Annotated in this window: 44 protein-coding genes; 26 read left to right on the top strand and 18 right to left on the bottom strand. The window is 67.3% G+C overall.

The window, feature by feature from the left end; all coding sequences use genetic code 11:
* The 3 genes from JZ791_RS27905 to JZ791_RS27895 all read left to right on the top strand — a co-directional run.
* Nucleotides 1-579 (top strand): SanA/YdcF family protein (locus JZ791_RS27905; protein WP_216898293.1); only part of this gene is annotated, 579 nt, incomplete at its 5' end.
* A gap of 75 nt (nucleotides 580-654) precedes the next feature.
* Nucleotides 655-1,596 carry an ATP-binding cassette domain-containing protein gene (locus JZ791_RS27900; protein WP_216898291.1) on the top strand — a complete coding sequence of 314 codons (942 nt, stop codon included), beginning with the start codon at nucleotides 655-657 and terminating at the stop codon, nucleotides 1,594-1,596.
* Complete coding sequence (locus tag JZ791_RS27895) at nucleotides 1,593-2,354, top strand: ABC transporter permease (RefSeq protein WP_216898289.1); 762 nt, start codon at nucleotides 1,593-1,595, stop codon at nucleotides 2,352-2,354. The genes JZ791_RS27900 and JZ791_RS27895 overlap by 4 nt, the downstream gene beginning before the upstream one ends.
* Here JZ791_RS27895 and JZ791_RS27890 read toward each other — a convergent pair.
* Nucleotides 2,338-5,484: an AfsR/SARP family transcriptional regulator gene (locus JZ791_RS27890; protein WP_254206414.1), complete on the bottom strand. Its 3,147-nt coding sequence runs from the start codon at nucleotides 5,482-5,484 to the stop codon at nucleotides 2,338-2,340. The two genes, JZ791_RS27895 and JZ791_RS27890, sit on opposite strands and share 17 nt — an antisense overlap.
* 251 nt (nucleotides 5,485-5,735) lie before the next feature.
* Between JZ791_RS27890 and JZ791_RS27885 the strand changes: the two genes are divergently transcribed.
* From JZ791_RS27885 to JZ791_RS27865, 6 genes are all read left to right on the top strand, one after another.
* Nucleotides 5,736-6,374 carry a DUF4097 family beta strand repeat-containing protein gene (locus JZ791_RS27885; protein WP_216898285.1) on the top strand — a complete coding sequence of 213 codons (639 nt, stop codon included), beginning with the start codon at nucleotides 5,736-5,738 and terminating at the stop codon, nucleotides 6,372-6,374.
* Between the two features lie 131 nt (nucleotides 6,375-6,505).
* Nucleotides 6,506-6,640, top strand: coding sequence for a hypothetical protein (locus tag JZ791_RS46155; RefSeq protein WP_256461968.1), 135 nt, complete (start codon nucleotides 6,506-6,508; stop codon nucleotides 6,638-6,640).
* Nucleotides 6,641-6,653: 13 nt separating this feature from the next.
* Nucleotides 6,654-6,839 carry a ferredoxin gene (locus tag JZ791_RS27880; RefSeq protein ID WP_308163129.1) on the top strand — a complete coding sequence of 62 codons (186 nt, stop codon included), beginning with the start codon at nucleotides 6,654-6,656 and terminating at the stop codon, nucleotides 6,837-6,839.
* A gap of 12 nt (nucleotides 6,840-6,851) precedes the next feature.
* Nucleotides 6,852-8,072 (top strand): cytochrome P450, encoded by a 1,221-nt coding sequence (locus JZ791_RS27875; RefSeq protein WP_216898283.1) that lies wholly within the window; start codon nucleotides 6,852-6,854, stop codon nucleotides 8,070-8,072.
* Nucleotides 8,073-8,332: 260 nt separating this feature from the next.
* Complete coding sequence (locus JZ791_RS27870; protein ID WP_216898282.1) at nucleotides 8,333-9,385, top strand: DUF3349 domain-containing protein; 1,053 nt, start codon at nucleotides 8,333-8,335, stop codon at nucleotides 9,383-9,385.
* Between the two features lie 319 nt (nucleotides 9,386-9,704).
* Nucleotides 9,705-10,571, top strand: a complete 867-nt coding sequence (locus tag JZ791_RS27865) for an alpha/beta fold hydrolase (RefSeq protein WP_216898280.1) — start codon at nucleotides 9,705-9,707, stop codon at nucleotides 10,569-10,571.
* 10 nt (nucleotides 10,572-10,581) lie between these two features.
* On the opposite strand, the gene JZ791_RS27860 is transcribed toward JZ791_RS27865, so the two are convergent.
* A complete protein-coding gene (locus tag JZ791_RS27860; RefSeq protein ID WP_216898279.1) occupies nucleotides 10,582-11,490 on the bottom strand; it encodes an alpha/beta fold hydrolase in 909 nt (302 codons plus the stop codon).
* Between the two features lie 232 nt (nucleotides 11,491-11,722).
* Nucleotides 11,723-12,130: a MerR family transcriptional regulator gene (locus JZ791_RS27855; RefSeq protein WP_216898278.1), complete on the bottom strand. Its 408-nt coding sequence runs from the start codon at nucleotides 12,128-12,130 to the stop codon at nucleotides 11,723-11,725.
* Nucleotides 12,131-12,289: 159 nt separating this feature from the next.
* Here JZ791_RS27855 and JZ791_RS46610 point away from each other — a divergent pair, with 159 nt between their 5' ends.
* From JZ791_RS46610 to JZ791_RS27840, 3 genes are all read left to right on the top strand, one after another.
* The gene (locus JZ791_RS46610; protein WP_308163128.1) at nucleotides 12,290-12,979 is read left to right on the top strand and encodes a PAS and ANTAR domain-containing protein; all 690 of its coding nucleotides are present in this window, start codon (nucleotides 12,290-12,292) and stop codon (nucleotides 12,977-12,979) included.
* A gap of 182 nt (nucleotides 12,980-13,161) precedes the next feature.
* Nucleotides 13,162-14,115: an L-histidine N(alpha)-methyltransferase gene (locus JZ791_RS27845; RefSeq protein ID WP_216898276.1), complete on the top strand. Its 954-nt coding sequence runs from the start codon at nucleotides 13,162-13,164 to the stop codon at nucleotides 14,113-14,115.
* 75 nt (nucleotides 14,116-14,190) lie between these two features.
* Nucleotides 14,191-15,612 carry an MFS transporter gene (locus JZ791_RS27840; protein ID WP_308163127.1) on the top strand — a complete coding sequence of 474 codons (1,422 nt, stop codon included), beginning with the start codon at nucleotides 14,191-14,193 and terminating at the stop codon, nucleotides 15,610-15,612.
* A gap of 72 nt (nucleotides 15,613-15,684) precedes the next feature.
* Here JZ791_RS27840 and JZ791_RS27835 read toward each other — a convergent pair whose 3' ends face one another.
* Nucleotides 15,685-16,137 carry a MarR family winged helix-turn-helix transcriptional regulator gene (locus JZ791_RS27835; protein ID WP_216898273.1) on the bottom strand — a complete coding sequence of 151 codons (453 nt, stop codon included), beginning with the start codon at nucleotides 16,135-16,137 and terminating at the stop codon, nucleotides 15,685-15,687.
* A gap of 95 nt (nucleotides 16,138-16,232) precedes the next feature.
* On the opposite strand from JZ791_RS27835, the gene JZ791_RS27830 reads away from it, so the two are divergent.
* Nucleotides 16,233-16,622 carry a hypothetical protein gene (locus JZ791_RS27830; RefSeq protein WP_216898272.1) on the top strand — a complete coding sequence of 130 codons (390 nt, stop codon included), beginning with the start codon at nucleotides 16,233-16,235 and terminating at the stop codon, nucleotides 16,620-16,622.
* 194 nt (nucleotides 16,623-16,816) lie between these two features.
* On the opposite strand, the gene JZ791_RS27825 is transcribed toward JZ791_RS27830, so the two are convergent.
* From JZ791_RS27825 to JZ791_RS27815, 3 genes are all read right to left on the bottom strand, one after another.
* Nucleotides 16,817-17,401 (bottom strand): hypothetical protein, encoded by a 585-nt coding sequence (locus JZ791_RS27825; RefSeq protein ID WP_308163126.1) that lies wholly within the window; start codon nucleotides 17,399-17,401, stop codon nucleotides 16,817-16,819.
* Between the two features lie 213 nt (nucleotides 17,402-17,614).
* On the bottom strand, nucleotides 17,615-18,418 hold the full coding sequence (locus JZ791_RS27820) for an LLM class flavin-dependent oxidoreductase (RefSeq protein ID WP_216898271.1): 804 nt from the start codon (nucleotides 18,416-18,418) through the stop codon (nucleotides 17,615-17,617).
* Nucleotides 18,419-18,533: 115 nt separating this feature from the next.
* Nucleotides 18,534-19,463 carry a helix-turn-helix transcriptional regulator gene (locus tag JZ791_RS27815; protein ID WP_216898269.1) on the bottom strand — a complete coding sequence of 310 codons (930 nt, stop codon included), beginning with the start codon at nucleotides 19,461-19,463 and terminating at the stop codon, nucleotides 18,534-18,536.
* A 300-nt stretch (nucleotides 19,464-19,763) separates the two neighbouring features.
* Between JZ791_RS27815 and JZ791_RS27810 the strand changes: the two genes are divergently transcribed.
* Both JZ791_RS27810 and JZ791_RS27805 read left to right on the top strand, forming a co-directional pair.
* Entirely contained in the window at nucleotides 19,764-20,669 is a 906-nt protein-coding gene (locus JZ791_RS27810; protein WP_216898267.1) for an oxidoreductase, read from the top strand.
* A 254-nt stretch (nucleotides 20,670-20,923) separates the two neighbouring features.
* Nucleotides 20,924-21,199, top strand: a complete 276-nt coding sequence (locus JZ791_RS27805) for a zinc-ribbon domain-containing protein (RefSeq protein WP_216898265.1) — start codon at nucleotides 20,924-20,926, stop codon at nucleotides 21,197-21,199.
* Between the two features lie 65 nt (nucleotides 21,200-21,264).
* Here the strand turns inward: JZ791_RS27805 and JZ791_RS27800 are convergent, their stop codons facing one another.
* Nucleotides 21,265-21,621: a hypothetical protein gene (locus tag JZ791_RS27800; RefSeq protein ID WP_216898263.1), complete on the bottom strand. Its 357-nt coding sequence runs from the start codon at nucleotides 21,619-21,621 to the stop codon at nucleotides 21,265-21,267.
* A 20-nt stretch (nucleotides 21,622-21,641) separates the two neighbouring features.
* Nucleotides 21,642-22,142, bottom strand: coding sequence for a hypothetical protein (locus JZ791_RS27795; protein WP_216898261.1), 501 nt, complete (start codon nucleotides 22,140-22,142; stop codon nucleotides 21,642-21,644).
* Between the two features lie 478 nt (nucleotides 22,143-22,620).
* Between JZ791_RS27795 and JZ791_RS27790 the strand changes: the two genes are divergently transcribed.
* Complete coding sequence (locus tag JZ791_RS27790; RefSeq protein WP_216898259.1) at nucleotides 22,621-23,346, top strand: DUF2306 domain-containing protein; 726 nt, start codon at nucleotides 22,621-22,623, stop codon at nucleotides 23,344-23,346.
* Nucleotides 23,347-23,362: 16 nt separating this feature from the next.
* On the top strand, nucleotides 23,363-23,944 hold the full coding sequence (locus JZ791_RS27785; protein ID WP_216898257.1) for a TetR/AcrR family transcriptional regulator: 582 nt from the start codon (nucleotides 23,363-23,365) through the stop codon (nucleotides 23,942-23,944).
* On the opposite strand, the gene JZ791_RS27780 is transcribed toward JZ791_RS27785, so the two are convergent.
* The 4 genes from JZ791_RS27780 to JZ791_RS27765 form a co-directional block, all read right to left on the bottom strand.
* Nucleotides 23,941-25,146: a cytochrome P450 gene (locus tag JZ791_RS27780; RefSeq protein ID WP_216898255.1), complete on the bottom strand. Its 1,206-nt coding sequence runs from the start codon at nucleotides 25,144-25,146 to the stop codon at nucleotides 23,941-23,943. The genes JZ791_RS27785 and JZ791_RS27780 overlap by 4 nt on opposite strands.
* Before the next feature lie 86 nt (nucleotides 25,147-25,232).
* Nucleotides 25,233-26,237, bottom strand: coding sequence for a LacI family DNA-binding transcriptional regulator (locus tag JZ791_RS27775; RefSeq protein ID WP_216898253.1), 1,005 nt, complete (start codon nucleotides 26,235-26,237; stop codon nucleotides 25,233-25,235).
* Nucleotides 26,238-26,319: 82 nt separating this feature from the next.
* Nucleotides 26,320-26,529: a 4-oxalocrotonate tautomerase family protein gene (locus tag JZ791_RS27770; protein WP_216898251.1), complete on the bottom strand. Its 210-nt coding sequence runs from the start codon at nucleotides 26,527-26,529 to the stop codon at nucleotides 26,320-26,322.
* A 37-nt stretch (nucleotides 26,530-26,566) separates the two neighbouring features.
* The gene (locus tag JZ791_RS27765) at nucleotides 26,567-27,331 is read right to left on the bottom strand and encodes an SDR family oxidoreductase (RefSeq protein WP_216898249.1); all 765 of its coding nucleotides are present in this window, start codon (nucleotides 27,329-27,331) and stop codon (nucleotides 26,567-26,569) included.
* A gap of 86 nt (nucleotides 27,332-27,417) precedes the next feature.
* On the opposite strand from JZ791_RS27765, the gene JZ791_RS27760 reads away from it, so the two are divergent.
* Complete coding sequence (locus JZ791_RS27760; protein WP_216898247.1) at nucleotides 27,418-28,272, top strand: helix-turn-helix transcriptional regulator; 855 nt, start codon at nucleotides 27,418-27,420, stop codon at nucleotides 28,270-28,272.
* Between the two features lie 2 nt (nucleotides 28,273-28,274).
* Here the strand turns inward: JZ791_RS27760 and JZ791_RS27755 are convergent, their stop codons facing one another.
* Complete coding sequence (locus JZ791_RS27755; RefSeq protein WP_216898245.1) at nucleotides 28,275-28,931, bottom strand: GntR family transcriptional regulator; 657 nt, start codon at nucleotides 28,929-28,931, stop codon at nucleotides 28,275-28,277.
* A gap of 166 nt (nucleotides 28,932-29,097) precedes the next feature.
* On the opposite strand from JZ791_RS27755, the gene JZ791_RS27750 reads away from it, so the two are divergent.
* The 3 genes from JZ791_RS27750 to JZ791_RS27740 all read left to right on the top strand — a co-directional run bounded on the left by JZ791_RS27750 (nucleotide 29,098) and on the right by JZ791_RS27740 (nucleotide 31,014).
* Nucleotides 29,098-29,928: an HpcH/HpaI aldolase/citrate lyase family protein gene (locus JZ791_RS27750; protein WP_216898243.1), complete on the top strand. Its 831-nt coding sequence runs from the start codon at nucleotides 29,098-29,100 to the stop codon at nucleotides 29,926-29,928.
* Nucleotides 29,929-30,059: 131 nt separating this feature from the next.
* Nucleotides 30,060-30,608 (top strand): DUF7144 family membrane protein, encoded by a 549-nt coding sequence (locus tag JZ791_RS27745; protein ID WP_308163125.1) that lies wholly within the window; start codon nucleotides 30,060-30,062, stop codon nucleotides 30,606-30,608.
* Nucleotides 30,609-30,708: 100 nt separating this feature from the next.
* Complete coding sequence (locus JZ791_RS27740; RefSeq protein WP_254206413.1) at nucleotides 30,709-31,014, top strand: hypothetical protein; 306 nt, start codon at nucleotides 30,709-30,711, stop codon at nucleotides 31,012-31,014.
* A 9-nt stretch (nucleotides 31,015-31,023) separates the two neighbouring features.
* Here the strand turns inward: JZ791_RS27740 and JZ791_RS27735 are convergent, their stop codons facing one another.
* Nucleotides 31,024-31,776, bottom strand: a complete 753-nt coding sequence (locus tag JZ791_RS27735; protein ID WP_216898242.1) for an enoyl-CoA hydratase-related protein — start codon at nucleotides 31,774-31,776, stop codon at nucleotides 31,024-31,026.
* A 61-nt stretch (nucleotides 31,777-31,837) separates the two neighbouring features.
* A complete protein-coding gene (locus JZ791_RS27730; RefSeq protein ID WP_216898240.1) occupies nucleotides 31,838-32,752 on the bottom strand; it encodes a VOC family protein in 915 nt (304 codons plus the stop codon).
* A 77-nt stretch (nucleotides 32,753-32,829) separates the two neighbouring features.
* On the opposite strand from JZ791_RS27730, the gene JZ791_RS27725 reads away from it, so the two are divergent.
* Nucleotides 32,830-33,993, top strand: coding sequence for a thiolase family protein (locus JZ791_RS27725; RefSeq protein WP_216898238.1), 1,164 nt, complete (start codon nucleotides 32,830-32,832; stop codon nucleotides 33,991-33,993).
* 152 nt (nucleotides 33,994-34,145) lie between these two features.
* Here the strand turns inward: JZ791_RS27725 and JZ791_RS27720 are convergent, their stop codons facing one another.
* Nucleotides 34,146-36,098, bottom strand: a complete 1,953-nt coding sequence (locus tag JZ791_RS27720; protein WP_308163124.1) for a flavin-containing monooxygenase — start codon at nucleotides 36,096-36,098, stop codon at nucleotides 34,146-34,148.
* 113 nt (nucleotides 36,099-36,211) lie between these two features.
* Complete coding sequence (locus tag JZ791_RS27715) at nucleotides 36,212-36,772, bottom strand: TetR/AcrR family transcriptional regulator (RefSeq protein ID WP_216898236.1); 561 nt, start codon at nucleotides 36,770-36,772, stop codon at nucleotides 36,212-36,214.
* Between the two features lie 158 nt (nucleotides 36,773-36,930).
* On the opposite strand from JZ791_RS27715, the gene JZ791_RS27710 reads away from it, so the two are divergent.
* The 4 genes from JZ791_RS27710 to JZ791_RS27695 all read left to right on the top strand — a co-directional run.
* Entirely contained in the window at nucleotides 36,931-38,379 is a 1,449-nt protein-coding gene (locus JZ791_RS27710) for a carotenoid oxygenase family protein (protein ID WP_254206411.1), read from the top strand.
* Entirely contained in the window at nucleotides 38,376-38,831 is a 456-nt protein-coding gene (locus tag JZ791_RS27705) for a PaaI family thioesterase (protein WP_216898232.1), read from the top strand. Before JZ791_RS27710 ends, JZ791_RS27705 begins: the two co-directional genes overlap by 4 nt.
* The gene (locus JZ791_RS27700) at nucleotides 38,828-39,802 is read left to right on the top strand and encodes an LLM class flavin-dependent oxidoreductase (protein ID WP_216898230.1); all 975 of its coding nucleotides are present in this window, start codon (nucleotides 38,828-38,830) and stop codon (nucleotides 39,800-39,802) included. The genes JZ791_RS27705 and JZ791_RS27700 overlap by 4 nt, the downstream gene beginning before the upstream one ends.
* A partial coding sequence (locus tag JZ791_RS27695) for an acyl-CoA dehydrogenase family protein (protein WP_308163123.1) occupies nucleotides 39,795-41,134 on the top strand: 1,340 nt, incomplete at its 3' end. The genes JZ791_RS27700 and JZ791_RS27695, both read left to right, overlap by 8 nt.

The following is a 41,134-nucleotide window of genomic DNA, read 5'->3' as shown; positions in this document are numbered from 1 at the left end:
GGGGTAGTCGGGGTGGGCTCTGCGTTGGTGCTGGTCGTGGTCGGGGCGAATGTGCGGTTGCGGATGTTGTCGGTTGGGCATTGGTTCCGGGTCTCGACCGTGGCGTGGGCTCCGGTTGTGATTGTGCCGGGTGCGATGATCGGTCCGGATGGCCTGCCGATGACCTATCTGCGCGGGCGGCTGGATGTCGCGATCGAACTGTTGGCGGCGAAGAAGGTCGACGAGATTCTGATCTCCGGCGATGCCGCAGGTAGGTCGGGCGACGAAATCGCCTCGATGCGTAGGTATCTGCTGGCTCATGGCGTCGATCCCGCGCTGATACGAGCGGACGGCGTGGGGCTGTCGACCTGGGAGACGTGCGAACGAGCGCACAGCCTGTTCGGCGTCGGCCGCGCGATCATCGTCACCCAGCATCAGCACGCGCCTCGGGCGATCGCCCTGTGCCGCGGCGCGGGCATCGATGCGGACGGCGTCGATGCCTATTGCGAGTGCACGCGAAAGACACTGGTGCGCAACACTATACGAGAGTGGCTTGCAGCACCGAAAGCGGTTGTCAGGCTGCTCGGCTCAGCTCGGTAAGGGGCGAACCCCGTATCAGGGGACGTGTCAGGTCCGCATCAGGTCGGTATCAGCCCGGCCAGCGACGGTACTCCCATGAACAACACGGCAATCGCGGCCTCCGGGTTGCGCAAGGCGTACGGCGACAAGGCCGTACTCGACGGCATCGACCTGAATATCGGCGCCGGAACGATCTTTTCGTTGCTCGGGCCGAACGGAGCGGGCAAGACGACGACCGTGAACGTGCTGACCACGCTACTGAAGGCGGATGGCGGAACGGCCCACGTCGCGGGCCACGACATCACCACCGAGCCCGAGGCGGTGCGCGCGGCGATCGGCGTCACCGGACAGTTCGCGGCGGTGGACGAACTGCTGACGGGCGAGGAGAACCTGCGGATGATGGCGGACCTGCACCGCCTGAAGGGCAGCGACCGCAAGCGCGTGGTCGATGAGCTGCTGGAACGATTCGGCCTGACGGAGTCGGCGAGGAAGCGGTCCTCCACCTACTCCGGCGGTATGCGCCGGAAGCTGGATCTGGCGATGACGCTGGTCACCCGGCCGCAGATCGTCTTCCTGGACGAGCCGACCACGGGCCTGGACCCGCGCAGCCGCCGCACCATGTGGGAGATCGTGCGGGAGTTGACCTCCGACGGCGTCACGATCTTCCTGACCACCCAGTACCTCGAGGAGGCCGATCAACTGGCCGACCGGATCGCGGTTCTGGACCAGGGCCGCATCGTCGCCGAGGGCACTCCCGAGGAGCTCAAGCGCCAGGTGCCCGGCAGTCACATCCAGCTCCGGTTCACTACGGTCGACGAGGTGGACGCGGCGGCGCGACTGCTGCCCGGATCCATCCGCGACGACGCCCTGGCCCTGCGGGTCCCCGGCAATGGCGGCACGAAATCCCTTCGGCTGCTGCTGGATCGGCTCGCCGAATCCGATATGGAGGCCGAAGAGGTCTCCGTCCACACCCCCGATCTCGACGACGTTTTCCTTTCCCTGACCGGCCACGCGACCACGGAGGCGACAGCATCATGAGCACCATCACAGCACCCCTGGCAGATTCCTCGATCATGTTGCGCCGCAACATCAAACACATCACCAGGACCCCCGTCACGATCTTCAACGCGGCGCTGATGCCGGTCGTGATGATGCTGATCTTCGTGTACGTGTTCGGCGACGCGTTCAATGTCGGCGAGCGCTACATCGACTACGCGGCGCCGGGAATGATCCTGCTGGCCATCAGTTACGGGCTCTCGGGCACCGCGGTCTCGGTGAGTTCCGATATGGCCAAGGGCATCATCAACCGCTTCAAGGTGATGGATGTCTCCCGCGGCGCGGTCCTGACCGGTCACGTCGTGGCCACCATCATGACCAATGTGGTGGCCATCGCGGCCATCATCGGTGTGGCCTTCGCGCTGGGATTCCGTTCGCCCGCAACGCCCTTGGAGTGGCTCGGCGCGATCGGCGTGATGGCGGCGACCTCGTTCGCGGCCTCCTGGCTCACCGTCGCACTGGGTATGGCGGCCAAAACGCCGGAATCCGCCGGATTGACCGTGGTTCCGCTGATCATGCTGCCCTTCCTGAGCAGCGCGATCGTGCCCGCCACCAGAATGGGCCAGGGCATCCGGCAATTCGCGCAGTATCAGCCCTTCACACCGATCATCGAGTCCCTGCGCGGATTTCTCACCGGGCATCCGTCCGGCGGCTACACCGCCGCCGCGCTGGCCTGGTGCGCCGGGTTCGCCATCGTCGGATACCTGTGGTCGCGAGCCACATTCAACAAGCGAGTGTAGTCGCGGCCAACTCGTGCCAGCTCGCCCGAGCACCCTCGTTCGTCGCCTCGGTGAAGAGTTCTTCACCGAGGCGACTTCGTGCTGTCTGCTCGATCCGTGCCACGTCCGGCTGGGAATGGTCGGGCAGGCCGCGCACCGCGGTGCTCGCCGCGAGCAGCCGGGCGGCCTGCTCATACTGTTCCTGACGCAACGCCAGGTCGGCGATTCCGACGAGTACCCGGGCGATCCCGGGTGCGTACCCGACCTCGGAGACCGCCTGGAGAGCCACGGAACGGTGGGTTCGGGCCTCGCCGAGATCGTCGGCGACGTACCCGAGCAGGTCGTGTATCGCCGCTTTGTTCTGCCCCTGCTCCGCATCCTCACCCAATGCGGTTGTCGCGATGTCGATTTCGGAACGCATCTGCCCGGAATCACCGCTCCAGCGGACCAATTCGGCCTTCGCCAACGCGACCTCGGCCAGCGCGCTCGGCCAAGCGGTCTGCGCCGCGGCTCGCTGTGCCTGCTCCAGGGCAACGGCACTGGCCGGCTCGCCCAGCAGCCAATACAACTGGGCCTGCCGAGCCCGGAACCGGACCACGTCCTCGATCGCGCCGACTTCCGTGACCGCCGCGACCGCCTGCTCGAAAAGGACACACGCAGTGGCGAATTCGCCGCGCATGGCGATTCGATCCGCCAGCTCGCTCAGTGCGAAGGATATCCCCCAGCGCTCACCGACGGCCCGGAATTCCGCCAGCGCCGTCTCGAAGTACTCGTCCGCCTCCTGCCCGAGCGGGCCGCCCAGCACGGTCCGCATCTTGCCGAGCTGCAGCCGGGCCAGCGCCCGGACCCACGGTTCGTCATCGGTGAGCAGCGGTTCGAACGCGGTCAGCATCGCGTCAGGGCCCTGTAGCAGGCGTTCGAGCGCGCCGACGAACGGCACCGTGGGGTGCGGCGCCGTGCTGCCTCGGCCGAATCGATAGGCCTTATGGATCCACTCCTGCACCTGGCGCTCGTCGTTGCGCCCGGTGGAGACGAAATGCACGATCAGCCCGTACACGATGGTGCGGGTGTCGTCGTCCACCTCGCCCGGCAACTCGGCGGCCGCGGTGATCAGTTGCAGCCCCACCGTCTTGTGCCCGCTCAGCCACCAGTACCAGCCGGCGGCCGCCGCGAGCCGCATCGCCCCGGCCGCCTCGCCGGCCGCCAGCGCGCCCCGCATCGCGGCGGCGATGTTGTCGTGTTCGGCCGCTAGTGTGGCGAGCCACCGCACCTGCTCGCCGCGACGCAGATGCGGTTCCGCGGTGGCCGCGAGTGTGGTGAAATGCTCCAGATGCGCCCGACGCGCCGGTTCCGATTCACCCGCTTGCTCGAGCCGCTCCCGGGCGTACTGCCGGATCGTGTCGAGCATCCGGTAGCGCGGCCCGCTGTCGTCGGCGATGAGCAGCAACGACTTCTCGGTCAGCGCGGTCAGCAGATCGAGCACCTCCCACTGCTCGATTGCCGAATCCTTCCCGCCCCCTTGCCCTTCGGGGTCTCCGCACGTGTTATTCCCGCCCACCGTCCCCGTGTTCACGCAAACCTGCTCTGCCGCTTCCAGACTCACTCCGCCGGAGAACACCGCGAGCCTGCGCAGGACCATTCGTTCGGCGTCGGTGAGCAACTCCCAGCTCCAGTCGACCACCGCGCGCAACGTCCGATGCTGCGGTATGGCGGTGCGACTGCCACCGGTCAGCAGCCGGAACCGATCGTCCAGCCGGGTGGCGAGCTGATCGAGGGACATGGTCCGCAGGCGAGCCGCGGCCAGTTCGATCGCCAGCGGTATCCCGTCCAGGGCCCGGCATACGCGCGCCATCGTCGCCAGGGTGCGGGCATCGGCCGGAAGTTCCTTGCGCACCGCACCGGCCCGGTCCCGCAGCAGTTGCACGGCCGGCGAGGACTCGATCTCCGCGGAACTCGCCCTTTCGGTGGGCAATGCCAGCGGCTCGACCTGCCACAGCGCCTCACCGGTGATGCCGAGCGCCTCCCGGCTCGTCGTGAGGATCCGCAGGCGCCCGCACTCCCCCAGCACCTGGTGCGCGAACGCCGCGGCGGAGTCGATCACGTGCTCGCAGTTGTCCAGGATCAGCAACGTTTCCCGTTCACGCAACGCCGCGACGAGCCGATCCATCGGCTCGGCATGCTGTGCGGTGAGCAGCGCATCCCGCAGCCCGAGCGCCGCCAGCGCCGACTGCGCCACATCGCCGGCGGTGCCGACGGACGCCAGTTCGATCAGCCAGGCCCCGTCCGGGAGGTCCTCGAGCATGCTGCGCGCGGTCTCCAGGGCCAGCCGGGTCTTTCCCGAACCGCCGGGGCCGGTCAAGGTGGTGAGCCGGTGGTTCGCGATGAGTTCGCGGACGGCCGCGACATCGGCGTAGGTGCCGATGTATGCGGTCAGCTCGGCTCGTAGATTCGTCTTGCGGTCCTGCTCCGGCGCTTCCACCTCACCGCGCAGCAGCGCGACGTGCAGTGCGGACAGCTCCGGGGAGGGATCCACGCCGAGCGTGTCGGCCAACGCCTCACGCGCGTTCTGATACACGGTCAGCGCCTCGGCGGCGCGTCCCGCCTCGCCGAGCGCCCGCATGAGCGCGGCAACGAGGCGTTCCCGCACCGGATTCCGGGCCACCAGCTCGGTCAGCTCGGCGACCAGATCCGGACCTCGGCCGAGCCGGATCTCGGCCTCGTACAGGTCCTCCGTTGCCGCGAGGCGCAGTCCGTCGAGCCGGGTGATCACCGCGTCGACGGCCTCGCTGTCCTGGACGCCGACATCCTGCATCAGTGCGCCGCGCCACAGCTCGACCGCCTCGCGCAGCAGCTCGGCCCGGTATGCGTCGCCACCACCACGTGCCTGGTCGAGAAGCTGTTCGAACCGCACCGCGTCGACGGCGCGGGGGTCGATCACCAGCCGGTACCCGCCCGCCTGCACGTCGAGCGATCCGTCCGGCAGCGCCCTGCGCAGCCGGGAGATCAGCGCCTGCAGGGCATTCGCCGCCTCGGCGGGCGGCTGCTCACCCCAAATCCAGTCGACCAGAGTCGTTTTCGGGACCGCGCGGCCGGGCTCGAGCGCAAGCGCGATCAGCAACGCCCGCAACCGGGCACCCGGTACTTCGATCATTGCACCGTCATCTGCCCGGATCTCGAGCGGTCCAAGCAACCCGATCTTCACCCGGACCATTCTGCCGTGAACGATCGGTGCTCGTCAGCCCGCCTGTCGCATGGGCACCGAGCAGGGCAGACGTGATGTCAGCGGGCGTGTCAGAGCGGTGTCAGGCCGGTATCAGCGGGTCCGGCGAAAGTAATCACGTCAACACAGCACGGCAATCCAGCAGACAGGCTGAATTCGCCACCCGCACAAGGAGAAACGCCATGACCGCCTTCCAGACACCGAACCCGATCGCCGTCACCTTCGACGTCCTGTCCGCGACAGTCGACGTCGTCGCCTCGGACCGCACCGACACGGTCGTACAGGTCCGGGCCGCCGACCCGGCCAAGAAGGCCGACGTGCGCGCCGCCGCCCAGACCCAGGTGGAATACGCCGACGGCACCCTGACCGTGAAGACCCCCAAGGACTGGCGCACCTACACCGCCTTCGGCGGCAACCCCACCATCGAGGTCACCATCGAGGCGCCCACCGGCTCGCGGGTGAAGGGCACCGCTGGCTGCGGCAACCTGCACGTCACCGGCGAATTCGGTGAGTCCCAGGTCGAGACCTCCATGGGCGACATCGTCCTGGACCGCCCGCTCGGCTCGGTCACCGCGAAGACCTCCAAGGGCGACATCCGCATCGGTGCGGCCGCCCGCGGCGAGATCCGGCTGGAGACCTCCATGGGCGAGCTCGAGGTCGGCATCCGCCCCGGCAGCGCGGTGAACGTGCAGTCCAACACCATGCAGGGCACCGTGCAGAACCAGCTGGGACCGGTCTCCGACGCCCACGGCGACACCGTGCACGTCTTCGCACGCAGCTCGATGGGCAACATCACCATCCGGCACGCCGTCGCCGCCTAGGAAACGACATGCCAACGAAGCCGACGGGACGGGTGAGACAAATGCACCCGCCCCAACGGCCCCGCCCATCCTCACCGCAGGCGGGTGCGCGGTATCAGGTCGATATCAGCCGATCCGGCGACAGTTATCCCATGAGCAGTTCAGCGATCGCGGCGACCGGGCCACGAGAGGCGTACGGGGACACGATGATCCTCAACGACGAGGCGATGCGCAACGGCGCGCTCACCATCGACCGCACGCCCTTCCGCTCGGCTGACCAGAAGTAAGAAGCAACTCAGGGTGGACCGGGAGCGCTGCATCGACGCCGGAATGTGCGTGCTGACCGCCCCCGGAGCATTCGACCAGGACACCGAAGACGGCCGGGCGGCGCTGCTGGACCGGACCGCCGAGCCCGGCGCCGTTCGCGAGGCCGTCCGACCGTGCCCGCCCGGCGCGATCACCATCGTCGATCAATCGCTCACGTAAAGGAAAATCCCGATGAGTCAAGCACTTCCGATCCCGCACGGCCTTCCCACGGACCGCGACGCGGGGCCCTTCAACCCGCCCGCCGCGGTCACCCGGCTGCGTGCGGATCGTCCGGTCAGCCCGATCGTGTTTCCGGATGGTCACCAAGGCTGGATCGTCACCGGCTACGAGGCGCTGCGCGCGCTCATGGCCGACACCCGGTTCAGTTCCCGCACGGACCTCGCGGTCATGCACACGCTCGAGGATCTGCCCGACATGCCCGTCATCGAGGAACCGTCCCCGCAGATTCCGGGCGTCTTCATCGCGATGGATCCGCCGGATCACACCAGGCTGCGGCGCAGGCTCACCGGCGCCTTCACCGTCCGGCGCATGAGGCAGCTCGAGGACCATATCGTCGAGGTTGTCGAGCGGCAGCTGGACCACCTGGCAAGCCTGACCCCGCCGGTGGATCTGGTCGCCGAGTTCGCGCTGCCGGTGCCCTCGCTGGTGATCTGCGAACTGCTCGGCGTCCCGTACGCGGATCGGTCGACCTTCCAGGTCAACTCCGCGAAGTTCCTGATCAGGGATCAGCCGATCGAGCAGAAGATGGTCGCGTACAGCGCGCTGACCACGTTCCTGGCCGAACTGGTCGTGAGCAAGCGCGCCGACCCGGGCGACGATATCCTGTCCGACCTGGCCCGCCAGGACGGCCTGTCCATCGAGGAACTCACCGGCATCGCCTTCCTGCTGCTGCTCGCGGGTCATGAGACCACCGCCAACATGCTCGGCCTGGGCACCTTCGCGCTCCTGGAGAACCCTGAGCAGGCCGCCGAGCTGCGCGAAACCCCGGACCTCATGCCCGACGCCGTCGAGGAGCTGATGCGCTACCTGTCCGTGGTCGACATCCTCTACCGCTACGCCACCGAGGACATCGAGCTCGCCGGCGAAACGATCACCGAGGGATCGACCGTCGCCATCTCCACGCTGGCCGCCAACCACGACCCTTACCGCTTCGACAACCCCGACACCTTGGACATCCACCGCACCGCCCGCGGCCACCTGTCCTTCGGCCACGGCGTCCACCAATGCCTCGGCCAGCAGCTGGCCCGCATCGAGATGCGCGCCGGTTTCCAGGGCCTGCTCCGCCGCTTCCCGACCCTCGCCCTCGCCATCCCCGCCGCGGAGGTGAAACTCCGGACCGACATGAATATCTATGGGGTCCATGAACTTCCGGTCACCTGGACCGGCCGGTAGCCACACCCCAGCCATCGGCCGGGATCCACAGTCGCACGGACTGCGGATCCCGGCCGAAAGCATGCCGGGGCATCTGAAGACCGACGTTCCGGGAGCGAATGACGAGTCGACAGGTGCGCGGGTCGGCCGCTCGACGTGAGACTGGATCAACCCGGCGACGCCGGCGCATCGGATGGCGCACACTTCCTGTGAACGCCGCACGCGGCTCGAGAGGAAACCGGATAGTCTCTCTGCGGGCATACGGCATGGGAGGTGGAGCTATGGAGTGGTCGGATGTGCTGGCCCGGATCGTGGCATGGCTGCGGGCCGGATACCCGCAGGGCGTGCCCGATCAGGACTACCTGCCATTGCTGGCGGTGCTGGGGCGCCGGTTGAGCGACGAGGAACTGGACCAGGTCGTGCACGAGCTGGCCGGACAGGGCGCACTCCCCGCGAGCCGGGTCGACGCCGGCGTGGTGATCAGCAGGCTCACGAACGAGCTGCCCCGCGAATCGGACCTGGCACGCGTGCGAGACCGGCTGCGAGCGGCCGGATGGCCGGTTGAGAACAGCTGGCGGCGAACCGGATCCGGAACCGCCGCGGGACACGCCGCACCAGCGCCGACGGGCACACAGCCGCCTGGCGAGGTTGAATCAAGTATGCCGATTCACTACGACCAGAGCCTGGAACAACTGGCCCACCTGCTGCACGCGATATGTCTGCAGGACCGGAACGCGGTCGCGATCGCGACCACCGCCCTGGTGACCAGCGATCTGGAACAATCGCAGACCGCAATCGACATCAGCACCAAGGTCACGGCGATGGTCCGTGATACCGAGCAGGAAGCGATGCAACTGCTGGCGCTACGTCCGGTCGCGGCCGAGTTGCGACAGGTGGTCACCGCGATCCAGCTCAGCGGCAACCTGCAGCGCATGGCCGTCCTGGCTTCGCACATCGCGGAGTCCGCCCGCCGGCGCCACCCCGCGGCGACGGTCCCCGAACCGGTGCGGCCGTTGATCTCCCAGATGGGTACGGCGGCCGTCGCGATCGCGACGAGCGCCGCGGCGGTACTCGACTCACCCGACCCGCACACCGCGTCCACGCTCGACGAGCAGGACGACCTCATGGACCATCTGCACGAGGAACTCCTGCTCACCGTCATGGGCCCGGCCTGGGAGTACGGCATCACCGCCGCGGTCGACCTGACCCTGATCGGCCGCTACTACGAACGGTTCGCCGACAACGCCGTCGAGGTCGGCCGCCGCACCATCTTCCTGGCCACCGGCCAAACCGCCGACAACTGGCTGGCCGCCCACCGCCGCGACTCGGACTGACAAGCGCCCCGCACAGCCGCCTCGGCACCGAAGACGATCGCGCTCACCAGCCACGCCATCGGGCCGCCGCGTGACAGCATCCTGGATCCGATTCGGCGATGCACCACGGATTCCGTCACCGGCGACCCCGAAACCGCCTGCGACGGCGCGCCTGTCGCGATCCACGCCCACCCGTCATGCGCCGACCGGCGAATTGCTTAGTTAGCCTTACGATCGTAAACTCGTTTCTTGCGCTTACAAAGCGTTCGCCAAGTATTCCCTTGCGATCCATGCGCGAGGGGACTGCCGGCGGAACCGACAAGAGCAGGGGAACCCTCGAATGTCCGTCACACCGGAACATCTCACGATCGGGGGACGCGACGTCACCCTCGCGGCGGACCGCTGGACGGCATCGGATCAACGCAGGGTCGTGCTGCTGCTGCACGGCGGCGGACAGACCCGGCACTCGTGGCAGCACACGGGGGCGAGGCTGGCCGAGCACGGCTGGACCGCCCTGGCGCTCGACGCGCGCGGGCACGGTGAGAGCGGCTGGTCCGCCGACGCGGACTACGGCCAGGACGCCATGGTCGCCGACCTGCGCGCGGTCCTGGCCACCCTCGACGAGCGGCCCGTGCTCGTCGGCGCGTCGATGGGTGGCATGACCTCGCTGCTGGCCCAGGGCGAGGACCCCTCGCTCGCCCGCGGACTCGTCCTGGTGGACGTGACCCCACGGATCGAACCCGAAGGCAGCGCCGAGATCACGGCGTTCATGCGCTCGGGCATGGAGGGGTTCGATTCGCTGGACGACGCCGTCGAGGCCGTCATGGCATACAACCCGCACCGCAAGCGTCCGCCGCGACCGGCGGGACTGCGCAAGAACCTCCGCGAACGCGACGGACGGTGGTACTGGCACTGGGATCCGGAGTTCCTCGGCCGGCGCGGCGAGGGCCTGTCGGCCGAGCAGACCGCCCGCGCCATGACCACCCGCGCCACCGCCGCGGCCCGCGCCATCCGGGTGCCGACGCTGCTCATCCGCGGCAGTGAGTCGCGCATCGTCAGCCCCGAGGGTGCACGCGAGTTGCTGACGCTGATCCCGCACGCCAAGTTCATCGATGTGAACGGCGCGGGCCACATGGTCGCCGGAGACGATAACGACGTGTTCGCCCAGGGCCTGCTCGGTTTCCTCGACGACTGCGTATTCGTCTGACAACGCCCGCTTACTTCGCGGCGGCTCCTTCGCCGCGGATGAAACCGTCGATGAGTCCGGCGAGTTCGACCGGGCGGTCGCCCTGTACCGAATGCCCTGCGCCATCGACGACCTCGACGCGCGCCAGTGGCAGGCGGCGCAGCAGCTCCGCGACGTCGTCGTCGTCCACGACCGGCGAGCGCGCTCCGCGGACCAGCAGCAGTGGGGCTCGTACGGCGGACACGTCGTCCCACAGGGCGCTGAAGTCGACTCCCCCGGCCGCGGTCGGGCGGAGCCGATCGTAGCGCCACACCCAGCGACCGTCCTCGCGCTCGCGGGCGTTGTGCAGGATTCCGCGGCGCAGCGACTGAACCGACCGGCCCGGGTTGTGTGCCACCGTACGATCGAGGATTTCCTGGAAGGATCCGAAATCGGCGGGGCCGTTGACGAATGCGGATATCGCCGCCGTCTTGCGCTCCTGATCGCTGGTGCCGGGAGTCACGTCGACGACGATCAAGCGGCGCACGAGATCCGGGCGGGCGGCGGCCAGGTGCAGTGCCGTCAGTCCACCGAGTGACATACCGACGACCGCCGCGGCCCGCGGGGCCAGTGCGTCGATGACGGTGGCTACCGCATCGGCCAGGTGCTCGGGTGTGTAGTCGTGTTCCGGCCACCAGTCCGAATGACCGTGGCCGGGCAGGTCCACCGCGACGAGTGGGAGCCCCAGCGCCAGCGCGACGGTATCCCAGGTATGCGCGTTCTGCGCGCCACCGTGCAGCAGCACCAATTCCGGTTCACCATCCCCCCAGCGCAGGGCACTGACCCGCCGCCCGGGCGCGATCTCGACAGAACTTCTCACCACGTGCGGCGGCCCGGACCAGGTCAGTCCCGCCTCCGCCGCGTTCTCGGCGAACAACCCGAATTCGTCATATTCCGCCATTGCGACAGTATGAACGCGTCCCGCGCCCGTAGGCGGGGCTGGTGTCGGTCACCGAAGTCCGCCGGGCACAAGGCGAGTCGCGTACAACCACCGCAGCGAGCCCGTATCGTCCACGACCGGCCGCTGACGATCTTTCGATCTGCTCGAGCGCAACCGGGCTCCGCACGTAGGGCCCGGGCGTGATCCGCGACGAGAGTGCGCAGGCCCGGTCGCCCCTGGGTGTGCCGGCGCTCTACTCGTGATCCCCGTCGCGGTGGCGCAACCGGTCACGTTCAGCGGCCAGTGCGGCGTTGCTGTGGCGCAGCGCGTTGTTGGCGTCCGCGAGGTCGGCGTTGGCACCCTCGAGATCGGTATTCGCGTCCTCGAGGTCCAGGATGCGCGCGATCGCGGCGAGGTTGACCCCTTCTTCCACAAGGGCACCGATGCGCGCGATCCGGGCCAGATCGTCGCCGCTGTAGCGACGGGTCCCGCCCGCACTGCGGACAGGAGTGATCAAGCCGTGCTGCTCGTACAAACGCAGCGTGTGCATACCGATCCCGGCCAGCTCCGCCGCTACCGAGATCCCATAGACCGCCCGACTCGAGCCGGGCAGGTGATCCTGACCGGCGTCGGGCAGGTGGTCGGACCGATCGGACTGCATCGCGCTCCTTATCTGTCTGTGGGCCAGATTACCTCAGCTCGAATCTTGCACCCACTCGCGGTGGGTGCTAAAACAAATCTAAGTCAGAGGACTAAGATTATCTGATCGCAGCCACGCGCAAACCTTGATGACGCCCGCCACACAGCACAGAGGACGATCGTGACCACAACACCGCCTGTCATCGGCCCTACGCCGGGAGCCACCATCGATGCCGTGGCCCCCGCGCAACCGCCGCGGGCCGGAAGTTTCCGGTTCTGGTTCGCCAGCCGCCGCTGGGAGTGGTCGGCGGAGATCTACCAGATGCACGGCTACCAGCCCGGCGAGATCGAGCCGACCACCGAACTGCTTCTCGCGCACAAACATCCGGACGACCGTGAACACGTCGCCGAGGCCATCGCACGCTCGGCGAACCATGGAGAACCCTTCTCCAGCCGCCATCGGTTCATCGACACCCACGGCACCGAACACGCGGTCATGGTCGTCGCGGACCGAATCCTCGACTCCCAACACGAGCCCGTCGGCACCGCCGGGTTCTACATCGACCTGTCCGACGCTCTCGCCGAAGCCGAGCGCGAAACCCTCAACCAGCACCTGCCCGGACTCGTCCAGTCCCGCGCCGTGATCGAACAGGCCAAGGCCGTACTCATGCACATGTACGGAATCAACTCCGCCCAGGCATTCAAGGTCCTCACCTGGCGCTCGCAGGAGACCAACACCAAACTCCGCGCCCTGGCCGAACAACTCATGGCCGAACTCGCCACACTCCCCCGGCCCGACCCCTCCACTGTCACCCAGTTCGACCACATCCTGCTGACCCTCCACGAGCGCATTCCACCCGAGAACCGATAACGGGCACCCACTCGAAACCCACACCGGGCGGTACCGACCGATCGTCCCCTCGGGCACTCCGGAACCGAAGTCGCCTCTGAGCCTTGCTGTCCCAATAATATGCCGTTAAACTACGGTACGTTGTATATCGAGCCTCTAATTAAGAGGAAGATCGCCGTCGGCGATCGGTCGACGGGACAGTGATGCGCACCAAAATCCAGCCGAAGTCCGAGCTCTACCAGCTCCTGACGCCGCAGCAAATCGCCGACCTCGCCGAAAGCCTCATCGAGCATCGAGAACTGCCCCGGCAGTACGGCTATGTGGGTACCGGCGCCCAGCATTGGAACCAGCAGTCGACCGAGGAGCTGTCTCCCGCCACGAACCGCCTCTTGAACGCCGATCAGGCCTATCTGTCCGAGTTGATCTCCCGCCGCGAACGCTGGGACGTCGTCGACCTCGGCGCAGGAAATGGGCTACCCGCGCGGCCGCTGTTGTCCTGGCTGGTAGACGCGGGGCGCATGGGCCGATATGTGGCGACCGATATCAGCGCGGACATGCTGCGGATGGCGGAGCACAACATCCGGACCTGGTTCGATGGCGCAGTTCCGTTCGAGGGCCACATCATCGATCTGGCGAGGCAACCGTTCGCCACTCATGTCGGCCGCACGCCACGGCTGGTGCTGCATTTCGGCAACACACTGTTCAATCTCCGCAATCGCGATCAGGCATTCGGGATGGTCCACGACAACATGACGGCGAACGACTTCCTGATCCAGGAGCAATACGTCGACAGCCCGCAGGATCGGCTGACCAGATCGGCCAGGAATCTCGGACCGGCACAGCGGCTCCCACCGGGCCGCAGATTTCTCGTCGATCTGCTCGGCATCGGTGAGGACCTGTACACCCTCGAGTCCGGATACGACCTGCAGCGTAGCGAACGGTTCGAGCGCATCCGCCTGACCACCGGCGCCAGTATCCGCTTCGACGCCGGGCCGGTTGTGGACCTCGACGCGGGGGAATCACTGCTGGTGATCCGCAATCCGATCCACGGGCGCGCCGAATCCCTGGCGAAGCTCGGCGAGTACGGGTTCACCACACCACATGTACATCACAGCGACGACGAGCGACGCCTGCTGACGGTCTCGACCGTTGCGTGATCATTGCCGGATCGGTCGGCCTGCCCTGCGGGTCGATAGTCGTTGTACCGCAGCCTGTCTACTCGACCGAAGGAGGTGAACCATGAACCGATTCGTACTCGACCCCGCTCCCGTCTAAACGTCTCCGTTGTTCGGTTGGAGATCTTCCGCACGGGCAGGTGGCGCCATGCTCACTCGCACAATGGCCCACCTGCCCGTCCCACTCGGATAGACGGGGTTTCCTTCGTGGCGGTACAGACGCTCTGGGAAGGCAATTTTCCTCGATACCTACTCGGTCGATCGGTATCGTTTCTGGGAAATGCCATGGCGCCGGTAGCGCTGGCGGCAGCTCTCCTGCACCACGACGCCGGGTCTTCGGGCCTGGGGCTCGTGCTCGCGGCACGCAGCGGCGCGCTGGTGATCTTCCTGCTCGTCGGCGGTGCGATAGGCGATCGGTCCCGCCGCAGTCACGTACTGGTGGCATCCCACGTCGGTGCGGGCGTCACTCAGGCGGCCGCGGCGGCGCTGTTGCTGTCCGGCACTGTCGACATCACGGCCCTCACCTGTACCGAGGCCGTCAATGGGGCGCTCTCGGCGTTCACGCTGCCCGCCGCGGCCGGGATTCTGCCCCAACTGGTCGGTGACGGATTCAGGCAGCGGGCCAATTCGCTGATCAGCTCCGCTCGGTACGGCGGCACGGTGATCGGCCCGGTAGCCGGTGGCTTGATCGCCGCCCGATTCGGTGGCGGTGCGGCGATCGCCGTCGACGCGGCATGTTTTCTGATCGCTGCGATCTGCCTGGCCGCGATTCGCGTCGAAAGCGCCGCCACCACACGACGAACAATGATGGCGCACAGCATCATCGATGGGTGGCACGAATTCCGTTCGCGGCGTTGGCTGTGGACTATCGTGCTCGCCTTTGCCGTGCTCAACAGCATCTGGGCCGGAGTGTGGCTGGTGCTGGGCCCGGTCGATGTGGCTGCCGGCTCGCACCCGGCGATCTGGGGAACAACCCTCGCCGCCAACGGAATCGGCATTGTGATCGCGAATATTGTCATGTACCGGGTCGACATCGGGCGATTGCTCGGCACAGGCCAGCTGTGCGTGGCAGCGCTGGGCGCGCTGCCGCTGCTGGCGCTCGGGATGCGGATGCCCCCAGTTGTGTTGATGGCCGCCGCATGCCTCGGCGGGATCGGGCTGGGAATATTCGGCATCGCCTGGCAGACCTCGCTGCAGCAGCATGTGCCGAACGAATTGCTGTCGAGGGTATCGGCGTATGACAGTTTCGGCTCGTTCGTCGGTATGCCGCTGGGCCAGATCGCCGTCGGTCCGCTGTCGGCGCACTTCGGCTCTTATTCCGTGGCGGTGGCCGGTGGCGTCCTGTTTCTGCTGTTCGGGTCGGTGCCGTTGGCCGTGGCCGACGTTCGCGATCTGCGCCAACCACCGGCGCGCCCGCACAAGGGCCGGGTCATCGGCCGCCGAGCGCGGAATCAGGACATCGAGGTGATCGAGAGCTAGGAGCGGAATCGAGACGGTCCAGGATTTCGCACAGTCGAATACCGTTCTGCCGAGCCGATTCTGGTTCGCGCATCAGGCTGTGACGGCCGATTCGTAGGCTCGAAGAGTCGCGACCACGAGTTCGCGTTGTTCGGCCGTGAGCGGGCCGAGCGCGGCCCGCCAGCCGGTGCCGGCGCCGCCCAGCCAACTCTGTACGGCGGGCCGGTGTTCTTCGGCGATGGCGACTATGGTGCGCCGGCGGTCGTTGTCGTCTTCACTGCGATTCAGGATGCCCTTGCGACTGAGGTCACCGACCATCAGGCTCACGGTGGTCGGCGCGACCTCGAGCCGGGCCGCGAGCTGGTTGACCGTGAGCGGCCCGTCGATCAACAGGTACGTCAGCAGTGACAGGTGACGCGGCGCGAGGTCGAAAGTGCGCAGCGCCTCGGGGACCGGGATCTGCTTCGCCCTCCCGACGAGTCGCGGCATCAGCAGTACCAGGGCCCGCACACTCTCGTCCAGGGACGGATCGCTCTCGGTTGACATACCTTTCTCTCCAAACTATCTTTGCATGCAAAGCTATATTGGTCTCGGGTTCATGGTCGCACATCGGCCGGACCGTACTCATGAAGGAGCCGTCGATGAGCGGTAACCATGTCCTGACCATCGGCCTGCACCCGAATGCCATGGATTACAGCCGTTTCCCCGACCTGGACGAGGCCACACTGCTCGCCAGGGTCGACGCCGTCGACACGTCCTTGCGCGACGCGGGCTTCGATGCGACGTCGTGCCGGGTCAGCGCGTCACCCGACGAGGCGGAAGGTCAGGTCCGCCAACTGCTGGCCGAGCGCTCGTTCGACGTCGCGATGATCGGCGCGGCCGTCCGGGCCGTCCCCGAACACACTCTGTTGTTCGAGCGCATCGTCAACACGCTCATCCAGGCGAACCCGCGAATTCGGCTCTGCTTCAACACCTCCCCCGAAACCACCGTCGACGCCCTGCGCCGCTCGACGACCGGACTCGCGAGTTGATAGGACGACCGGCGGTGCGGGTCTTCCTCGCCTCGATCGTCATGTACGCGATGTTCCAGGGGGCGAGCATCCCGATGATGGAAAAGCGCAGGGTGAGCCAGCGCGCCGCGTGAGCCCCCGAATTCTCATCGCGGGCATGGCGATCCGACAGTGGTGAGGAGGCGCAGCCCCCTCACCACGTCGACATGGAACCTCTAGCTCGGGGACTTGCTGAGGTCACCGTTCTCGTTCTCGGTGATCGGCACACCGTCGCTCTTGGAGGTGTTCTCGGTCTGACCGATCACGGTGTTCAGGCTGTCGACGCCGGAACTGTCACCGCCCTTGAGCTTGTCGAAGGCCGACTGGACGGTATCGCCCAGTTTGCCCAGGGGGGCCGAGATCGATTTGCACAGTGTGGGATTCGCCTTCGCGTCGACCAGTGCGAGACGGACCTCACGCTTGATGAACAACGCCGCCAGACCGCCCTTGACGAAGGCCGTGATCCGGCCCTTGGCGCCCTTCTTGAAGGTGCCCGCTTTCGCGGGCTTGTAGATCCAGCGGTGGAACGTGCCGAACGCCAGACCGGTATGGGCGACGAACTTGGTCTTGGCGAAGGCCGTGGTGTTCGTGGCCGGACAGCTCGTGTCCTCACCCTGGGCATCGGCGGCGGTGCCGGTGGGGTCCGCCGGGATCGACTGGTCGGTACCACTACTCGCAGCCGTCGACGAGCTCTTACAGCCGCCGACCAGCACCACTACCGGTATCAATAGGAGAACCAATATTCGCATCAAACGTGTCACGCCACACTCCGACATTCGAACTGATCAGTACCGGCCGTACAGTACCTCAGCAACCGCCCGGCAATCTAGACCATCCGGAAAACTTCCGTATCGGTCGCGGAACCGGTTCTCCCGCTGTATAACTCGTCACACGGGCTCGATCATAGCCCGGCCGACTGCACTAGTCTCTTCGATATCCATTGTGAGACAGCCGAAATCGCGAGCAGTCGCAGTCTACCGTCCGGCGAGCTCCGCGACGACCGGAGCGAATGCCTCGGCGAAGTCGGCGCCGAACACGAAGTAGGAGAAACCGATCTCCTCCCGGCGCCGCTGGATTTCCTCCGCGGCGGCTGCCGGGTCGTTCGGAAGTCTCGCCAGCGAGTCGGCCGGAAGGGCGCTGAGATCGGTAGTGGGAGGCGCCATGAACGGCGCGATCGTCTCGCCGATGAACGGCACGCCCAGTGCGAGTTCGACATCCCCGAGCGCGCTCACCTCGCGCGCCAGCTGTGCGACGTCGGCGCGGGATTCGTGCGGTAGCACCGCGAAAGTGACAGTGTCCGCGACCTCGGCCGCCAGCGCCCGGGCCTTGGGCCCGCGCACGGCCATCGCCACCGGCGTGCGACGGTCGGGACCATCGAGATCTCGCAGTGTCTCGATGGTCTCCCTCACCTCGGCCAGCCGCTCCCTCGGCGAGACCACGGGCAGCCCCAGCCGGCGCAGCTCGTCCTCGATTCCGGGCCTGCCCGTGCCGATACCGAACTCGAAGCGCCCCTCGGTCAATACCGACAGCGAGTGCGCTTCCCACGCCGTCATCCACGCCGGGCGCAGCGGGGAGGCATACACCCAGGCGCCCACGCGCAGGTCGGCCAGGGCCGCGGCGGTCGCCAGCAGCGGACCGGGCGCGGGTTGCAGGTGCGGTACGTCGGGCGCCAGCAGCGTCGAGTAGCCGCTGTCGGCGATGCGGCGCACGCGATCTCGCCACGTCGGCAGGTCGGTTCCGAGCGGGGCGACGACCCCGAACCGAAACGGCTTCGTCATGCCTGGACTCCTGTCTGTCGGTATATCCAGAGGTATCGACGCCGGATCCTGCCGAAATTCATCGGCGGCGCGGGCGGGCGGCGACACCGGCCACCCGGCCCTGCACGACCGACGATCAGCAGTTGTCGACGATCGTCGGCCGGCGATTCCGCGCGACGTTGTCCTGGCGGGGAATTCGGTTGGCGAGGACCGAGCGAGTCGCGTGCAACGATGACAGGAGTTGCAGGCGCTCGGAGTCGGCGCTGCCCGGCTCGGCGGTGAAGACCAGCATGACCGGGCCAGGATTTCCCGGGAGCGGGTAGGTGTCCCAGTCCAGGACCATGTCGCCCACCTCGGGGATCTGGAAGGTCTTGGTGCCACTGACCGACTCGCGTACGTCGTGGCGGGCCCACAGCCGCCGGAACTCGGCGCTGCGGATACTCAGCTCACCGACTATCGCCGTGGCGCGGGGGTGGGTGGGATCGGTGGCGACCGCGGCACGCATCATGCCGATGTAATCCAGGGCCTGCTGCTCCCAACCCGCACAACTCCGCCGGCTGGTCAGCGTGTCGTCGAACATCAGCAACAGCATGTTGAGCCGGTCGGGCGGGTAATCGGCCGGATCGCCGAGCAACGCTTCCGCCATGGGGTTCCAGTCGAGCAGATCGAGATGCCTGCCGAGCACGACCGCCGGAGTGTTCATGACCCGCAGCAGCCGACGTGTGCTGTCCGGCACCCGTTCCGGCTCGCGCTGCACCCGAGCAGGCATAGGCCGCCGGGCGGCGTGAGCCAGGGTGAACAGGTGACGACGTTCCTCATCGTCCAGGCCGAGCGCGCCGGCAAGCGCATCAAGAACGTCGTCCGACGGCCGAACCTCCCGCCCCTGCTCCATCCGCTGGTAATAGTCGGTACTGAGCCCAGCCAACATGGCCAGTTCCTCGCGCCGCAGCCCGGCTACCTTCCGCCGCCCGCCCGGCTCGAGCCCCACGTCGTGCGGACGCAACTGCCCGCGCCGCGCACGCAGGAAATCACCGAGCTCACGAGCGTACGGATGGGAGTTGCTCACACCTCCAGTGTGGCGCGGCCCGGACCGGAATAGGTAGGTCCAGCAGACCTAGGCAATCGAAACAGCTACCGCTGCCCAGTGGCCTCGCGTCCGCCGTGGAACTGGAGGCCACACCACGGACGCAGTTGCCCAGGCTGCGAGCAGGAAGTCACCGAGCGCACGGATGGTGATTGCTCACGCCTCCAGTGCGGCCCGGCCCGGCGAAGGGTGGGTTCCATAGACCTAGGTAACCGGGAACGACCGAAAGGGGTCGGATTGCTCATAGCGTCGATGGTTCAGACACTTTTGTAGGAGACGCAGATGAGCGAGTGGACCACCGACAGTATTCCCGACCAGCGCGGTCGGATCGCCGTGGTGACCGGTGCGAATTCGGGGTTGGGCCTGGTGACTGCCAGTGAGCTTGCTCACCGGGGCGCTCATGTGGTGCTTGCCGTTCGGAACACCGCTGCCGGCGAGGAGGCCGCGCGTGGGATCGGCGGTGACGTCGAGGTGCGCGGGATTGACTTGGCCTCGCTTGCCTCGGTGCGGGAATTCGCGGAAGAATTGGCCGCCGAACATCCGGCAATCGACCTGCTCGTCAATAACGCCGGTGTCGTATTGCTCGGTCCGCGTCGCACCACTGTTGACGGTCTCGAGATGCAGATCGGTACCAACATGCTGGGGCATTTCGCGTTGACCGGGTTGCTGCTCGATAACCTGAGCGCCGCGCCCGAGGCTCGGGTGGTCAATCTCAGTTCGATCACTCACAAGAACGCGCACTTGGACTTCGACGACCTGATGTTCGAGCGTGGATACAAGGCGTCCGCCGCCTATGGTCGGTCCAAGCTCGCCACTACGGTCTTCGGGCTGGAACTGGACCGCCGCCTACGGGCGGCGGGATCGCCGATCATCAGCGTGCTTGCCCATCCCGGACTCACGCGGACCAATCTCACCCCGCGTGCGTGGGAACATCGCGGTCGGCTCGGGCGGCTGATCGCATGGGCCGGTCTGCTGGCCACCCAATCGGTGGAGCAGGGCGCGTTGCCGCAGTTACGCGCCGCGACCGAGCCCGGCGTGCGGGGCGGTCAGTTCTTCGGCCCCGCCGGACTCTGGGAGACGCGTGGACCGGTCACCGAGGCCCGGCTCAGCCGGGAGGCCGCCGATCCAGCCGTCGGCTCACGGCTCTGGGCGGCCGCCGAGAAACTTACCGGGGTCAGCTACCTCTGACCGCGCGGAGGAGCCGGCCCTGGCATGGGGACGGGCGCCGGTTGTGCCTCGGCCATCACACGGCTCTCGCCGCTCTCGAGCGCCTCGCCGAACTGGACAACCAATTCGGCGCCACACGAGTCCGGCGGGCATGGAAGGCATTTCACGCCGATGGCGTCGAGGCGGGATGGGATCTCGACTGACCAGGGACTTTCAATCCGTGAACGGTCCGTGAGAAGGTAATCGGCGGGCACGATCCAGGGAGGACCCCGCACATGATTATCTTCGGTACCAGGAGCTACCTGTATCAACTGGCGGTACTGACGCTGCTGTGCGGGCGCTGCGGCAACACCGCCGCCCACGTACTCCGCAAGCGCGTCACGAAGTTCACGCTGTTCTTCGTCCCGCTGTTCCCGATCTCGACGAAGTACACCTCACAGTGCACGTTCTGCGGACTCGAACAACAGGGCACCGAACAGCAGACGAACCAACTACTGGCCCACATGAATCAGCAGCCCCACAACCAGTTTCAGCCGCCGTACCAGCCCTGAATCGTCCGGCTCGCAACCGAATATCACGCCGTCCACGGAACCAAGACGCCTCGGGCCTCAACCACTCAGCCGCGAACCCAGGCCCACCAACCGCCCTCGACTGCCGTGACGTTCAGGTCCTGCGCCTCCACGTGAATGACAGAAGGGCCCGAATCTGCAATCCGGCCTGCCGCACGGTAGAGACCCCTATCGTCGTACCGCAACATCAGCTCACCAGAACCGGTGCTCTCGCCTGGGCGCATCCGCCCTTCGGCATCACGACCGAACTCCTCGAATTCAACCAGGACACCATCGCCGTTCGTATCCACGACCGCGATGCCATCGTTCTCGTTGAAGGCCGCAACCAGCACGCGAGCGGAACGAGCATCCCAGCCGCCGAGCGCCAGCAACTCCGCATCGGATGGAACAAACGAATAGTCCATGGTCACAACGGTAGCCGATCTCAGTGGCTAGCGACCAAGCACTCATTCTCGGGCGTGACGTAGGCGATTCGCCCGCCGTCGACGGGGTGAGCGATGGCGATGTCGAAGATATCTCCCACACTGTAGTTGATAGTAGTGCGCCCATTTTCGTAGAGAGAATGACGGATCGCGGTGTGAAAGTTGTCGTCCTTGGTATCCGCACCTCGTTTCACCAGATGACCATTGACATATGCCTGCCAGGTGTAAATGCCGGGCACATGGGCCAGGTTGTCGAGAAACAGCCCGATGCTGATGACCCCGATACGGTCCGTACCGTCGGGTCGGGTGTCGATCGTCAGCCTGCCCCACTCAGTCCTGACCTCGTAATTCAAGCAAGGCGCGATCGCCTCCGCCCGAGCCACCTGTGGCGTCATGGCGATTACGCCGGCTACGACCGCCGCAACCGTGAGTGTCGGAGCGCATCGAATACGCATAACATTCCCCCAATTCCCTTGAGTGACGGCATATTTGCCGCCACTCATTGCCACCCGCGATCTTACCCGCGCGCCGGCATCGGAGATCCCCCTACCACGCCGACACGCTCTCGCAGCCGCGCACCGTCGTCGCAACCGCCGCCTGGATGACCGGAGCGATGTGGCAGATGGCCGCCCCCGGCACGAGCCTGCGCGACTTCTGCGAATCCGAACTCACCCGCGACCCCGGTCGGGGTCGGTTACGCGCCGCCAACCGACAAGTTCGACGACACCACTGCGCACCAGGCGACGCGGGACAGCGCTACCCGGCTCGACCGCGACGACCTCGACACTCACCTGCCGTCGGCAAACCCGTTGTCCGGCCGCGAGACAGGTGAGACCGAGGCCCCAGTTCGACACTCTCCGTGCTGGTTACGGCATGCGCCGATCGAGAGCCTGAGGGGTGTGGCGGGGAATGAGTTGCAATGTAAGAGTCTCTTACTTAGAGTATGTAAGAAGCACTTACATACTCTGATTCGAGGATTCGATGTCCATCGCGACAAACACACCCCAGAGCCGATCCGTTCGGCGTACCCGAGCCCGTTGGAGTTGGGCGTGGGTCACCTTCTCCTCCGTGGCCATCGCCGCGTACTTCGTCGGCCAATATGCCCAGGGCTCACTGGATACGCTCGCGCACTCGCATACCGGGCTCGCCACCACCTATGCCGTGCGGCCGTGGCCGATCCAGATAGTGTTCTACTTTCACATCGTCTTTGCCGGACTTGCGCTGATACTCGGGCCTTGGCAGTTCTCGAAGCGAATCAGGATGCGGCACATCGCCGTTCATCGCACCATCGGCAAGGCCTATCTGGTCGCCGTCGGGGTCGGTGGCACGGCGGCGCTGATCATGTCGCCGTTCGATTCCGTCGGGATTTCCGGCTTCTTCGGATTCGGGACGCTCGCGCTGCTGTGGATGTGGACCGCTCATCGCGCCTACCGGGCCGTTCGTACCAGCGATATCGCCTCGCACCAGGCATGGATGATCCGCTGCTTCGCACTCACCTATGCCGCTGTCACGCTTCGCCTCGAATTGGGCGCCCTGGTTCTGGTCCAGCTGCCCTTCACCCACGCCGATATCCTCACCAATGCCTATGCGCCACTGCCCTATATCTGCTGGCTGCCCAATCTGGTGGTCGCCGAGTTCATGATTCGCCGCCGCGGCCGGCCCGCGCTGTACCTGACCACCTCGCGCGCCCTGGCCGCCGCCCAGTAATGTTAGGATCATTAACATGGCGAAAACGGCCTACCACCACGGCGCATTGCGTCAGGCGCTCATCGACGGGACCAAGGAAATCCTGGCCGAACGCGGGCACAGCCAGTTCAGCCTGAACGAGGTCGCCCGTCGCGTCGGCGTCAGCACGGCCGCGCCCTACCGCCACTTCGCCAATCGCGAAGAACTGCTGACCGCGGTGGCCATCGAGGGTTACGAGCTGCTGTATCAAACCCTGCGGCGTGCCGCGGCGACCACCGAGGACCCCCGCGAACGCCTGCTCCGAATCGGTGGCGCGTACGTGCGTTTCGCGCACGACCACCGGGAACTGTTCATGACGATGTTCCACGACGAGCAGAGCGACGGCCCGGTCGGCATGGAGGCCTTCGACGTGCTGCTCACGGTCGTCGCCGCGGCCCAGCAGGCGAAAGTGCTGCCGGACAGCACATCCGCCGAACTGCTCGCCCGATCCATCTGGGCCGCTCTGCACGGCATCGCCGAACTCATGCTGCGCCGCCCCAACGAGCGTTTCGGCATGGACGCCCCGCCCGAGGAACTGGCCACCGCCACGTTGACATCCCTGCTCGGACTGAAGCCCTAACCGATGATCGCCGGCATGCTCTCCCAACCGCGCACCGTCGAGGTTGGCGAGAGCAGAGCCGCGCTCAGGTCGACATCCCACTCGGGGAACCGTTTCAGTATCTCCTCCAGGGCGATTCGGCCCTCCAGCCTCGCCAGTGCGGCGCCCAGGCAGTAGTGGGTGCCGATGCTGAACGACAGATGCTGCTGGCGGGTGTCACGCTGAATGTCGAATACGTCTCCGTCGGGGGGATATTGGCGGTGGTCGCGGTTGGCCGCGCCGAGAATCAGCATCAGGGCGCTGCCTTCGGGGACGACCTGACCGTAGTACTCGACGTCCCGGGTGACGTAGCGCGCCACATGGGGAGCGGGCGGCTCGAAGCGCAGGATCTCCTCGATCGCTTTCGGAATCAGGCCCGGATCCTCCACGAGCAGCCACCGTTGATCCGGATGTTCGGCGAGTACCTTGCCCGCCCACCCGATCAGGCGGGTGGTGGTCTCATTGCCCGCTCCCGCAACGACATTCAGGTAGGTGAGTAATTCGTCGCGCGTCAGTCGCCGGGTGACGCCGTGCTCGTCCACGAAGTCGGTGTTCATCAATTCGGTGGTGATGTCGTCGGAGGGATTGTCCCTGCGCCAGTCGACATAGGACGCGAATACCTCGCTCGCGACGAATCCCTGCTGTGCGGCGTCCATCGGCTTGCCCGCCTCGGTGCGCATCGCCTCGTTCGCGTGGTCGCGCACCGCTTCTCGCAGATCGTCCGGGATCCCCAGCAGCATGCTGATGACCTTCATCGGCATCTGAGCGCCGAGGTCGCCGACGAAGTCGAGACGGCCGCCGCCGACGAGCGGATCCAGGCTCTGGGCGCAGAATTCGCGGATCTTCGGTTCCAGTCCGTTGACGACGCGCGGAGTGAACAAGCGGGCCAGCATCTTTCGATGCGTGTCGTGCACCGGCGGGTCCTCGAACAGCACCACGCCCGACGGAATCGGCACGTTGGCTTTGATCAGTTCGAGGATGGCGCCGCGCGCCGAACTGAACGTCCGGGGATCGTTCAGCGCCTTGTTCACATCCGCGAAGCGGCTCAGCGCGTAGAAGTCGTGCTTGTCGTTGTAGTAGAGCGGCGCTTCCTCACGTAACCGCCGGTACACCGGGTAGGGGTCGGCGTTGATGTCGACGTCGTACGGGTCGTAGTAGACGTTGCTCTGCGTGGTAGCGGTCATGGCGATCACCTCTCGATCCTGAACTCACCGAGAGGTTACGCGCTTAACCTGAAGATCCGCTCCAGCAATGTAGTTATTCGCTCGAATCAGGCAGATTCCCGTATGACCAACGAGTACAAGGGCTGTTCCTCCGCATTATTTACGATGGGCGCCTTTCCGATCGGCACCGCGAGCGCCGAGCTGAAGGCCCGGGCCGCAACCTCGACGATCACGCCGGCGTCGAACGCGACGGAGGTCAACGCCGGAGCGCTCACCCCGCCGAGCAGGCCCGTGTTGACCCCGATCACGGCCAGGTCCTGCGGGCACCGCAACCCGGCCCGGCGGATGCCGTGCAGCACAACGAAACCCATCTCGTCGCTCTGCGCCAGCACGGCCGTGACGCCCTCCCCCACCCACCGCGCCACGATATCCGCGGCATCCGAACCGTCATCGGCCAACGTCGCGACCGAGATCTCCGGCAACCCACGCTCCGCCGCCGCGCCGCGAGCACCCGCCAGCCAGTACCGCCCGAGTGAGTCGAGCCCGGCCGACCCCGACAACGCGAATCCCAGACGCCGGTGACCGCGATCGACGAGGTGACCGACGCGCATCGCACCCACACCCATGGACAGGGAACCGAAGCCCTCCGGATCCGGACCGCCCAGGTGAATCTGCGGGATACCGGCCTCGGTCACGACGTCCGCCACCGCACCGGTCAGCGGGAACACGCTGGTCACCGCGATCGGATTCAGATCGGTGATCGCGGCGATCACATTGCGATTGTCCTGCGTCTCGAACTGCATCGACAACACGATCCCGTGCTGCAGCAGCGCACTGGTCAACCGGCTGCCGACCTCGGTCAGCAAATTGTCGGAGATCCACCGCGGCACGACGAACAACACCACACCACTGGCCCCCACCGCGAGACTGCGGGCCGCGAGATTGGGCCGGTATCCCAACTGTTCGGCGGCGCGGCGAACAGCGGCCTTGGTCTCCGTCGAGATCCTGCGCCCCGGCGAATTGTTCAGCACATAGGAGACCGTCGCGGTCGAAACATTCGCCAGGCGAGCGACATCCGCTTTCGTCGGTCGGGTCGATACCCTCTCCACCACGAGCCCTCCACTGCTCCGCAACGATCCGGGCCCTTCATCGTTGCATGTCCGACAGATGAGTCGATGCGGAGCCGTGGCGAGGTTACGTGTCGCCGTTGAGCATGGCGGCGGTCAGGACGTTGCCCGCGACGCCCCAACCGCCGTCGGGAACCTCGTCGACGAGGACGACGGTGGTCGGGCGGGCGCGGTCGCCGTAGATTTCGGCGTAGAGGTCGGTGGTGCGGGCGATGATCTTCTGTTTGTCCTCGGCGCTGAGGGTGCCTGCGGGGACCTTGAAATTGGCGAAGGGCACGAGCGTTCTCCTCGAGTCGATGGTTCGGAAGTCGATGTCAGACCAGGCCGCCGTTGGCGCGCAGGGTCTGGCCGTTGACCCAGTGGCCCTCCGGGCTCGCGAGGAAGGCGACGACCCTGGCGATGTCCTCCGGAGTTCCCAGGCGCTCCAGCGGCGGCGTTTTGGCCAGGGAGGCGATCTGTTCCTCGGACTTGCCGTCCAGGAACAGGTCGGTGGCCGTGGGTCCCGGGGCGACGGTGTTGACGGTGACGTCCCGGCCGCGCAGTTCCCGGGCCAGGATGAGGGTCATCGACTCGACAGCGGCCTTGCTGGCCACGTACGCGCCGTAGGTGGGGAACTGGGTGCCGACCACCGATGTCGAGAAGCCCACGAACGAGCCACCGGCGCGCAGGCGGCGCGCGGCCTGCTGGGCGACGACGAAAGCACCACGAATATTGGTGCGGTGCAACTGATCCAGGGCGTCCAGGTCGAAGTCGGCGATCGGCGCGAGCACCATACGACCGGCGCTGTTCACCACCACGTCGATCCCGCCGAACTCGGATTCGGCACGGTCGAACATCGCGCGCACGGCGTTCTCGTCGGCGATGTCGGCTCGCACGGCGATGGCCCGTCCGCCCGCGGCGGTGATCTCGGTGACGGTCTTCTCCGCGGAGGCGGTGTCACCGGCGTAGTTGACGACCACGGCCAGGCCGTCGGCGGCGAGCCGGAGGGAGACCGCCCGGCCGATGCCGCGCGAGCCCCCGGTGACAATAGCGACCCGTCCGGGCTCCCCATCAGGGGTTTCAGGCTGAATGTTTGTCATGTCTCCACCCTGACCGACCGCGCCCGACGATGCCAGGGGATGCCGTCCCCTGTGTCCCCGCCCCAGCCCGGCGCAGACTGACAACCATGGGTTCCTCGAAGAGCGCCGAGCTGGGCGCGTTCCTGCGATCGCGACGTGAGCGCATCCGCCCCGAAGACGTCGGGCTGGTTTCCGGCCCCCGACGCCGGGTGTCCGGGCTGCGTCGTGACGAGGTGGCCCAGCTCGCCGGCGCATCGGTGGACTACTACAACGAACTCGAGCGCGGGGCCGGATCGCAGCCGTCGGAGCAGATGCTGGCGGCGCTGGCGCGCGCACTGCGACTCACGGCCGACGAGCGCGACCACATCTTCCATCTCGCCGACCGCCCCGTACCACGCAGCGGCACCGCGACCTCGCACGTCCACCCGGGCATGCTCGACCTGCTCACCAGGCTGACCTCGACGCCCGCGCAGGTGATCACCGACCTGCACGTCCCCCTCGTGCAGAACCCGCTCGCCGTCGCCCTGCTCGGCGACCAATCGGGCCTGCGCGGGCTCGAGGCCAGCTTCGTCTACCGCTGGTTCACCGATCCCGAGGCACGACGGCTCTACCCGGAGCAGGACCACCCGGCACAGTCCCGGACGTTCGTCGCGGACCTGCGGGCCGCTCTCGCACGGCGAGACGCCAAGGACACCGAGGCAGGCTCGCTGCTGTCCGAACTCCTGCACCGCTCCCCCGAGTTCGCCGAGATCTGGGCGAAACACGCCGTCGCGTTCCGCCGCGACGACCGCAAACGCATCAACCACCCGAGTCTCGGTGTGCTGGAAGTGAACTGCCTGAATCTGTTCAGCGAGGACGGTCGGCAGCGCCTGCTCTGGTTCACCCCCGCACTGGGCACCGACAGCGCCGACAAGCTGGACATGCTCGCCGTCATCGGCACCCAGGACCTCGCCGGGCGCTGATGCTACCGCGACGAGCCGGCGGAGCTGTGCTCATCGATGTCGAACAGTTCCCCGATCAGTCCGCCGAGGAATCGCCGGTGCTGTGAGGAGATTTCGGCGGCGGCATCGCTATCGCCCTTCGCGCACAACCTGATCAGGTTGTCGTGGTGATCGAGGGCGTCCTGCCACCCGCGCAGGCTGGAGAACTTGCGGTAGTAGATCCGGTGGATCTGCGGGTGCACCTGCTGGATGAGCCGCTCGAGCAGGGGGTTGCCGGCGGCATCGACGATCACGCCGTGCAGGATGTCGTCGGCCGCGAGGGCGGCGGCGATATCGTCGGCTTTGATCGCCTGCGCGAGATCGTCGTTGGCGGTGCGCATGAGCGCGATCATGTCGGGGGTGAGATTGGGCACCCCGGTCCGGACGGCCAGTTGGTCCAGGACCTCCAAGACCGCCAGCGTGGATTCGACGTCCGCGCGGTGTAGCGGGGCGACTCGGGTGAACGCGGCGGGTTTGGCCTCGACCAGGCCCGTGTCGATCAGGCGAGCCAGCGCCTCGCGCACCGGAGTTCGGCTCAGGCCCAGCTGATCGGCCAGATCGCTGTCACGAACCTTCGATCCGGGAGCCAGCTCACCGGTGACGATCGCGTCGCAGATCCGATCGAACGCGACATCGCTCATGCGTCGCCGCTCAACCCGGTCGCCCAACATAGTGGATACTGTACGTCCGGGTAACTTCCGCGATTCGGAGGGGGATCGAGTGATGTTATCCACACAACCAATATATTGGATGTGATGTACTGTTCAAAACGGTTTGGCGTACCGCATCGAGAGGACAGAAAACCGAATGACCCGTACGTCTGCGCCGCAGACCGTCTCCGTCCCGGCGATCCACGCTCGTTCCTGGCTTCTGGTCCCGGGCTCACGCCCTGATCGGTTCGACGACGCCGCCAATTCGGCGGCCGACGCCGTCATCTTCGACCTCGAGGACGGCGTGATCCCGTCCGCCAAAGGCGCGGCCCGCGGGCATGTCACCGAATTCCTCGGGTCCACCGGCACCGGATGGGTGCGCATCAACAACGCCACCACCGCGGACTGGAGCATCGATCTCGCGGCGCTCGCGGGCGTCGCCGGTCTGAGCGGTGTGATGCTCGCCAAGACCGAGTCGCCCGAGCAGATCGATCGCACGGCCGCCCGGCTCCCCGGCATCCCGGTCCTGGCCCTGGTCGAATCGGCGCGGGGCATCGAATTCGCCTTCGAGATCGCCTCGGCCGACGCCGTGGTCCGATTGGCCTTCGGCACGGGCGATTTCCGTCGTGATACCAATGTGGACGCGAACGCCCTGGCCTACGCCCGCAGCCGTCTGGTCGTCGCGAGCCGAGCCGCCGACATCGCGGCCCCGATCGATGGACCCTGCGTCACCGGCCCGGCGGATCTGCCGTCGGAGCTGGCGGTGACGAAGTCGATGGGGATGAGCGGGAAGCTGTGCATGCACGCCCGCGATGCCGAGGCCGTGAACCACGCGCTGAGCCCGCAGCCCGACGAGATCACCTGGGCGGCGGACATCATCTCCCGGCTCGGGGCCGCGGGCGAGAACGTCTCCGACGGTAGCGACCTGCCCAAGCTCGCCCGCGCCCACCGGATCAACCACATGGCCGACGTCTTCGCCGGATTCTGATCGGCGCCGCGCGCGCACGATCGCGACCACGCCTCCCTCCGGCGATTGCCGGGCCGATCCACGTGTCGGGATGACCGACGCGGGTAGTACGGCTCCGTCAGCTGGACGATTCATCGATCGAGGGAGGAACAATGTCCAACCCGACACCTGTGACCCCGGCCCCGGTGCTGCCGACCGATCCGAATATCGCACCGGGCATCGGGCCCGGTGCGACTGCCGCGCCGGATACCGAGTCCATACCCGGCGGCCGTCACGAAGGAGGTGCGCCACCCGCGCGCCAGCAGGCCGCCGCCATGGGGACGATCGCGGCGGCGGTGCTGCTGATCGTCGCCGGGGCGGTGCAGATCCTGGAGGGCATTTCGGCGGTCGAGGCCGACAGCATCGTGGTGGTCGGCCCGCAGTACACCTATCAGTGGAGCACCACCGGCTGGGGTGTGGTCCACATCGTCATCGGGGCCCTGCTCGTGCTCATCGCCGCGGCGTTGTTCACCGGGTGGGCCTGGGCGCGGGCGGCGGCGATCGTATTCGCCGCTGCCTCGATCGTCGCGAATTTCCTGTGGCTGCCGCACAATCCGTGGTGGTCGGTGCTGATCATCGCGCTCGACGCGTTCCTGATCTGGGCCGTCGCGACCTGGAATCAGCACGGCCCGGACACCGCGACGCCCAACCATTCCTCGTGATCACCCTCCGCACTGTTTGACGGTCTCGATGCCGGGCAGACGAGCACCAGCGCATCAATTCGCCAGGGTTCGCGCCCGGCACGACCGTGGGAGGCACATCATGACCGAACCGCAGAGCGCCCGGACCGCCGCGCAGGCGCCCGGTCGGCGCAGGTCACTGCGCAGGCATCACGCAGGCGAGGGGCTCGAGGACACCTACAACGTCCCCGGCATCCTGCTGTGTGGACTGGCGGTGATCGCGCTCGCCCTGTTCCTCACCGCCGCCGGTTACGGAATCTGGGGGTGGGCAGTGGTCGCCGCCATAGTCTTCGTCGTCGCCGGCGTCGCCGGAGTGGTCTGGCTGCTGGCGGAACGACGGCGGATGAATCGCCTGCTTCCCCCGGATGCCGAGCGGCAGGGGCACTGATCCGGGCGGTCAGGTGGCCGTCCAGCGCGCCTTGCGCTTCTCGAGAAAGGCGCTCACGCCTTCCGTGACGTCCGACGTGCGCACCAGTCCGGCGTGCGTTTCGTCGGACAGCTGCCACAGCGACGTCTCGTCCGCGCTGATCGCCGCGTTGGCCACCCGCAACGAGGCGCGAATCGCCAGTGGCGCATTCGTGCAGATCCGCTCGGCGAGGCCGAGTGCCACCGAGAGGGCCTCGCCGGGTTCGGTGAGCCGATTGACCAGGCCCAGGCGCTCGGCCCGGGCGGCATCGATGTCGTCCGCGGTCAGCAGCAACTCGCGTGCCACGTTCGGCGGAAGATAGCGGGTGATGCGAAAGGCCCCACCGAAATCCGCCATCAGACCGCGCTTGGGCTCGGGCAGCCCGAAGCGCGCGGTGCTCGAGGCGACCACCAGATCGCAGCACATGACCAGTTCGAAACCACCGCCCAGCGCGAAACCCTCCACCGCGGCGATCAGCGGCTTGGTCCGTGTGCGAGTGATGATTCCGGCGATGCCGCCCCGGGGCGTGGGCTCACCGGGTCCGGAGGCGAGATCCGCGCCCGCGCTGAAACATTCGGTCCCCCCGGTGAGTATCGCGCACCACTGATCGGGGTCGTCCTCGAAGTCGTTGAGGGCCTTGTCGATTCCGGCGGTGATGGAGGCGTCGATCGCGTTGCGCTTGGCTTCACGGCACATCCTGATGACGGTGACACGCCCACGCCTGGTGACCTCGACAGTGTTCATTGTTCCCTTTCGCAGGCACGAACCACCCTCGACCATAGTTGGCGATGTGCCTGCGCCGTATTCAGCCCGCCTGTTCCTCGACCAGCTCGAACGGCACACCGAGGGTCCGGGCGGGATCCGGGAGCAGGATGGGCAGCCCGTCGGCATCGTGTGACCGGCGCACCGGCACCCCGCGGGCGGTGAGCGCGGCCGCCATCGCCTCCAGACTCCCGACCTCGAGCACGATCGCGTGCGGACCCGGTCCCCACGTGCGGCCGAACGCGTCGAGCTCCGATCCGGCGGCGGGTTCGCAGAGCTCGAGCGCCGCACTGTAGGGGTTCCCGAAGACGTATCGGGCGATCGTCCCGCCTTCCGTCCGGCGAAGCGACGCCGCCTCCAACGCCAGGTTCTCGGCCAGCGCCCGCACCGATCGGACAGCGTCGTCGACGATGAATCGGCGTGCCCGTATCCGGCGTACCCCCGGCCCCTCGGCAGGGCGCGGCGCTCCCCCGGCCGACAAGCCCGAACTCGCGGTCGGGACCACCTCGAGCCACAACCCGGCGTCGGTCTGCTGCCGGTAGCCGGTCGGATCGTCGGCGCTCACCCCGAGCCACACCCGGGGAAAATCGAAATCCTCACTCGCCGGGGTGATCCGGTGCCGCACCCCGGCACGCCGCAGATGCCCGAGCACGGCCTCCACGTCTCCGGCCAGCACCGTGGCATGGGTGCGGATCGGCCGATCGCCCTGCGCGACCACCCGCTCCTCCACGTAGTCGTGCGGCAGCACGCGCGGCCGCGGGCCGATCAGCTCGATCCGGGTGGGCGCCGCCGACATGGACGGCGCGACCCGCAGCCACACGGCACGGAACCCGTGCCCGTCGGGCTCCTGGTACGCACTGGGCCGCGGCACGGGCAGGTCGAACAGGGCGACCAGGCGATCGGCCGCGCCGTCCGGATCATCCGTGACGATATCGGCCGACACCAACGCGTCGTACATACGAAATCTACTCCATTCGCTGTGAACGATCGTTTCCTCCGATGATAGTATTACACCGAGATTTATGGGAGGTTTCAGTGATAAACCCGGTAATTGTCGCAGCTCAACGGACCGCGATAGGCACCTCTTTCAAGGGCACGATCGTTAACGTCGAGCCGGCCGATCTGGCTGTTCCGGTGATCTCCGGCCTGGTCGACGGCGTCGCGGGCGGCCGCGAGCTCATCGATGACGTGATCCTGGCCGAATCGCTGCACGGCGGCGGCGTGATCGCCCGGTACGCCGCACTCGAGGCCGGGCTGACGGATGTGCCCGGCTTGGCGGTCAACCGCCACTGCGCCGGCGGGCTCAGCGCGATCATCACCGCGGCGGGGGCGATCCGCTCGGGCGAGCGAGCCGTCATCGCCGGCGGTGTGCAATCGTCCTCCACCGCACCGGAATTGCGCGACCGGCACGACCCGGACCGGCCGTGGCTGTTCGAATCGCATCGGCCCACCCCCGACGCACCGGCCGACGACATGTCGGTGACCGTCGGCTGGAACGCCGCCCGCCTGGGCGATATCAGCCGCCTGGCACAGGACGAATGGGCGCTGCGCTCGCACGCCCGGGCTGTCCAGGCCATCCAGAACGGCCGGTTCACCGCCGAGATCGTGCCCATCGAGGTCTCCCGGGCCGATGGCACGACCACGACCTTCCAGGTGGACGAGCACCCGCGATCGTCGACCAGCATCGAGAAACTGACCGCACTGCGGCCGTTGCACGCCGAGATTCCCGGCTTCTCGGTCACCGCGGGCAATTCGAGCGGCATCAACGACGCGGCCGCGGCGGTGCTGGTCGCCGAGCCGGCCGTCGCCCAAGCCCAGGGCTGGACGGCGATGAGCCGCATTCTGGCCGCCACCAGCATCGCGGTTCCCCCGGTGCGCACCGGACTCGCTGTGGCCGCGGCCATCTCGAAGGCACTCGATCGCGCGGGACTGACGCCCGCGGATGTCGACCTGTGGGAGATCAACGAGGCATTCGCCTCGGTCGCCATCGCGGCCACCCGCGCGCTCTCGCTGGACGAACAGCGCGTCAACCCCTTCGGCAGCGGCTGCTCGCTGGGACATCCGGTCGCCGCCACGGGCGCCCGCATGGTGACCACGCTGACCCACGAATTGCACCGTCGCGGAGGCGGTATCGGCGTAGCCGCGATGTGCGCGGGCGGCGGTATGGCCGCGGCGATGGTCTTGGAGGGTATCGGCTGATCGAGGCGCCACCGGGCGATCGTGTCCGATCACGCGGACCGGCAGGTCCGGTGGCCTCACCCGCCCGCGCCGTGCGCCGCGACGACCGCGTTCCGGCGCGTGCTGCCCGCGCCCCGGGACGCGGTCGTCGCGGCGCGCGGGCAGCACGCGCCTCACCCGCGACGCGGGCGTTCCACGAAGTCGCCTGGGTCCAAAACCTTTGTTCGCCGCCAGTATTCGGCATTCGACCACGGAATGTTGGTGACGATGCGGCCCTTGCTGTTGCGGTAGTACGTGGTCATCCCGGGGTGCGTCCAGATCGAACCGCTCAGGGCCTCGTCGAGTTCGTCGTTGTATTTCTCGTAGACCTCGCGGCGGCACTCGATGCTGTCGAGCCCTTCGGCGGCCATGCGCGCGATGGCCTGCGCCACGTAGCGCACCTGCATCTCCACGCTCAGCACGTGACTGCCGCCGTGTCCGGCATTCGTGTTGGGGCCGTAGAGGATGAAGAGGTTCGGGAAGTCCGGGACCGTCATGCCCAGATAGGCGCGCGCGTCGTCCGGGCCCCACACCTCGCGCAGCGTGTCGCCGCTGCGTCCGCGAATCTCCATGGGCCCCAGCATGTTCAGGGTCTGGAAACCGGTGGCGAGCACGATCACGTCGGCCTCGCGGGCCTGCCCGGAGGCCGAGACGACGCGGTTGCCCTCGATCCGCGACACACCCTCGTCGACCAGGCGCACATCCTCGCGCAGCAGCGCCTCGAACCAGCCGTGATCGAGTAGCGGCCGCTTACCGTACGGCGGATAGGTGGGCACGCATTTGTCGATCAGCTCGGGCCGGGTCGCGAGTTGCTCGTGGATATAGCGCGTGAGCGACACTCGATGCCGTTCGTTGGTGGCGTTGATCGATCGGTCCTGATGCGGCCACTGCGGGTCGATCCGCAGCATGGGATGCATCCGGTCACCGAAGTTCCACGCCTGTCGCAAGCGGTACCACGTCTGGTAGCCGGGGAACTCCCGCATCAGGAACCGCTTGGCCGACTCGACCTCGCGATTGGTGTTGGGGTTGGGCATGATCCACTGCGCGGACCGCTGATAGACGGTCACCTCCGCGGCGAGCCCGGCGATCGCCGGAACCAGCTGCATCGCCGAGGCGCCCGTGCCGATCACGGCGACCCGCTTCCCGGCCAGCTCGAGTCCGGGGGTCCAGGCGCTCGTGTGCACCACCGGACCAGGGAATGCGTCCAGTCCGGGCAGATCGGGATAGGCGGGCCGGTTCAGCAGCCCGACCGCGGTGATCACCACCGGATAGCCGCGGACCGAGGTCGTGCCGTCGGCGTGCCGCAGGGTCACCCGCCAATATCCCTCGGCGTCCTGCCACTCCGCCTTTTCCAGCTCGGTGCCGAATTCGACCTTCTCCTGGACTCCGTACGCGGCGGCGATATCGTCCAGATATCCGCCGACCTCGGACTGTTTCGCGAAGTACCGGGGCCAGTCCGGGCGCTGGGCGAAGGAGAACGAGTAGAGGTGGATGGGGGTGTCCACACCGCATCCGGGATAGACGTTCTCGAACCAGGTTCCGCCGACGCCCGGATTCTTATCGATGATCGTGTAGGGAATCCCGGCCTCCTGCAGGCGGATCGCCGCGCAGAGCCCGGAGAAGCCGGTGCCGACGACGAGCGCCTCCGGAACCCGCTCGCGCAGTTCGGCCGGGATGACCGGCGTCGCCCGCGAGAGCACCCCGAGTTCCTCGGCCAGCATCCCGCCCTGCTCGGCCGGGATCTGCTGATCCAGGCAGGCGCCGAGCACCTCGACGACCTGCGCGGGTGTCAGCGGCGGGGGTTCGGGCAGTTCGCCCCGGCGATGCGAGAGCACGAGATCGGCCGCCAGGGCCCGCAGTTCGGCCTGCGGCTCCGGGGGCAGACCGGCGTCGTCGTGATCGCCCGCGCCGCGCATCGTCCCGGGCCGGAACTTTCCCTCCAACAGGGTGAAGTCGCCGGTGAGCTGGACGACGGCCGCGAGCAGGGTGGGCAGATTCGCATGGGCGAGCGCGGCCTCGAGCTCGTCGTGGAACGCGGTCTCGGAGGCCGGCAGCCGTGGTGATGACCTTGGTGCGATTTGAGTCACGGAGACGTCCTGACTGCTACGGGGAAGGCGGCAACGGCCGCCCCTATTTTGATACTGAGAATATCAGAATAGCTGGGCGGCAATCCGCCGTGCAATTCCCCGGCGGTCCGCGGTCAGCCTCCGTAGTCGGACAATGCGGCGCATGTCGCCCGCGCCATGGACTCCAGATAGCCCGGTAGACCCGGCATTTTCTTGACGTTCGCAGGCCGCGAGAGGTCGGAGGAGATCAGGCTGTGCAGCGCGCGAACGGTCGTTGCCAGGCGAGAGCGGTCGTGCCCCGGATAGCAGCGGTCCAGCGCCTGGATCCAGCGGTCGACGTACAGTCGCTGGCGCCGGGCGAAGCTGCGCTGATAGAGCGCGGCCAGGGTCGACTGCTCGCGCTGCCAGATCGTGGTCAACTCGGGGTTGGCGAGCACGAACTCCACGTGAATCGCGATCAGCCGGTCCAGTTCGGCGTGCGGATCCGGCTGTTCGTCGCCCATTCGCATGAGCAGCGTGTCCATCAACCGGTCGAAGAGTGTGGCGAGGATCTCGTCCTTACTGGAGAAGTGGCGGTAGACGGCGGATCCGGTGATGCCCGCCTCGGTGGCGAGGGCGTCGACGCCGACCCCGGCGAACCCGCGTTCGGCGAACAGCCGGGCGGCGGCTTCGAGGATGCTCTGGTCCCGTGACATGGCCACATCCTATCCGCAAGCGATGTGAACGATCGTTTCCATAGGTGGCATTTTGGTGCTAGCGTTCCTGGTATCGCGGTCTCGTCCGCCGAGGAGGTTTGTGAACAATGGGGTATCCGCTACCGAAAGGGAACTCGCTACGAGGTCCCTTCCAACCGATGCGTTTCGAGGCCACGGTCGAGGAATGCATAGTCACTCAGGGGGAAATTCCCAAGGAGCTGTCCGGCGGTTTCTATCGCGCCGGTCCCACCTGGCGGCGCCCGACCAAGCAGGGCAACAATCCGCTGATCAGCATGGACGGCATGATCCAGGGGCTGGTGCTGGACAACGGCCGGGCCGACTTCCGCAACCGGTGGGTGCGCACACCCAAATTCGTCGCCGAGGACGCGGCCGGGCGCGGGCTGTTCGAATGGACCGACGGCGGTTTCGGCGACTGGCGCGACCACGCCTACGGTGACGTCGCCCGCGACCAGTACACCACCGGAGTACCGCAGGGCACCAACAACATCAACGCCTTCCCGTTCGCCGGCGAGATCATCGCCACCGGCGAACAGGGCGGGCCCCCGATCGCGCTGGATCCGATCACGCTGGAGACCAAGGGCATCGCGAACTGGTCCAGCAAGCTGTCCAAGGGCCTGCACGAGAAGTCGACCTACGGCGATGCCGCGTTCACGGCGCATCCGAAGTGGGATCACGACACCGGGACGCTGTACGGCTGGAACTGGCGCGACGAGAAGCCCTTCGTCACCATCCACATCGTGCACCCCGACGGCGCCGTCGAGTCGCGCGATCTGCACGACGCTCCCTATAACACTGTGGCGCACGACATCTGGCTCACCCCGGAGTGGATCGTGATGCCGTTCCAGCCGTTCACCGCCGACCGCAAGCAGATCACCGAGCAGCAGCTCGGGATCTGGGGCTGGGATCCGAATCTGCCCATCGTGCTCGGGCTCATCCCCCGGCACGATCTGCACGGCGAGGTCCGCTGGATCAACACCGACATCCCGTGCGAGTACGTCATGCACACGTTGTCGGCGAATGTCGAGGGCAACATCCTCACCCTCGACGCGCCGATCTTCAACCGCCCGCCCTTCCCGTTCGCCCAGGACTTCTCCGCGGGCGAGGATGTCGCGCTGTTCTTCTCGGTGTCCCGCAGTTTCCTGGGCCGCTGGACCATCGACCTCGAGACCGGCGCGGCCAAGACCGAGCAACTCTCGGATCGTCCCTCCGAGCTGCCCAAGGTCGACGAGCGCTTCTACGGCAAGGGCTACACCTTCGGCTTCCAGGTCGGCGGGGTGGTCAAACGCAACGGGATGTCGATGAACAGCCTGGTCGTGACCAATGTGCGAACCATGGCCGAGCAGGTGCACCAGATCCGTTCCACCGAGGCCGCGGCCGTACTCGAGGCGACATTCGCACCGCGTAGCCCGCAGGCGCCCGAGGGCGACGGGTACGTCATCGTCCCGGTGTCGTGGTGGGCGGACAAACGCGGCGAGTACCAGATATTCGACACCTACGACATCACCAAGGGCCCGGTCTGCACGATCGAGATCCCGTTCCTGATGGGCTGGACGCCACACGGGCACTGGATGGACTTCCGGCGGTGAACCCGCCGTCCCACGTCGCGCACCGTCCCCAGCCGACCGAAACCGACTGGGGCGCCTGGCAGAACTGGGCACGAACCCAACCGGCCATCGTCGCGCTCGGCCTGGAACCCCGCGAATTCGGCGACGGGCGAGCGGTATTCGACCTCGCCGAGTCGATTCTGCCGCTGAACCCGAACGGGGCGGTCAACGGCGGCCTGGTCGCGGCGGTCGCCGACCAGGTGGGAGCGATGGCGGCGGTCACCTGCGCCGCGCCCGGGCACGGCGTGCTGACCTGCGTGCTCAACACGGAATACCTTGCGCCGGCGCGACTTCCGCTCGTCTGCGTCGGCACGGTCGTTCGTTCCGGATCGGCGCTCATCTTCGTCCATATCGAGATCGACAGCGGTGGGCGGCTCTGCTCGGCGGCGAGCGGGACCTGGCTGCCGCGGCCGTATACGGAGGCGATGTCGTGAAGGTCGGTCTGTATTTCGATCTGCGGGTGCCGCCGGGCTCCGGCTTGGACCCCGCGCGGGTGTACGCGCACACGTTGGAGATGTGCGAGGAGGCCGAACGCGCCGGGCTCGACTCCGTCTGGGTCAGTGAACATCACGCCTTCGACGACGGTTATCTGCCGCAGCCGCTCACGTTCGCCGCCGCGATCGCGGCACGTACGCGCAGGGTGCGGATCGGCACGGCATTGATCGTGGCCCCGCTGCACTCGACGGTGGAGATCGCCGAGCAGGCCGCGGTGGCCGACCTCGTCTCGGACGGGCGGCTCGAACTCGGCCTCGGCGCGGGGTACCGGCAGGCCGAATTCGATCTGTTCGGCGCCGATCACGCCGGGCGCTTCGGCACGCTCGCGCGGCAGGTGCCGGATCTGCGGGAACTCTGGTCTGGGCGGGTGACGCCGCGGCCGGTTCAGTCCCCGATTCCGATCTGGCTGGGCAGCGGCAGCCCGAACGGCGCCCGGCGCACCGGGCGGCTGGGTGCGGATCTGCTGTTCCTGAACCCGGACTTGCTGCCCGCCTACCGTCAGGGACGGGCGGAGGCCGGTCTGGACCCGTCGGGCGGGCGGATGGGCGGCCCCTTCTTCGCACTGCCGAGCGAGGACCCCGAACGGGACTGGGCCGACACGGCCCCGTACATCACCTATCAACAGAACTCGTATCGGCGGCACACCGACGTCGGCAGGAGCGCCGGGGGGCAGCGCCCGTTCGACCCCGACGCCGGACGGCAGAGGCCGTTATCGCGCCCCGGCGCGTTCTGGTTCGACACACCGGAAAATCTCGCGACTCGGTTGCGGGCCTGGCTGGCGGACACGCCGGTGGACACGGTCTTCCTGTGGGCCTCCGTGGGCGGCATGCCGGAACCGATGGTCGAGCGCAACGTCGAGCTGATCGCCCGCCGATTGGCGCCACTGCTGAGAGAGGATCACCGTGGGTGAGCAGAATTCCCTGAGAGACGAGGTGCGCGCGGTAATCGCCACGCGCCGAGGCGAATTCGCCGCGCAGTGCGATGCCTGGCTCTACGGCCACGACCCTGCGTTCACCGCGTTGCTGGCCGAGCGCGGACTCATCGGCATCACCTGGCCCCGCGAGGTCGGCGGCCGGGCAGCGGGAGCCGTCGACCGGCTGGTGGTGACGGAGGAACTGCTGCGGGCGGGCGCGCCGGTGGCCGCGCACTGGATCGCCGACCGGCAGATCGGCCCGGCGATCCTGCGCTACGGCACCCCGGAACTCCAACGGGAGTTCCTGCCCCAGATCGCGGCCGGCGAAGTCACTTTCTGCCTGGGCATGAGCGAATCAGAGTCCGGGTCGGACCTTGCCGCGGTGCGAACCAAGGCGGTTCCGGTCGAGGGCGGCTACCGCATCACCGGCCGCAAGATCTGGACCAGCAACGCCCACAGGTCAACGCACGCTTACGTTCTCGCCCGTGTGCCCGGCGGTGAGGACAAGCACGACGGCCTCACCGAATTCGTGGTCGATCTGTCCACGCCCGGTATCGAGGTACGGCCGATCCTGGACCTGGCGGGCGAACACCATTTCAACGAAACGATTTTCGACGACGTGTTCGTACCGTCCGACCGGGTGATCGGCGCCGAGGGCAACGGCTGGCGGCAGGTCACCGAACAGCTGTCCTTCGAACGTGGCGGCGTCGAAAGGGTTTTGAGCACCTATCCGGTGCTGGAGACGCTGCTGCGCGCGAATCGGCCACGGCCGCAACATGCTTCGCAGACCGGCACACTGGTCGCTCGTCTGCACGCGCTGCGCGGTATGGCAGTCGGCGTCGCCGCGGCGGTGGATGCGGGCGAGGCGCCGATCCGGCGGGCCGCGATGCTCAAGTATCTGGGCACCTCCTTCGAGGCGGACCTGGTCGAATACGGCCGCACGGTACTGGGTTCGACGCCTCGGCCCGGGCGCGGCGAGGCCGATCGCATTGTCGCCGAAGGTATCCGGCGCAGTCCCGGAGGTACGCTGCGCGGTGGAACCACCGAGGTGCTGCTGGGCATCCTCGCCCGCAACGACGGCGAGCCGCAAGCCGACGACGAATTGTCGCGCCTGGTGGACGAGGCGGTCGCCGACCTGAGCCGAGCAGACAAACCAGCCGACACCGTCGAGGTCTGGGCGCGGGCCTCGGGGCTCGGCTGGCCGGGCGCCGCGGTGGCCGAACCGGCCGGGGGCGGCGGCGGCGACTTCAGCGATCTGGTCACCATCGTGCGCGGTCTGGCCCGGCGTGGGCTCGCGGCGCCGGTCGCGGAGAGCGCGCTGGCCGCGAT

Origin of the sequence: Nocardia alni (genome assembly GCF_019038435.1) — a bacterium.
Taxonomy (GTDB): Bacteria; Actinomycetota; Actinomycetes; order Mycobacteriales; family Mycobacteriaceae; genus Nocardia; species Nocardia alni.
Note: the sequence above shows the minus strand (reverse complement) of the source record. Positions and strands in the feature narration are given on the sequence as shown.

Excerpts from the sequence above, each read along its gene's own strand:
- JZ791_RS27900 (WP_216898291.1), top strand. The coding sequence starts at position 655 with ATGAACAACACGGCAATCGCGGCCTCCGGGTTGCGCAAGGCGTACGGC.
- JZ791_RS27895 (WP_216898289.1), top strand. The coding sequence starts at position 1,593 with ATGAGCACCATCACAGCACCCCTGGCAGATTCCTCGATCATGTTGCGC.
- JZ791_RS27890 (WP_254206414.1), bottom strand. The coding sequence starts at position 5,484 with ATGATCGAAGTACCGGGTGCCCGGTTGCGGGCGTTGCTGATCGCGCTT.
- JZ791_RS27885 (WP_216898285.1), top strand. The coding sequence starts at position 5,736 with ATGACCGCCTTCCAGACACCGAACCCGATCGCCGTCACCTTCGACGTC.
- JZ791_RS46155 (WP_256461968.1), top strand. The coding sequence starts at position 6,506 with ATGAGCAGTTCAGCGATCGCGGCGACCGGGCCACGAGAGGCGTACGGG.
- JZ791_RS27875 (WP_216898283.1), top strand. The coding sequence starts at position 6,852 with ATGAGTCAAGCACTTCCGATCCCGCACGGCCTTCCCACGGACCGCGAC.
- JZ791_RS27870 (WP_216898282.1), top strand. The coding sequence starts at position 8,333 with ATGGAGTGGTCGGATGTGCTGGCCCGGATCGTGGCATGGCTGCGGGCC.
- JZ791_RS27865 (WP_216898280.1), top strand. The coding sequence starts at position 9,705 with ATGTCCGTCACACCGGAACATCTCACGATCGGGGGACGCGACGTCACC.
- JZ791_RS27860 (WP_216898279.1), bottom strand. The coding sequence starts at position 11,490 with ATGGCGGAATATGACGAATTCGGGTTGTTCGCCGAGAACGCGGCGGAG.
- JZ791_RS27855 (WP_216898278.1), bottom strand. The coding sequence starts at position 12,130 with ATGCAGTCCGATCGGTCCGACCACCTGCCCGACGCCGGTCAGGATCAC.
- JZ791_RS27845 (WP_216898276.1), top strand. The coding sequence starts at position 13,162 with ATGCGCACCAAAATCCAGCCGAAGTCCGAGCTCTACCAGCTCCTGACG.
- JZ791_RS27835 (WP_216898273.1), bottom strand. The coding sequence starts at position 16,137 with ATGTCAACCGAGAGCGATCCGTCCCTGGACGAGAGTGTGCGGGCCCTG.
- JZ791_RS27830 (WP_216898272.1), top strand. The coding sequence starts at position 16,233 with ATGAGCGGTAACCATGTCCTGACCATCGGCCTGCACCCGAATGCCATG.
- JZ791_RS27820 (WP_216898271.1), bottom strand. The coding sequence starts at position 18,418 with ATGACGAAGCCGTTTCGGTTCGGGGTCGTCGCCCCGCTCGGAACCGAC.
- JZ791_RS27810 (WP_216898267.1), top strand. The coding sequence starts at position 19,764 with ATGAGCGAGTGGACCACCGACAGTATTCCCGACCAGCGCGGTCGGATC.
- JZ791_RS27805 (WP_216898265.1), top strand. The coding sequence starts at position 20,924 with ATGATTATCTTCGGTACCAGGAGCTACCTGTATCAACTGGCGGTACTG.
- JZ791_RS27800 (WP_216898263.1), bottom strand. The coding sequence starts at position 21,621 with ATGGACTATTCGTTTGTTCCATCCGATGCGGAGTTGCTGGCGCTCGGC.
- JZ791_RS27795 (WP_216898261.1), bottom strand. The coding sequence starts at position 22,142 with ATGAGTGGCGGCAAATATGCCGTCACTCAAGGGAATTGGGGGAATGTT.
- JZ791_RS27790 (WP_216898259.1), top strand. The coding sequence starts at position 22,621 with ATGTCCATCGCGACAAACACACCCCAGAGCCGATCCGTTCGGCGTACC.
- JZ791_RS27785 (WP_216898257.1), top strand. The coding sequence starts at position 23,363 with ATGGCGAAAACGGCCTACCACCACGGCGCATTGCGTCAGGCGCTCATC.
- JZ791_RS27780 (WP_216898255.1), bottom strand. The coding sequence starts at position 25,146 with ATGACCGCTACCACGCAGAGCAACGTCTACTACGACCCGTACGACGTC.
- JZ791_RS27765 (WP_216898249.1), bottom strand. The coding sequence starts at position 27,331 with ATGACAAACATTCAGCCTGAAACCCCTGATGGGGAGCCCGGACGGGTC.
- JZ791_RS27760 (WP_216898247.1), top strand. The coding sequence starts at position 27,418 with ATGGGTTCCTCGAAGAGCGCCGAGCTGGGCGCGTTCCTGCGATCGCGA.
- JZ791_RS27755 (WP_216898245.1), bottom strand. The coding sequence starts at position 28,931 with ATGAGCGATGTCGCGTTCGATCGGATCTGCGACGCGATCGTCACCGGT.
- JZ791_RS27750 (WP_216898243.1), top strand. The coding sequence starts at position 29,098 with ATGACCCGTACGTCTGCGCCGCAGACCGTCTCCGTCCCGGCGATCCAC.
- JZ791_RS27745 (WP_308163125.1), top strand. The coding sequence starts at position 30,060 with ATGTCCAACCCGACACCTGTGACCCCGGCCCCGGTGCTGCCGACCGAT.
- JZ791_RS27740 (WP_254206413.1), top strand. The coding sequence starts at position 30,709 with ATGACCGAACCGCAGAGCGCCCGGACCGCCGCGCAGGCGCCCGGTCGG.
- JZ791_RS27735 (WP_216898242.1), bottom strand. The coding sequence starts at position 31,776 with ATGAACACTGTCGAGGTCACCAGGCGTGGGCGTGTCACCGTCATCAGG.
- JZ791_RS27730 (WP_216898240.1), bottom strand. The coding sequence starts at position 32,752 with ATGTACGACGCGTTGGTGTCGGCCGATATCGTCACGGATGATCCGGAC.
- JZ791_RS27715 (WP_216898236.1), bottom strand. The coding sequence starts at position 36,772 with ATGTCACGGGACCAGAGCATCCTCGAAGCCGCCGCCCGGCTGTTCGCC.
- JZ791_RS27710 (WP_254206411.1), top strand. The coding sequence starts at position 36,931 with ATGCGTTTCGAGGCCACGGTCGAGGAATGCATAGTCACTCAGGGGGAA.